The sequence below is a fragment of the Solibacillus daqui genome (assembly GCF_028747805.1).
In the GTDB taxonomy this organism is placed as follows: domain Bacteria; phylum Bacillota; class Bacilli; order Bacillales_A; family Planococcaceae; genus Solibacillus; species Solibacillus daqui.
Map to the genome: position 1 here is coordinate 3,974,952 of NZ_CP114887.1, position 57,671 is coordinate 4,032,622.

Below are 57,671 nucleotides of genomic sequence, written 5' to 3' on the forward strand. Positions count from 1 at the left end.
TAATACAAGCTTGTTACCTTGTAATTGTGCACGGTAACCTACACCGATAAGTTCTAGAGTACGAGAGAAACCTTCAGAAACACCAGTTACCATGTTAGCTAATAACGCACGAGTTGTACCGTGGTTAGTACGGTGTTCTTTCGATTCAGAAGGGCGAACAACTGTAAGGATGTTGCCTTCTTGCTCGATTTTCATATCTTGATGGAATTGACGAGTTAATTCGCCTTTTGGACCTTTAACAGTAACAGTGTTTTCAGCTTTCACTTCAACTGTTACGCCAGCAGGAACCTCGATAATCTTTTTACCTACGCGAGACATTTATGTTGCACCTCCGTTCTTTTCTTACTAATTACCAAATGTATGCTAAGATTTCTCCGCCAACTTGTTTAGCGCGAGCTTCTTTGTCAGTTAATAAACCAGTTGAAGTTGATACTAAAGCGATACCAAGACCGTTTAATACTTTAGGTACTTCGTTAGTTTTAGCATATACACGTAATCCTGGTTTAGAAATACGTTTTAAGCCAGTGATAACACGCTCGTTATCTTTACCGTATTTTAAGAAGATACGGATGATACCTTGCTTGTTGTCTTCTACGTACTCAACGTCACGTACGAAACCTTCACGCTTTAAGATTTCAGCGATCTCTTTCTTTAAGTTAGAAGCAGGAACCTCTAACTTCTCGTGACGTACCATGTTTGCATTACGAATGCGTGTAAGCATATCTGCAATCGGATCTGTCATTGTCATGAAATTTACCTCCTTCCCAAATTAGGGGATTACCAGCTGGCTTTCTTAACGCCAGGAATTTGTCCCTTATATGCAAGTTCACGGAAACAAATACGGCAAAGTTTAAATTTGCGGTATACAGAGTGTGGACGGCCACAGCGTTCACAACGTGTATATTCTTGTACTTTGAACTTTTGCGTGCGTTGTTGTTTAACAACCATTGATTTTTTAGCCACGTTTTCGCCCTCCTTATTTATATTACTTTTGGAACGGCATACCGAACTGTGTTAATAACTCGCGAGCTTCTTCGTCAGAATTCGCAGTAGTTACGATAACGATGTCCATACCGCGTACCTTTGAAACTTTATCGTAATCGATTTCTGGGAAAATTAATTGCTCTTTAACACCTAATGTGTAGTTACCACGACCGTCGAATGCTTTTTTAGAAACACCGCGGAAGTCACGTACACGTGGTAAAGAGATTGAAATTAATCTGTCCAGGAATTCATACATACGCTCACCGCGTAATGTAACTTTAGCACCGATCGCTTGACCTTCACGTAAACGGAAACCTGCGATAGATTTTTTCGCTTTAGTTACAACTGGTTTTTGACCAGCGATAGTTGTTAATTCTTCCACAGCTACATCTAGAGCTTTAGAGTTTTGAACAGCGTCACCAACACCCATGTTGATTACGATTTTCTCTACTTTTGGAATTTGCATAACTGATTTATATTCAAACTTGCTCATAAGAGCAGGTGATACTTCATTTAAATATTTGTCTTTTAGGCGGCTCATGTTTGTACCTCCCTTCTTATTTTTACTATTAGTCGATTACTACACCTGATTTTTTTGCAACACGAACTTTTTTGCCATCCTTGATCTCAAAACCTACACGAGTCGGCTCGCCAGATTTTGGATCGATAAGCATTACGTTCGAAACGTGGATTGCAGCTTCTTGAGATACAATACCACCTTGTGGGTTAAGTTGGTTAGGTTTAACGTGTTTCTTAACAATGTTTACACCTTCAACAAGAACGCGGTCTTGTTTTGGGAAAGCAGCTAAGATAACGCCTTCTTTACCTTTATCTTTACCAGTAATTACCTTTACTTTATCGCCCTTTTTAACATGCATAATGTGTCGCACCTCCTTGATTGGTACTGTCATGAAATTAAAGAACTTCTGGAGCTAGAGAAACGATTTTCATGAAGTTGCCATCACGTAATTCACGTGCGACTGGTCCGAAAATACGAGTTCCGCGTGGTGATTTATCGTCTTTGATGATTACGCAAGCGTTCTCGTCAAATTTGATGTAAGTACCGTCTTTACGACGAGCACCTGATTTAGTGCGAACGATAACAGCCTTAACAACGTCACCTTTCTTGACAACGCCACCTGGTGTTGCTTTCTTAACTGTACAAACGACGATATCGCCGATGTTAGCAGTTTTACGTCCAGAACCACCAAGTACTTTAATAGTTAAAACTTCACGTGCACCTGAGTTGTCAGCAACTTTCATACGACTTTCTTGTTGGATCACTTAGGTTACCTCCCTTCGGAAATATATTTTATTCCGAAATGTGTTATTAAATAATAACCGCTTTTTCTACAACTTCAACTAAACGGAAGCGCTTAGTAGCTGATAGCGGGCGAGTTTCCATGATACGTACGATATCACCGATTTTCGCAGTGTTTTGCTCGTCATGAGCTTTATACTTTTTAGAGTATTTTACACGCTTGCCGTAAAGCTTATGCTTTTTGTGAGTTTCAACTAAAACAGTGATAGTTTTATCCATTTTGTCTGAAACAACACGGCCTGTGTAAACTTTGCGTTGATTACGCTCAGTCATACTTAAAACCCTCCTTTATCAGTTATTTGCACTGATTTCTCTTTCACGAATCACAGTTTTCATACGTGCGATCGCTTTGCGAACTTCACGAATGCGAGCTGTGTTTTCTAATTGACCAGTCGCCAATTGGAAGCGAAGGTTGAAAAGCTCTTCTTTCAGTGATTTCACTTTTAACTCAATTTCAGAAGTGGCAAGGTCACGGATTTCATTAGCTTTCATTAGATTCACCACCAGTTTCTTGACGTTTTACAATTTTACATTTAACAGGAAGTTTGTGTGATGCTAAACGAAGTGCTTCACGTGCGATCTCTTCAGATACACCAGCAATTTCGAACATTACTTTTCCTGGTTTTACTACTGCTACCCAACCTTCAGGAGAACCTTTACCAGAACCCATGCGGACTTCTAGAGGCTTTTTAGTGTAAGGTTTATGTGGGAAGATTTTAATCCAAACTTTACCGCCACGTTTCATGTAACGAGTCATTGCGATACGAGCAGATTCGATTTGACGGTTTGTAATCCAAGATGCAGTTGTAGCTTGTAGGCCCCACTCACCGAAAGATACTTCTTTACCGCCTTTCGCTTCTCCACGCATGTTACCACGGTGTTCACGACGATATTTTACGCGTTTAGGTAATAACATAATTATTTGCCTCCTTCCACAGAGTTCTTTTTAGTAGGAAGGACTTCACCACGGTAGATCCAAACTTTAACGCCTAGTTTACCGTAAGTTGTATCAGCTTCAGCATGTGCATAATCGATGTCAGCACGTAATGTATGAAGAGGTACAGTTCCTTCGCTATAGTGTTCAGCACGCGCGATGTCAGCGCCACCTAAACGACCAGATACTTGTGTTTTAATACCTTTTGCTCCAGCGCGCATTGTGCGTTGGATTGATTGTTTTTGAGCACGACGGAATGATACGCGGTTCTCAAGTTGACGAGCGATGTTTTCAGCTACTAATTTAGCGTCAAGATCAGCACGTTTGATTTCAATGATATTGATGTGAACACGTTTACCAGTTACATCAGATAAGTATTTACGTAAGTTTTCTACTTCCGTACCACCTTTACCGATTACCATACCTGGTTTCGCAGTGTGAATTGTAATGTTCACGCGGCTTGCAGCGCGTTCGATTTCTACTTTAGATACAGATGCATCTTTAAGTTGAGTTTCGATATATTTACGAACTTTGATGTCTTCGTGTAAAAGATTAGCATAGTCTTTCTCAGCGAACCACTTTGATTCCCAGTCACGAATAACACCAACACGTAGTCCTATTGGATGTACTTTTTGACCCACGGATTAAACCTCCTTCTTCTCTGATACCACAATAGTAATGTGGCTTGTACGTTTATTGATTGCCGATGCACGACCTTGTGCACGTGGACGGAAACGTTTTAATGTTGGACCTTCATCAACAAAGATTTCAGATACAACTAAGTTATTAATATCTAACTCATAGTTGTGTTCAGCGTTAGCAACTGCAGATTTTAATACTTTCTCAACGACTGGAGACGCCGCTTTTGGAGTATGACGTAAAATTGCAACTGCTTCACCAACCTGCTTGCCTCGAATTAAGTCTACTACTAGACGTACTTTACGAGGAGCGATACGAACTGTACGAGCGATAGCTTTAGCTTGTGTCATTAGGATTTACCTCCTCTCAAAATTAGCGTCGTGTTTTCTTGTCGTCTGCACCGTGGCCTTTGTAAGTACGAGTTGGTGCGAATTCACCAAGCTTGTGACCTACCATATCTTCTGTCACGTATACAGGAACGTGTTTACGTCCATCATATACAGCGATTGTTAAACCGATGAAGTTCGGGAAAATAGTAGAACGGCGAGACCAAGTTTTGATAACTTGTTTTTTCTCAGAAGCCTCTTGCGCTTCCACTTTTTTCATTAAGTGGTCATCGACAAAAGGTCCTTTCTTTAAGCTGCGACCCATTTTGGAACCTCCCTCCGTGATACGACCACGGCTCTCGAAACGAACCGTAGTTTTACCACATTATTTTTTACGTCCGCGAATAATAAATTTAGATGATTTATTTTTCTTGTTACGAGTTTTGTAACCAAGAGCTGGTTTGCCCCATGGTGTCATTGGAGATTTACGTCCGATTGGAGAACGTCCTTCACCACCACCGTGTGGGTGATCGTTAGGGTTCATTACAGAACCACGTACAGTTGGGCGTTTACCTAACCAACGAGAACGACCTGCTTTACCGATGTTGATAAGTTCGTGTTGTTCGTTACCAACTTGACCGATTGTTGCACGGCAAGTAGCTAAGATTAAACGTACTTCACCAGATTGTAAGCGAACGATTACATATTTACCTTCACGACCTAATACTTGCGCAGAAGTACCAGCAGAACGTACTAATTGTCCACCTTTACCAGGTTTCATTTCGATGTTGTGGATAGTTGTACCCATTGGAATGTTTGCTAATGGTAATGCGTTACCTACTTTGATATCCGCTTCTGGACCAGATACGATAGTTTGACCTACTTCTAATCCTTTTGGAGCTAAGATGTAACGTTTTTCACCGTCAGCATAGTTAATTAAAGCGATATTCGCAGAACGGTTTGGATCGTACTCGATTGTAGCAACTCGTCCTGGAATGCCGTCTTTAAGACGTTTAAAATCGATAACACGGTATTGTTTCTTGTGACCGCCACCGTGATGACGAACAGTAATTTTACCTTGGTTGTTACGACCAGCTTTGCGTTTAGTCGGTTCTAATAAAGACTTTTCAGGTTTATTAGTTGTGATTTCAGCAAAGTCAGATGATGTCATGTTACGACGACCATTTGAGGTTGGCTTATACTTTTTAATCGCCATTTGTTTTCCCTCCTTCTTAAAGGTTACTATATATTAAAGATTAGATTTCGAATAATTCGATTTCTTTTGAATCAGCAGTTAATTTAACAATTGCTTTACGGCGTTTGTTAGTGTAACCACCGAATTTACCAACGCGTTTGAACTTACCTTTGTAGTTCATTACGTTTACTTTCTCAACTTTAACACCGAAGATTTCTTCAACAGCGTCTTTAACTTGAGTTTTGTTAGCGCGAGTGTCTACTTCAAAAGTATACTTTTTCTCTGCCATAATTTCTGAAGAACGCTCAGTAATGACTGGACGTTTTAAAATATCACGTGCTTCCATTATCCAAGCACCTCCTCAACTTTTTTCACAGCGTCTTGTGTGAATACAACTTTATCGTGACCTAAAAGATCAAGAACGTTGATTCCAGAAGCTGTTAACACTGTAACACCAGGGATGTTACGAGCAGATAAAATAGCGTTTTCGTTAACTTCAGCAGTTACGAATAATGCTTTTTTGTTGATTTCTAATGCAGTTAATACTGCTTTGAAATCTTTAGTTTTTGGTGCATCGAAAGTTAATGCATCTAAAACTACAAAGTTTTGTTCTAACACTTTAGCTGATAAAGCTGATTTAAGAGCTAAGCGACGAACTTTCTTTGGTAACTTGTAAGCGTAGCTACGTGGAGTAGGACCGAATACAGTACCACCACCACGCCATTGTGGAGAGCGGATCGAACCTTGACGAGCACGACCAGTTCCTTTTTGACGCCATGGTTTACGACCACCACCAGCAACCTCAGAACGTGTTTTAACTTTGTGATTACCTTGACGTAGAGAAGCACGTTGAGCAACTACTGCGTCGAATAATACTGCTTCATTTGGCTCGATTCCGAAGATCGCATCGTTTAACTCGATTTCGCCTACTGAAGCACCTGTTTGACTAAGTACAGATACTTTTGTCATTCCTGTTTCCTCCTTTCTTCAGAGAATTATTTAGATTTAATAGCAGTTTTAACTGTTACTAATGCTTTTTTAGAACCAGGAACATTACCTTTAACTAATAATAGGTTACGCTCAACATCAACCTTAACGATTTCAAGGTTTTGGATTGTTACAACGTTCCCACCCATTTGACCAGGTAATTTCTTTTGTTTGAATACGCGGTTCGGAGCAACTGGACCCATTGAACCAGGACGACGGTGGTAACGAGAACCGTGGGCCATAGGACCACGAGATTGACCATGGCGTTTAATTACACCTTGGAAACCTTTACCTTTAGTAACACCAGTTACATCAATTACATCGCCTTCTGCGAAAATTTCTACCTTGACTTCTTGACCAACTTCGTAAGTTGCAGCGTCTAAGTTGCGGAACTCACGGATGAAGCGCTTAGGAGCAGTGTTTGCTTTTGCTACGTGACCTTGTTCTGGTTTGTTAGAAAGCTTAACGCGCTTGTCTTCAAAACCAACTTGGATCGCTTCGTAACCATCAGTTTCAACAGTTTTCTTTTGTAAAACTACGTTTGGAGTAGCTTCAATTACTGTTACTGGGATAAGATCTCCGTTTTCAGCGAAAACTTGAGTCATACCAATTTTTCTACCTAAGATTCCTTTAGTCATTTGTCACACCTCCTGTTAATTTTGAAAAATGTTTTATATTTGTTTTTACCATTAAAGTTTGATTTCGATATCAACGCCAGATGGTAAATCAAGCTTCATTAACGCGTCAACAGTTTGTGGTGTTGGGTTAACGATGTCGATAAGACGTTTATGTGTGCGCATTTCAAATTGCTCACGAGAATCTTTGTACTTATGAACCGCACGTAAGATCGTGTATACAGATCTTTCAGTTGGTAGTGGAATCGGACCTGATACCCCAGCACCTGAACGTTTCGCAGTTTCAACGATTTTCTCAGCAGATTGATCAAGGATACGGTGATCATACGCTTTTAAACGAATACGAATTTTTTGTTTTGCCATTACTTTCCCTCCTTCTCGCCTATTTTCTAGACATTCTCCACGAAAATTTCTCCTACACACCGCCATGGCAAAGCGGCCGGGTGTGTCGGCAACCTCTCGCTTCATCGCAGTCAAAGACCAACATTCAACATTATATACAATAAAAAAGAAGTTCGCAAGTGTTTTAGCAAAATTCTTTTTAAATAATGTTGTATTCTTTATTTTATACTCATTCGCTCTTTTTGAGCCGTTACCTAGTATATAAGAGTATTCGATTGAAAGCAACCAAAAAGGTGTCGAAGCTCTTAAAATAAAATATTCTGAAAACATTTTTATCTTTAGTTTTCAATACACCAAAAAATCGTCACTTTCTTTTTCTAGAAAGTGACGACATTATTATAGGAAGAAAACCACTGCTATCCAACCGAAAATGATTTGTGGAATGTTATAGAAAATAAAAGTTGGTACACATGTATCCCAAATATGATTATGCTGTCCATCAACATTTAATCCAGCTGTTGGACCAAGTGTAGAATCAGATGCTGGTGAACCTGCATCACCAAGTACACCCGCTGTACCAATTAGACAAATGATTGCTAATTCGCTTAAACCAAGCTCAATTGCAATTGGAACAAAGATTGCTGCGATAATGGGTATCGTTGCAAATGAAGAACCAATTCCCATTGTTACGATTAACCCAACGATTAACATTACGAGTACTGCAATGCTAACGCTCCCACCAAATAAATCCATCGCTCCAGCAACTAATGGTTCTACGTCTCCTGTCGCGTTAATAACCGACGAAAACCCATTTGCTGAAATCATAACAAATCCAACAAACGCCATCATACGCATTCCATCAGAAAGCACTTCATCGGCTTCCTTCATTTTTAAAGCACCCGTTACATATAAAATAATAATCCCAACTAGCGAACCGATAATCATTGAATCTGTTGGAATTTGAACGGCTAACGACGCCACTAGCGCAAAAGCTGCAAATACTAAATCTCGTGTTTTTACTTCTTTATTTAAGTCATTTGATGTTTTTAATTCTACATTTTTATATTGGCGTGGTTTACGATATGCAATAAAGGCTCCTATAAGCCCTACAGCCATTCCTAACGCAACGATTGCCATTGCCTTTGGAACATCCTCCATTGTTACATCAAGCCCTGCTAGGCCCATTTGTGTCACAATAATGTCTTGATAAATTAAACCAAAGCCTGCTGGGATAAACATATACGGCATAACTAAACCAAATGTTAAAATAGATGCGATTAAGCGACGATCAATTTGTAGCATATTCATTAATTTAATCATTGGCGGTACGATTAATGGAATAAACGCAATATGCACTGGAATTAAGTTCTGTGACATAATTGCCAGTGCTAACAACACAACGAAAATTAATCCCTTTGCAGCGCCTTTCTTTTGTGAGTCGCCGTCTTTTTGCACTAATTTTAAAATAGCCTTTACCAATACTTCTGGTACACCTGTCCGTGAAATTGCTAATGCAAATCCACCAAGTAGTGCATAGCTAAGTGCAATCGTTGCACCGCCACCAAGTCCGTCAACAAAGGAATCAATTGTCTCCATAATATTTAAACCACCAGCAAGACCACCAACAATGGCCCCAACTGTTAAGGATAAAACGACATTAATACGCAGTAAGCTCAAAATAAGCATGACTCCTACCGCTACTAAAACAGCATTCATGTTATACACTTCACTTTCGTATGCTAAATTACTAATGTGTTAAAGTTACAAGAAAAATGCACGCCCGTCAATGTATTCACAACAATAAAAACCGTCAATCGAGGAAAAATTGACGGTTTCAAAGGTTTACAAAGCTTGTTTAATAATTTTTTTGTAATAATTGATCGTAAGTGCTGCAAATACGATATACATACTAATATATAGCGCCATTGTAATTAGAACCGGTGTTGTCATTTCTGTACCGAATAAGAACCAGCCTGACTTAACTGCAAAATAGCTATGCAATAAACCAATTAATAACGGTACACCAAAGTTAAATACTTGCTTCATAATAATGCCTCTCAATAATTCTTCCTGTGTAAAGCCAATTTTACGTAAGATTTTATAAGATTCTGCCTCTTCATCTGCTTCAGACATTTGTTTAAAGTATAAAATGCTGCCGGTCGCTAGTAAGAATGCTAAACCTAAAAAGGCTGTTGTGAAAATCGTTGTACCAAACGTATTTAAATTTTCTTTAACCTCCGTTTGTTGCGAGCTTAATTTCCTGACTTGACCATCTTCTTGTAATTCCATGAAAATATTAGCGCCTGTTGTTTTATACAACTTTTCTACTTGCTCATATGTTTCCTTGTTTGCATCAACTAAATCTACCGTTGTTTGCGATTTTGTTACATAGCCAAAAGATTCGCCTTCATTTAATTGTTGAAGTTCTTTAAATACCGCATCCTCTGCTACAATAACAAAGCCACCAGATGTAATACGCCACGCTAAAATCGATTCTTCTTCTATTCGTTTAATATGAATAGGGAATTGATGTTCCCCGTGTAGCAATGTTAGCTCTAACGGCGCAACAATCGGAATTAAATTAGACATAAAGCCGTTGTACGATGTTAAAATAGCCTCTCCTGCTGCTAATTGAAGTGTTGGATCGATTTGCTGATAATCCGATAATGAAATAACAAGTGTGTTACCAAGCGTATTATCCCCAAACAGTTCTATTGACTTTTTATCAAATATTTCAGCCAAATCCACTTGAGCACTTGTTAAATTCATCGTTTTACTTGTATAAGCAATCCCCTGCCCATCTAACGCTGTTAAAAATGCAGTTTCACGCCCATCTACTGTTACATAATCAGCTGGCACTCGCTCTTCAGCTGTTGAGGTTGCTGAATAATAGCTAATATAAGACAGTGTAGTAATCGCTAAAGACACCGCCGTTAACACTGTAATAAGCGTCAGTGATTTTGCATTACTTTTCATGCGATGCATAATCGGTGTCAACGCGAGCACGTCTGATAACTTCAAATGTCCTTTTTTACTTAAACGGAATAAATTTAATACAAATGCTACCGAATAACGGAACACAAAATACGTTCCCCCAATAGTAGTTGCTAAAATAATGATCATACTAACAATTAAGTTCTTTGTTTCTGCTGAAAATAACACCGTACTTTCGTAATAACCATACACAATTAACCCTAAACCAATTGCACCCATAAGCATTGGAAATACACTAAAACGCTTTACACGCTCATCTGCTTGCTTTGAAGCATTAAATAGTGATAACAATGTTGTTTTACGTACCATAAATGCCATTTGTAATAAAATGATTACAAGTAAAATACCAAATACCATGAGCGTATTGACAACTGCTACTTTACTAAAGGACATTGTTACTACTGCGTCAAATTGTAAAAGCTTCAATAAAATCATCGCAAATAAACGCGAGCTAAGTAAACCTAGCACCATACCAATACTAACTGCCCCTGCAAATAATAAGATATTTTCAAAGGCAATTAAGCGCGTCACTAGTCCCTTTGTCATTCCAATTAATTGATAAAGCCCAATTTCCTTACTGCGACGTTTAATAAATAAATGATTCGCATACAAAACAAAAAATAACACAATGAAATACAGCATATACGAAGCCGCTTCAAAGCCGGCCGTTGCTGTTCCACTGGCCTTTGTTGCTTCAATAATTGATTCATTGTACTGCAATGTGACAAACGAGAAAAACAGCGTCACACTAAAAATTAGTGCGAAAAAATATAAATAATAGTGACGCATGTTTTTTTGCATGCTTTTTAACACAAGCTGACTAAGCTTCATCTTGCTCACCGCCTAGAACACTTTGCGTACTTAAAATTTGTTGGAAAAACTCTGTGCGAGATTTGTCACCTTTGTACAATTCCGTATAAATATGACCGTCCTTTAAAAATAGCACACGTGAACAAAAGCTTGCTGCCACTGCATCATGCGTTACCATCATAATCGTTGCCTGCTTTGTCTCATTAATTTTCGAAAGATTACCTAACAGTGCAGTAGCCGACTTTGAATCAAGCGCTCCTGTTGGCTCATCTGCAAAAACAAGCGATGGATTCGAAATTAATGCACGTGCCGCAGACGTACGTTGCTTTTGTCCTCCTGAAATTTCATTTGGATATTTCGCTAAAATTTCCTCAATCCCTAAAATTTTCACCAGCTCCAGTAAGCGATGCTCCGCTGCTGCCTTTGGGATCGAGCTTAATGATAATGGTAATAGAATATTTTCCTTCACTGTTAATGTATCTAATAAATTATAATCCTGAAAAATAAAGCCTAGTTCATCACGACGGAATTTCGCTAGCTCACGTTCCTTCATTCCCTGCAGCTTTTGGCCGTTAATTTCAACAAGTCCATCTGTCACCTGGTCAATCGAGCATAAAACGTTAAGCAATGTCGTTTTCCCCGAACCAGAAGGCCCCATAATGCCAACAAATTCACCTTTTTCTACTTCTAAATCAATGCCCTTTAACACCTCTTGTGCTAAAGTTCGTTTTCCATATGTTTTTCGAACTTTACGTGCGATTAAAATACTCATTTTTCATCAGCCTCTTTTCTTATTTTCTATTTTACCCGCATCTCATCATGAAATCGTTTGATTTACATGACAAAAAAGCCTCCTAAGTGACGAAGTTGTCACGTAAGAAGCGTTTCGTTATACATATTGTCTTTTGGAAATAGAATTTTCACTGTTGTTCCGATAGATTCAGTAGATTCAATGACTATCTTAAGCCGAAGCGAATCGGCTGCCTGTTTAGCTAAATACAAGCCCATGCCTGTTGCTGCACTTGTTTCACGACCAATTGTTCCTGTATACGATTTACGAAACACACGTGGCAAATCTTCTTGCTTAATACCTACACCGTTATCTTGAATCAATAAAGCAAGCTGTCCATTATTAGAAACGGTTGATAATTGAACTTCACCGCCTATATGACTATACTTCACAGCATTCGATAAAATTTGGCGTACAATAAAGGCGAGCCATTTACGGTCTGTTAGCACCTCAAGTTCCACATCCTCTAACTCAATCGCAATTCGCTTCTCAAAGCACCAGCTACGGAGCTCCTTTATTTCCTGCACAAGTACATCTTTTAATGCCACTCGTTCAATTCGATTATCCTGCTCAATCGTTAACAGACGTGTTGCATGGAGCTGCTGATCTAATAATAAATAGAGTCGTAGCCACTCTGTTTCAAAGCGCTCCTTTACCTCCAAATCCTCCATGCGTTCAACAAGTAACTGTATTGCAGTCATTGGTGATTTCATTTCATGTACCCATGCCAATAGCTCATCCTGACGCTCTAATAGCAGCAGTCTTTGCTCCTGCAGCTCTACCTTATTACGTGTAAGCCGTTCCTCATAATCTAGCTTAACTGCTTCAGCATAGCTTTTCCCTTCTGCTGTATAGCCTCTCATCATTCGCACCTCTATTAAATAACGCCACAATAAAAACATTGCTATTAGCACCAGCCAAACAAGGTTTATGTAAAAAAAGGATATCCCTTGAAAGCCCTTATCTACAAATAAAATTAAATTTGTCACAGCTTGTAGCATTACTAAAAATACAAGCCACAAAAGGTGCTGCTTAAAAAATAAGCGAATCATTCACTCACCGCCATATAACCAAGCCCCTTTTTTGTAACAATTACATCGAGTAAGCCAATTTCCTCTAAGCGTTGGCGTAAGCGATTAACATTGACGGTTAGTGTATTGTCATTTACAAAACGCTCATCGTCCCATAGCTTACGCATTAAGTCATCCCGCGAGACAATTTGCCCTTTTGCCTTCACTAAAACCTTTAAAATAAACAGCTCATTTTTCGTTAGCTCGACCTGCCTATTTTGAAATTGGACAAGTGCTCGTTCATAATTAATTTCTGTCCCGCACCAATGCTCACTATCACTTTGCGATGTCTCTTGATAATCGTATGTACGACGCAATAATGCCTGTACCTTTGCAATCAGCACCTCCATATGAAATGGCTTTTGCACAAAATCATCGGCCCCCATTTGCATTGCCATCACCATGTCCATCGGGTGATCACGTGACGATAAAAACAAAATAGGTACATTCGAGATTGTTCGAATTTCTCGACACCAATGAAATCCGTCAAATGCTGGTAATTGAATATCAATTAACACTAGCTGTGGTTTATCTTTCACAAACGTTGCCATCACTTGATGAAAATCATCCGGTCTGACAACATCAATATTCCATTGACGAAAGCGCTCGGCAATTAGTGAAAAAATCGAATCATCATCTTCTATTAACAATACTTTCATTTACGATCACACTCCTTACTTCCTATTATACAAAATACACTATATTCCAAGCTGTATAAATTTTGCTATAATCGAGTCAATTACTGCAACCCGAGGTGAAAAAAATGGATATTCGCCAAATTGAATATTTTGTAGAAGTCGCAAAGCAGCTAAGCTTCACTAAGGCAGCTGCTACTCTGCATGTTTCGCAGCCATCTATCAGTAAAGCCATTCAAAATTTTGAAGCTGAGCTTGGTGTACCATTGTTTTATCGCTCATCGAGGCAGCTCGAGCTGACTGACGCCGGGCAAGCTGTACTCATCAACTCGATGCAGGTGCTCGAATCATTTCAAAATCTGCGTTCTGAATTAACCGATCTCATGCAACTAAAAAAGGGTCAAATTCGTATTGGTATACCGCCGATTGTTGGAGCAGAATTTTTCTCACGCCTTATTAGTGTTTATAAAGAGCAAAATCCATATATCGAAATATTATTGACCGAAGTTGGTACAAAGCGTATTCGTGAAGAAATCGAAACAGGAGAACTTGATATCGGTCTCGTATGCAGTGTCACATCGACAAACGAAAACTTAGAAACGATTCGCTTTTTAAAAGATCCATTGCAGCTTATCGTTCATGAAAATCACCCTCTCGCACAACAGCAAGCAGTTACAATGAGCGATTTAATAAACGAAGCATTTATTATTTATCGCAAAGATTTTATTCTATTTGATCGTATTATTGAAGAATGTTCAAAATACGGATTTTACCCGAACATAGCCTGTGAAACAACGCAAAAGGATTTATTCATTGAAATGGTTCAAGCACGTCTCGGCATTGCGCTCTTACCACAAAAAATTGCTGAAAAGATTCCATATAAATCGATTAAGCGCATTCCATTTCAAGAAGATGCCATTTACTTAGAACTGGGTATTACGTGGAAGAAAAATAAATATTTACCTTACTCGGTGCGCGAATTCATTCAGCTTGCTCATGAGTTTGTTTTACAATAGAAAAACGCCTAGTCCACTTTCACAATGACTAGGCGTATATTTTAAGCGTTTACTTTTTGTTTTGCTTTTGCTTCAATACGTTTTTGGTGTAAAATCGGCTCTGTATAGCCACTTGGCTGATCATATCCTTTAAACACTAAATCGCTCGCAGCTTGGAACGCTACTGAATCCTCGTAGTTAGCCGACATTGGTGAATATGCCGCATCATCTGCATTTTGTTCATCTACTACTTTTGCCATACGCTTTAGCGTTTCTTCCACTTGCGCTGTTGTGCAAATACCGTGATGTAGCCAGTTCGCCACATGCTGACTAGAAATACGCAGTGTTGCACGGTCTTCCATTAAGCCGATATTATTAATATCTGGTACTTTCGAACAACCAACCCCATGCTCAACCCAGCGCACTACATAACCTAAAATTCCTTGTGCGTTGTTATCCAACTCTTGTTGAATTTCCCCTGGCGACCAATCTGTAGATGGCGCAACTGGAATTTGTAAAATAGCATCCTGTAAATCTTCAGACGTTGCAATCCCCTTTTGCACATCTTTTACATTTACTTCATGGTAATGCGTTGCGTGTAAAGTCGCTGCCGTTGGTGATGGAACCCATGCTGTATTCGCACCTGCTTGCGGATGACCAATCTTTTGCTTAATCATTTCAGCCATTAAATCCGGCATTGCCCACATTCCTTTACCTATTTGCGCGCGACCTTGTAATCCTGCATTTAGGCCAACAATTACATTTGATTTTTCATATGAAGTTAACCAAGTCGATACTTTCATTTCCCCTTTACGAATCATTGCGCCAGCTTCCATTGATGTATGAATTTCGTCACCCGTACGATCTAAGAAGCCTGTGTTAATGAAAACAACACGATTTTTCACTTCTTTAATACATGCTTTCAAGTTTAATGATGTACGACGTTCTTCATCCATAACCCCAATTTTTAATGTATAGCGCTCTAAGCCAATTAAATCTTCCACTTTTGCAAATAACTTATTGGCAAATGCTACTTCTGCTGGACCATGCATTTTTGGTTTTACAATGTACACTGAACCTTTTTGCGAATTTTTGTGCTGACCACTACCTAACACTTCATGCTTCGCAATTAAACTCGTAATAACCCCGTCCATAATGCCTTCAGGAACTTCATTACCGTCGTTATCTAAAATAGCTGGGTTTGTCATTAAATGCCCCACATTACGAACAAACATTAACGAACGACCATTTAATGTTACAGCCTCTCCATTAACCCCTGTGTATGCACGGTTTGGATTTAATGTACGTGTCATTGTTTTCGAACCTTTTTCAAATGTTGCTGAAAGGTCGCCCTTCATTAGACCTAACCAATTTGAATACACCTCAACCTTGTCTTCTGCATCTACTGCCGCCACAGAATCCTCGCAGTCCATAATTGTCGTCACTGCTGATTCTAAATAAACATCCTTCACGCCTGCCATATCATCTTTACCAATTGGATGCGCACGATCGATTTGGATTTCAATGTGTAGATCATTATTTACTAGTAAAACGGCTGTTGGTGTACTAGCATTCCCTTGATAACCAACTAACTTTTCACCTTGAGCTAAAGTTGTTTTTGTTCCATCTACTAATGTCACTTCAAGGGCACCATCGACAATTACGTAGCTTGTTACATCTGCATGCGAACCTTGCTGTAACGCAGCCGCCTTATTTAAAAAATCCTTTGCATAGGCAATTACTTTATTTCCACGCGTCGGATTGTAGCCTTTACCTGCTGCAGCTCCATCTTCGTCACTAATAACATCCGTGCCATAAAGCGCATCATACAAACTACCCCAGCGTGCATTTGCTGCATTAATTGCATAGCGTGCATTATTTACAGGTACTACTAGCTGAGGGCCTGCTTGTATCGTAATCTCATCATCTACATTTTCTGTTTCAACTTTATAATCCTCTACTTTTGGTCCTAAGTAGCCGATTTCTTGTAAAAAAGCTTTATACTGATCAAAGTTTAAGTTTTCTTTATTTTCTTTATGCCACTCATTAATTTGCGTTTGTAACTCCTCACGACGAGCTAATAGCGCTTTATTTTCTAGTGCTAACTCATGAATTAATTGGTCAAAGCCTGCCCAAAAGCTATCCTGTTCTACACCGCTTTCAGGTAATACACGATTATTAATAAAATTTGCTAATTGCTCAGCAACTTGTAAATTTCCTACCTGTACATAATTCGTCATAAAAAAATCCCCCTTTAAGTAATTGTATCCCCTGTTCTTAAGGAAAATTATACTTGAAGGAGGTACTATAAATAAAATACATATTTTGAATAAACATTATGCACTTTAACTATATTGTATACAAAAAAACACCTCGCAAGCGTCCCTACGAGGTGTTTTAGAAAATTAGCTATAAGCTAAAATTATTTTTGGATAGAAGCAACTACGCCAGCGCCTACAGTACGGCCACCCTCACGGATAGAGAACTTAGTACCTTCTTCAAGAGCGATTGGAGCGATTAATTCTACAGTCATTTCGATGTTATCGCCAGGCATAACCATTTCTACGCCTTCTGGTAACATACAAATACCAGTTACGTCAGTTGTACGGAAGTAGAACTGAGGACGGTAGTTAGAGAAGAATGGAGTGTGACGTCCACCCTCTTCTTTTGATAATACATAAACTTCAGCTTTGAAGTTTGTGTGTGGAGTGATTGAACCTGGTTTAGCTAATACTTGACCACGTTGGATATCTTCACGAGCGATACCACGTAATAAAGCACCGATGTTGTCACCAGCTTCAGCGTAATCTAATAATTTACGGAACATTTCTACACCAGTTACAGTTGTAGTTTTAGCTTCTTCTTCGATACCGATAACTTCTACAACGTCACCAACTTTAACTTGACCACGTTCAACACGGCCAGTTGCTACTGTACCACGACCAGTGATAGAGAATACGTCCTCTACTGGCATCATGAATGGTTTGTCAGTTTGACGTTCTGGAGTTGGGATGTAAGAATCAACAGCGTCCATTAATTCGATAATTTTAGCTTCCCATTCTGGTTCGCCTTCTAATGCTTTAAGAGCTGAACCTTTGATTACTGGTAGGTCGTCGCCTGGGAAGTCATATTCAGATAGTAAGTCACGGATTTCCATTTCTACTAATTCTAATAATTCTTCGTCATCAACCATATCACATTTGTTCATGAATACTACTAAGTAAGGAACACCTACTTGTTTAGAAAGTAAGATGTGCTCACGAGTTTGTGGCATTGGGCCGTCAGCAGCAGATACTACTAAGATACCGCCGTCCATTTGTGCAGCACCAGTGATCATGTTTTTAACATAGTCAGCGTGTCCTGGGCAGTCTACGTGTGCGTAGTGACGAGTTGCAGTTTCATATTCAACGTGAGAAGTGTTGATTGTGATACCACGCTCTTTTTCTTCTGGTGCGTTGTCGATGTCAGCGTAAGATTTAGCTTCTCCACCCATTGCTTTTGATAATACTGTTGCGATAGCAGCAGTTAAAGTAGTTTTACCATGGTCAACGTGTCCGATAGTACCAACGTTAGCATGTGTTTTTGAACGGTCAAATTTTTCTTTAGCCATTTGAAATTGCCTCCTCAGAGATATGTTTTATTTTTTAAATTTATTCTAAGATTGCTGATTATAAATGGGCCCATCTATAATCAGTCAATCATAGTTTACAAATTAGTTATACTTTAAACAAGATGAAATTTCAATTATTCACCTTTATTTTTTTTGATGATGTCTTCTGCAATTGATTTTGGTACTTCTTCATAATGATCGAATGTCATTGAGAATACACCGCGACCTTGAGTTGCAGAACGTAAAGTTGTAGCATATCCGAACATTTCAGATAGTGGAACCATAGAACGTACTACTTGAGAGTTACCGCGAGCTTCCATACCCTCAACGCGTCCGCGACGAGCAGTAATGTTACCCATGATATCACCAAGGTACTCTTCTGGAATTACAACTTCTACTTTCATCATTGGCTCTAAAATTACTGCGTCACAACGCTTCGCAGCTTCTTTTAATGCCATAGATGCAGCAATTTTGAACGCCATCTCATTCGAGTCAACGTCATGGTAAGAACCGAATACTAATTTCGCTTTAATGTCGATTAGTGGGTAACCAGCTACTACACCGCGGTCAAGAGAGTCACGAAGACCCGCTTCTACTGCAGGAATGTATTCACGAGGTACTACACCACCAACGATAGCGTTTTCGAATTCAAAGCCTTTACCCTCTTCGTTTGGAGAGAACTCGATCGTTACGTCACCGTATTGACCGCGACCACCAGATTGACGAGTGAATTTACCTTGAACTTTTGCAGAGCCACGGAATGTCTCACGGTAAGATACCATTGGAGCACCTACGTTAGCTTCTACTTTAAATTCACGTTTCATACGGTCAACTAGGATGTCTAAGTGTAACTCACCCATACCAGAGATGATTGTTTGTCCAGTTTCTGTGTCAGTGTGAGCACGGAAAGTTGGATCTTCTTCTTGTAGTTTAGCTAATGCTTGACCCATTTTATCTTGGTCAGCTTTAGATTTTGGTTCTACAGAAAGAGAAATTACTGGCTCAGGGAATTCCATTGACTCTAAGATAACAAGGTTTTTCTCGTCACATAAAGTGTCACCAGTAGTAGTATCTTTAAGACCTACTGCTGCTGCGATATCCCCAGCGAATACTTTAGAAATCTCTTCACGAGAGTTAGCGTGCATTTGTAGGATACGACCTACGCGCTCACGTTTACCTTTAGAAGAGTTTTGTACGTATGAACCAGATTCTAATGTACCTGAATACACACGGAAGAATGTTAATTTACCTACGAATGGGTCAGTCATTACTTTGAATGCAAGAGCTGAGAATGGCTCTTCATCAGAAGAGTGACGGATGATTTCTTCTTCGCCATCAACGTCTGTACCTTTAATGTCAGGAACATCAGTTGGAGCTGGTAAGTAATCAACAGCTGCGTCTAGCATTTTACGAACACCTTTGTGTTTGAATGCTGTACCACAAAGTACTGGGTAGAATTCTACCGCAATAGTAGCTTTACGGATAGCCGCTTTTAATTCTTCTTTAGTAATTTCTTCGCCTTCTAAGTATTTCTCCATAAGATCTTCATCAACACTTGCAACAGCGTCGATTAATTTCTCACGGTACTCTTCAGCTTGTGCTTTATGAGATTCTGGAATCTCACCAACAGTTACTGCAGTACCATCTTCGTTACCGTAGAACGTAGCGTTCATTTCGATTAAGTCGATGATAGCTGAGAACTCGTCTTCAGCACCGATTGGTAATTGGATTGGGTGAGCGTTCGCTTGTAAACGATCGTGTAAAGTTCCTACAGAATATAAGAAGTCTGCACCCATTTTGTCCATTTTGTTGATGAATACGATACGAGGAACCCCGTATGTAGTAGCTTGACGCCATACTGTTTCAGTTTGAGGCTCAACACCTGATTGAGCATCTAATACTGTTACAGCACCATCAAGAACACGTAAAGAACGTTCTACTTCTACAGTGAAGTCTACGTGTCCAGGAGTATCGATGATGTTGATACGGTGACCGTTCCATTGAGCTGTTGTTGCAGCAGAAGTGATCGTGATACCACGCTCTTGTTCTTGCTCCATCCAGTCCATTTGAGAACCGCCATCATGAGTTTCACCGATTTTATGAATCTTACCAGTGTAATAAAGGATACGCTCAGTTGTTGTTGTTTTACCAGCATCAATGTGAGCCATGATCCCAATATTACGTGTATTCTCTAGAGAGAATTCGCGTTTCATAGGAAATTTCTCCTTCCATATTGGGGTAGCTATATAAGTAAGTAAAAAACCTAAGCCCTAGCAAGCTAGAGCATAGATTAAATTACCAACGGTAGTGAGCGAATGCTTTGTTCGCTTCTGCCATTTTGTGCATATCTTCACGTTTCTTAACTGAAGCACCAGTGTTGTTTGATGCATCTAAGATTTCGTTAGCTAAACGCTCTTCCATAGTTTTTTCACCACGAAGACGAGAGTAGTTAACTAGGTAACGTAAACCTAAAGTTGTACGACGTTCTGGACGAACTTCAACTGGTACTTGGTAGTTAGAACCACCAACACGGCGAGCGCGTACTTCTAATACTGGCATTACGTTGTTTAATGCAGCTTCAAATACTTCTAAAGCATTTTGACCCGAACGCTCTTGAACTAATTCGAAAGCTCCGTATAAAATCTTTTGAGAAGTACCTCTTTTACCATCAATCATCATTTTGTTGATTAAACGAGTTACTAGTTTTGAATTATAAATTGGATCTGGTAACACGTCACGTTTGGAAACAGGACCTTTACGAGGCATGTGTTTTCCTCCTTTCAAATAGTGGTTTATTTAAATTTAAATTATTTTTTTTCTTTAGGGCGTTTTGTTCCGTATTTAGAACGTGATTGTAAACGACCGTTTACACCAGCTGTATCAAGAGCACCACGTACGATATGGTAACGAACACCCGCTAAGTCTTTTACGCGTCCGCCACGAATAAGAACTACACTGTGTTCTTGTAAGTTATGGCCTTCACCTGGGATATACGCAGTAACCTCAAGTTGGTTAGTTAAGCGTACACGAGCGTATTTACGTAAAGCTGAGTTTGGTTTACGTGGTGTCATTGTACCTACACGAGTACAAACTCCGCGTTTTTGTGGAGATTTAACATCAGTTAAAGATTTTTTAAATGAGTTATATCCTTTGTTTAATGCTGGAGATTTTGATTTCGTGCTTTTAGATTGACGAGGCTTACGTAATAATTGGTTAATTGTAGGCATCGATTTGTCCTCCCTTCATTTTTCCTTGTTTTAATACCACACATCCAGGTGGTTCATTTTTTGGGCAAAAACAAAGTCTTTGTGTATTTTTACACAAAAACTACATCGCAGTAATCGCAACAACCGCAGCTCCAACATGAATGCCGCAAGCTTTTCCAAGTTCTTTCTTTGAATCGACGTGGTAAAATGGTACACCGATTTCTTTCGCGAGAAGAATGGCCGGATCGGTTACCCAATTGTCTGCATCAATTGCGACGAAAAGAGCTGTTACTTGTCCAGCACGCATTGCTTTCACTGCTTGCTTTATACCTATGATTGTTTCACTGGCGTGTTTTACTTAATCATAAGATATTTTCATATCCTCCCAAGTAAGTACAGACAGTTAACTATCAACCTTCAATATATTATCATTCCAAACTTACACTGTCAACTAATATCTTATGAAAAGATTTCTGATTCATTTTAACTCAATAAATTTTATTAGAAAAACTCCGGTAGGGATTGACCCCTACCGGAATTGTATTCATTGAAAGACTTATTCAGCTGTAGTTACTTCTTTCTCATCTTGCTCCATACGGATTTGACGGTAACGTTGCATACCTGTACCAGCCGGAACTAGTTTACCGATAATTACGTTTTCCTTCAGACCTAGAAGCTCATCACGTTTACCTTTAATTGCAGCATCCGTTAACACTCGAGTTGTTTCTTGGAATGATGCAGCAGATAAGAATGATTCTGTTTCAAGAGAAGCTTTTGTAATACCTAAGATAACAGGACGACAAGTTGCTGGTGTTTTACCGTTTAATACAACATCAACATTTGCCTCAGAGAATTGGTGAATGTCAAGTAATGAACCTGGTAATAAATCCGTGTCACCAGCTTCGATTACACGCACTTTACGAAGCATTTGGCGGACCATTACCTCGATGTGTTTGTCACCGATTTCTACCCCTTGCATACGGTATACTTTTTGTACTTCTTTTAGTAAATATTCTTGAACTGTTGATACGTCTTTTACTTTTAATAATTGTTTTGGATCGATCGAACCTTCAGATAAAGTTTGACCTGCAACAATCATGTCACCTTCAACTACTTTTAAACGAGCATTGTAAGGTGCTTGGTACTTACGTGTTTCAACGTCACCTTGAATTGTTACTTCTTTTAGACCTTCACGGATTTCATCGATTTCGATTACTTTACCAGTGATTTCAGAGATAACCGCTTGCCCTTTTGGATTACGCGCCTCAAAGATTTCTTGGATACGTGGAAGACCTTGTGTGATATCGTTACCGGCTACCCCACCTGTATGGAATGTACGCATTGTTAACTGCGTACCTGGCTCACCGATAGATTGTGCTGCGATAATACCTACCGCTTCACCAACTTCTACCTCTTCACCAGTAGCTAAGTTCATGCCGTAACATTTTTTACATACGCCATGTTTTGTATTACATGTGAATGCAGAACGAATTGTAATTTCTTCGATACCCGCTTCTTCAATTGCACGAGCAACATCTTGTGTAATTAAGCCATCACGCTCTACGATAACCGCTCCAGTTTCTGGGTGGCGAACTGTTTTCTTCACATAACGACCGACAATACGCTCATCTAATGCTTCGATAAGTTCATTGCCTTCCATTAACGAACCGATTAATAAACCGCGATCAGTACCACAGTCGTCTTCACGAACGATAACATCTTGTGCAACGTCTACTAAACGACGAGTTAAGTAACCTGAATCGGCAGTTTTAAGTGCTGTATCGGCTAGACCTTTACGCGCACCGTGTGTTGAGATGAAGTACTCTAATACTGTTAAACCTTCACGGAATGAAGACTTGATTGGTAACTCGATGATTCGACCAGCCGGGTTGGCCATCAGACCACGCATACCTGCTAACTGAGTAAAGTTCGATGCGTTACCACGGGCACCAGAGTCAGACATCATGAAGATTGGGTTTGTTTTTTGTAATGATTTCATCAGCTTGCCTTGGATTTCGTCCTTCGCAGCTGTCCATACGTTAATTACACGGTTATAACGTTCTTCTTCCGTAATTAAACCACGACGGAATTGAACCATTACTTTATCTACTTTACCTTGTGCTTCTTCAAGGATTACACCTTTGTCTGGTAATACGACGATGTCAGATACACCTACAGTAATACCTGCACGAGTAGAGTATTTGAAACCTAAGTTTTTCATGCGGTCAAGCATTTTAGAAGTTTCCGTAATATGGAACTCTTTAAATACTTCAGCGATGACATTTCCTAAGAATTTTTTACGGAAAGGATCTACTACAGGTATGTTTGTGAAGTGTTTCGCTAACACAGCACGACGTTGCGCTTCGATTTTTTCTGTTTCAGATAAATCTGCATAGCCTTCTGTAGCTTCGATTTCTTTTTGTAATTCTTCGTCAATTGTCAAGTTAACGAAGTATTTCTCAGGTGTTTTTTGTTCTAAGTTTGTAGCAGTAGGCTCGTTAACATAAGGGAATGACTTCGGTAAAATTTCGTTGAAGATTACCTTACCAACCGTAGTTAATAAGAACATTTTATTTTGTTCTTCTGTAAACGTTGGGTTGTTTAATGAGCTTGCTTTAATCGCAATACGAGAGTGTAAATGTACATGACCATTTTGGTATGCAATTAGCACTTCATTTGAGTTGTTAAAGATTGCACCTTCACCACGAGCATTTTCACGCTCAAGCGTTAAGTAATAGTTACCTAATACCATATCTTGAGATGGTGTTACTACTGGTTTACCATCTTTCGGGTTAAGGATGTTTTGTGCTGCTAACATTAATAAACGAGCTTCTGCTTGCGCTTCTGCTGATAATGGAACGTGAACCGCCATTTGGTCACCATCGAAGTCAGCGTTGTAAGCTGTACATACTAACGGGTGAAGACGAATCGCACGGCCTTCTACTAATGTAGGCTCGAATGCTTGAATACCAAGGCGGTGAAGCGTCGGTGCACGGTTAAGTAATACCGGATGCTCACGAATTACGTCTTCTAAAACGTCCCATACTTCATTGTGCAAGCGCTCAATTTTACGCTTTGCACTCTTAATGTTATGAGCAAGGCCACGTTCCACTAATTCTTTCATTACGAAAGGCTTGAATAGTTCGATTGCCATTTCTTTAGGAAGACCACATTGGTACATTTTTAAGTTTGGACCTACTACGATAACCGAACGACCAGAATAGTCTACACGTTTACCAAGTAAGTTTTGACGGAAACGACCTTGTTTCCCTTTCAACATATGTGAAAGTGATTTTAAAGGACGGTTACCAGGACCTGTTACAGGGCGACCACGACGACCGTTATCGATTAATGCATCAACCGCTTCTTGTAACATACGTTTTTCGTTTTGTACGATGATGCTTGGTGCACCAAGATCCAGTAAACGTTTTAAACGGTTGTTACGGTTGATTACACGACGGTAAAGGTCATTTAAGTCAGAAGTTGCAAAACGGCCACCATCTAATTGCACCATTGGACGAAGCTCTGGTGGAATTACTGGTAGTACGTCTAAAATCATCCACTCTGGTTTGTTACCTGAGTTACGGAATGCTTCTACTACTTCTAAACGTTTAATTGCACGTGTACGGCGTTGGCCTTGTGCAGATTTTAATTCTTCTTTTAATACAGCTGTTTCATCTTCTAAATCGATTTTTTCTAAAAGGCGTTTGATTGCTTCAGCACCCATTGCCGCTTCGAATTCGTTACCGTATTTTTCACGGTATGCACGATATTCTTTTTCAGAAAGTAAATCTTTAAAGCCTAAAGCTGTTTGACCTGGCTCGATTACAACATAAGAAGCAAAGTAAATTACTTCTTCTAATGCACGTGGAGACATGTCTAAAATAAGACCCATACGACTTGGAATACCTTTGAAGTACCAAATGTGCGATACAGGTGCTGCAAGTTCGATGTGCCCTTGACGTTCACGACGAACTTTTGCACGTGTTACTTCTACGCCACAACGGTCACAAACGACACCTTTATAACGTACACGCTTATATTTACCACAGTGGCATTCCCAGTCTTTCGTTGGTCCGAAAATACGTTCACAGAATAGACCATCTTTTTCTGGTTTTAATGTACGGTAGTTGATTGTTTCTGGTTTTTTAACTTCACCATATGACCAAGAACGAATCTTGTCCGGAGAAGCTAAACCAATTTTCATATATTCAAATTCATTAACATCGATCAAGGAGCCTACCTCCCTTTAGTTATAAGTCTTAAATGACTTTTCATTGTAGCTCTGCAATTGCAAAAATTTCATTCTAGGCCATTATGAAATTTGCTTTTTTTAATCGTTATACAAGAAAAATCGGGCAGGGCATATACCTGCCCGATTCAATTTGAAATTATTCAAATGACTCTACTGGGTCTTCTTTATCACCATTAGCTTTGTGTTCCATTTCTGGAGCTGGTGCAACAGCTACTTCATCTTCATCGTCAAGGTCGCGTAATTCTACTTCCTCGTCGTTGATTGTAAGCATCTTCACATCCATACCTAATGATTGAAGTTCTTTAATTAATACTTTAAATGATTCTGGTACACCTGGTTCTGGAACGCTTTCACCTTTAACGATTGCTTCGTATGTTTTCACACGACCTACAACGTCATCTGATTTTACAGTTAAAATCTCTTGTAACGTGTAAGCAGCACCGTATGCTTCAAGTGCCCATACCTCCATCTCACCGAAACGTTGACCACCGAATTGTGCTTTACCACCAAGCGGTTGTTGCGTTACTAACGAGTAAGGACCAGTTGAACGTGCGTGAAGTTTATCATCAACCATGTGCGCTAACTTGATCATGTACATGATCCCAACAGAAACGCGGCTGTCGAATGGTTCACCTGAACGTCCATCATAAAGAATTGTTTTACCGTCACGATTCATACCAGCTTCTTCCATCGTTTCCCAAACATCTTCTTCGTTAGCGCCGTCAAATACTGGTGTAGCCATGTGTACGCCTAAGTAGCGTGCAGCCATACCTAAGTGAAGCTCTAATACTTGTCCGATGTTCATACGAGAAGGAACCCCAAGTGGGTTAAGCATGATATCCACTGGTGTGCCGTCTGGCATGAATGGCATATCTTCTTCTGGTAAGATTCGTGAGATTACCCCTTTGTTACCGTGACGTCCGGCCATTTTGTCTCCAACGCGGATTTTACGTTTTTGAACAATATAAGCACGAACTAATTGGTTAACACCTGGTGGTAATTCGTCTCCATCTTCACGGTTGAAGACTTTAACATCTAGGATGATACCGCCAGCGCCGTGTGGTACACGTAGTGACGTGTCACGTACTTCACGTGCTTTTTCACCGAAGATAGCATGTAATAAACGTTCTTCAGCAGTTAACTCTGTAACCCCTTTAGGCGTAACTTTACCTACTAAAATGTCACCGTCACGTACTTCCGCACCGATACGGATAATTCCGCGGTCATCTAGGTTACGAAGTGCATCTTCACCTACGTTTGGAATGTCACGTGTGATTTCTTCAGGTCCAAGCTTCGTATCACGTGATTCTGATTCATATTCTTCAATATGAACAGAAGTATATACATCATCTTTTACAAGGCGCTCACTCATAATAACAGCATCCTCGTAGTTGAAGCCGTCCCATGTCATGAACGCAACAAGTACGTTTTGACCAAGTGCTAATTCGCCACGTTCCATTGAAGGACCATCAGCTAAAATATCACGAGGTTTTACACGGTCGCCAACTTTTACGATTGGACGTTGGTTATATGAAGTACCTTGGTTTGAACGGATGAATTTTTGTAATTTGTACTTAATTAAGTCGCCTTTCACTTCTTTGCCGTCAACCTCTTCGATTGTACGAACGTGGATAGAGCGAGCTTCTACGTGCTCAACAATCCCGTGTTTTTTAGCAACTACAGCAGCACCAGAGTCACGAGCGTCAACGTGCTCCATACCAGTACCAACGAACGGAGCGTTTGGATATAGTAAAGGAACAGCTTGACGTTGCATGTTCGCACCCATTAACGCACGGTTTGAGTCGTCGTTTTCTAAGAACGGAATACATGCAGTGGCAGCAGATACTACTTGTTTTGGAGATACATCCATGTAGTCGATGCGATCGCGGTTGAATACTGTGTTATCCCCACGGAAACGACCTACCACTTCTTCTTTTGCAAAAGTACGCTCTGCAGTTAATTCAGAGTTTGCTTGTGCTACTACATAGTTATCTTCTTCGTCAGCGGTTAAGTAATGGATTGCTTCCGTTACAGCACCTGTTTCCGGATTAACTCGGCGATAAGGTGTTTCGATAAAGCCAAACTTGTTAACTTTTGCGAATGAAGATAAAGAGTTGATAAGACCGATGTTTGGTCCCTCAGGTGTCTCGATTGGACACATACGACCATAGTGAGAGTAGTGAACGTCACGTACTTCCATACCTGCGCGCTCACGTGTTAAACCACCTGGCCCTAATGCAGATAAACGACGTTTGTGCGTTAACTCTGCTAATGGGTTTGTTTGGTCCATGAATTGAGATAACTGAGAAGATCCGAAGAACTCTTTAATCGATGCGATAACTGGACGGATATTGATTAATTGTTGTGGTACGATAGCTGCTGTGTCATTGATAGACATACGCTCACGTACTACACGTTCCATACGAGATAAACCGATACGGAATTGGTTTTGTAATAATTCACCAACTGAACGTAAACGACGGTTACCTAAATGGTCGATATCGTCTGTGTTACCTACGGCATATAATAAGTTGAAGAAGTACGATACAGAAGCAAGGATATCTGCTGGAGTAAGGTTTTTCACTTCTTCCTCAATATAAGCGTTTGAAATAACATTGATTTCTTTTTGCGCTTCATCGTTTGGTGCAAAAATTTTAATTGATTGGATTGTTACAGCGTCTTCTAACACGCCACCGTTTTGGTTTAGTGTTTTGAAGCCAGCGCCGTCTTCTAAAGCTGGAATTAGCTTATCTAACGTACGGCGATCTAATAACGTACCTGCTTCTACTAGAATTTCACCAGTTTCTGGATTCACAATTGTTTCAGCTACCGTTTGGTTGAATAAACGGTTTTTGATGTGAAGCTTTTTGTTCATTTTGTAACGACCAACATTCGCTAAATCATAACGTTTAGCATCGAAGAAACGAGAATATAATAAATTCTTCGCTGATTCAACTGTTGGTGGTTCACCTGGACGTAAACGCTCATAGATTTCAAGAAGAGCCTTTTCAGTACCTTCTGTATTATCTTTTTCTAACGTATTACGTAAATATTCATTGTCGCCAATGATATCAATAATTTCTTGGTCAGTGCCAAAACCTAACGCACGTAAAAGTACTGTTACTGGTAATTTACGTGTGCGGTCGATACGAACGTAAACGACATCTTTTGCATCAGTTTCGTATTCTAGCCATGCACCACGGTTTGGAATAACTGTTGCGCCGAAGCCTTTTTTACCGTTCTTATCTGTTTTTTCGTTGAAGTATACACTTGGAGAACGAACTAACTGAGATACGATAACACGTTCAGCACCGTTAATGATAAACGTTCCTGTTTCTGTCATTAATGGGAAGTCACCCATGAAGACATCTTGCTCTTTTACTTCGTTTGTTTCTTTGTTGTGTAAACGAACTTTCACACGTAATGGTGCAGCGTAAGTTACGTCACGTTCTTTACACTCATCAACATCATACTTAGGGTCTCCTAATGTATAGTCGACGAATTCTAATGAAAGATTTCCTGTAAAATCTTCGATTGGAGAAATGTCGTGGAACATCTCACGCAATCCTTCTTCAAGGAACCACTCATAAGATGCTGTTTGGATCTCGATTAAATTCGGAAGTTCCAGCACCTCACTAATACGCGCAAAGCTTCTACGCTGGCGGTGTTGTCCGTACTGAACTAGTTGACCTGTCAACTCATTCACCCCTCAATAAAGCGATAATAGGTCTTTGCAAAACCATACAAATAGTGTATGATTTCGAAAGACAAAAAGAAAACGAGACTTTTAATAAAACCTCATTTTCGGTTAAACTTAACTTATTCTTAGTAAGTATACCCGTAATAATGTTTAAGTTATGCAAAAGGGCATACTACCTCAAAATAATAATTTTGCATTGTATCATGTTATCATAGTCGATTTGTCAAGTCAATATTTGAAACGAATCTTACTTATTTTTTTGCACGTACGATCCAATATCCTTTTTTCTTCTCAACAACATCTACTTCCGTAAATAGCTCTTCTAAATGACTTACCGTCGATGGCGCACCTTGTTTCTTCTGAATCACTACCCACAGCTCACCATTCGTCACTAACAATTCATAGGCTTGATCATAAAATCTAAAAATTGTTTCTTTCCCTGCACGAATCGGGGGATTTGTTAAAATGGCAGCAGCTTGTGTCCCAGCTTCCACAGCACTTAGGCCATCACTTTCAAAAATACGCACATTTTGAATCCCGTTTAGCTCGGCGTTTTTTCGCGATAAACCAATAGCACGTGTATTAATATCCATCATTAACACTTCACGCTCCGGATGATCCTTTGCGATTGATAAACCAATCGGTCCATAGCCACAACCAACATCAAGCACAACACCTTCTACTTCGGGCATTTCAAAGGCATCAATTAACACACGGGAACCAAAATCTACTTCGCTTTTACTAAATACACCGGCATCTGTTTCAAATGTAAATGTATATCCTAATAAAGTAAACTTCCATTGGCGTGGTTTACTTTCCGTTTGAGGTTTATTTGAATAATAATGTTCAGACATGTGTAACACGCCTCCTAGATAGATGTAAATAAAGAAAAGCTCGCCGCAAAATTGTGACGAGCTTCCCTTATACAACTAAGCACATGACTTAGTAAAGTAAGTTAAACTAAAATTATTTAACTTCTACAGAAGCGCCAACTTCTTCAAGTTTAGACTTGATTCCTTCAGCTTCTTCTTTAGAGATACCTTCTTTAAGAGCTTTAGGAGCGTTGTCAACAACCTCTTTAGCTTCTTTTAAACCTAAACCAGTGATTTCACGAACCACTTTGATTACTTTGATTTTTTCAGCACCAGCAGAAGCTAATACTACATCAAATTCTGTTTTTTCTTCAGCAGCGCCAGCAGCACCACCAGCAACTACAGCTACAGGAGCTGCTGCTGTTACACCGAATTCTTCTTCGATTGCTTTTACTAAATCGTTTAATTCTAGAACTGTCATAGCTTTGATAGCTTCTAAGATTTGCTCTTTGTTCATTTTAATTTCCTCCTATTGGATGTTTATTGTTTTTAGGCCGTTAAGCCGAGATTGAAAGCTAAGATGCAATTAAGCGCCTTGCTCTTCTTTTTGTTCTGCAACAGCTTTTGTTGCAAGTGCGAAGTTGCGCACTGGAGCTTGAAGTACAGATAAAAGCATTGATAATAGACCTTCGCGAGATGGAAGTTCTGCAAGAGCTTTAACGTCTTCAACAGATGCGACAGTACCTTCGATAATACCAGCTTTAATTTCTAACGCTTCGTTTTTCTTAGCGAACTCGTTGATGATTTTAGCTGGAGCTACTACGTCCTCGTTAGAGAATGCGATAGCGTTTGGACCAGTTAAGAATTCATTGATTCCTTCTAAACCAGCGGCTTCAGTAGCACGACGAGTTAAAGTGTTTTTGTAAACTTTAAACTCAACACCAGCTTCACGTAATTGCTTACGTAATTCTGTTACTTGTCCTACAGTTAAACCACGGTAGTCAACTACTACTACAGATGCAGCAGCTTTGAATTTATCAGCGATTTCTCCAACTTGAACTTTTTTAGTTTCGATTGCTTTGCTCATGATGACACCTCCTATTAGAATGAGTCATTTATACCGACAAAGAAAAGCCTCTATATCATAATAGACACAGAGGCTGAAAGTACATCATCTTAAAAAGAATCCGAACTCCGATGTCCTCGGTAGGATCATTAAGTGACAAGTCACTCCTACTGTCTACGGTACAAATGGATGATTCACAACAGCATCCATCTTACCAAGTAAGCGGGCCGTTGTCAAGTAATTTAATCAAAACAATTACTAGAATTGTTTTGATTATTTAACTGTTACGTTAGCAGCATCAACTTTTACAGCAGGACCCATTGTAGTTGTAACGTTTACAGACTTCATGTAAGTACCTTTCGCTGCAGCTGGCTTAGCTTTTTGAACTACTTCAAATACAGCTAAGAAGTTTTCTACTAATTTTTGAGTATCGAAAGAAACTTTACCGATAGGAGCGTGGATGATACCAGCTTTTTCAGCGCGGTATTCTACTTTACCAGCTTTAATTTCTTCGATAGCTTTAGTTACGTCAAAAGTAACTGTACCAGTTTTAGGGTTTGGCATTAAACCTTTTGGTCCTAATACACGACCTAATTTACCAACTTCACCCATCATATCAGGTGTTGCTACGATTACATCGAAATCGAACCAACCTTGTTGGATTTTGTTAACCATATCTGAATCGCCTACGTAGTCAGCACCAGCAGCTTCTGCTTCTTTAGCTTTCTCACCTTTAGCGAATACTAATACTTTTTGAGTTTTACCAGTACCGTGTGGTAATACTACCGCACCACGGATTTGTTGGTCATTCTTACGAGTGTCGATACCTAATTTGAATGCTACTTCTACAGTTGCATCGAAGTTAACTGTAGATGTTTTTTGCGCTAATGCTACTGCTTCTTCTACAGAGTATAAAGTAGCGCGATCGATTAATTTAACTGCGTCTTGCAGTTTTTTACCTTTTTTAGCCATTATAAATTTCCTCCTTGATTGTGGTTGTAACGGATTTGACCTCCCACGAATAAAGGTTGCGCACTCTTCTAAATGAATATCCGAGCGCAGCAACCTTCCAAAAACAAAAACATCATCAAGTGTGAAGATGGGATTAGTCTTCGATAACGATACCCATGCTTCGTGCAGTACCTTCAACCATTAACATTGCAGCTTCAACTGAAGCAGCGTTAAGGTCTGGCATTTTTTGTTCAGCGATTTCGCGAACTTTATCACGTTTAACCGTTGCAACTTTCTTACGGTTTGGTTCACCAGATCCAGATTGGATACCAGCTGCTACTTTAAGTAATACTGCTGCAGGTGGAGTTTTAGTAATGAAAGTGAATGAACGGTCTTCGAATACTGAAATTTCAACTGGAATGATTAAACCAGCTTGATCAGCAGTACGAGCGTTAAATTCTTTACAGAATCCCATGATGTTAACACCCGCTTGACCTAATGCAGGACCAACCGGTGGTGCTGGGTTTGCTTTACCAGCAGGGATTTGAAGTTTTACAACTTTAATAACTTTTTTAGCCACGAGACACACCTCCTTAAGTCCGTGATGTGGTAATTGGGTTGCCCCTCCCACTCAAATATCTGTTCGTCAGCTAACTTGCCGATAACATTAAAACTAAATTTATATCACACGTCATTTTATGACAGTCTGACCTTTGAAATGATAACACTTTTAAAATGCTTAATCAAGTATAAATAAATCTATATTTTTTGAATTTGGTTAAAGTCAAGCTCCATCACTGTTTCGCGACCGAACATATCAACTAAAACTTTTAATTTAGCTTTTTCGATATCTACTTCTTCTACGCGACCTTGGAAGTGTGCGAATGGCCCTTCAAGAACTTCTACAACTTCCCCTACAGTAATTTCAACTTCACCTAATCGTTGTTCGTTCATGCCCATTTGAGCAAGTAAGCGTTCAGCTTCTTCCGGTAAAAGTGGAGTTGGTTTTACGCCACCACCTGAAGACCCGATGAACCCCGTTACACCTGGCGTGTTACGTACTACATACCATGCATCATCAGTCATGATTAGTTCTACCAATACATAACCAGGGAAGATTTTACGCATTACTGCTTTTTTCTTACCATCTTCTTTTACGTCGATTTCTTCGTGTTCTGCTACGATGACACGGAAAATTTTATCTTGCATTCCCATCGTTTCTACACGTTTTTCAAGATTCGCTTTTACTCGGTTTTCATAACCAGAATAAGTATGCACTACATACCAATTTTTTTCCATATTAGGTAGGACTAAATCGTCCGTCCCTCCTTTATATTAAAAGTGTTAAGGCCTGTTTCCCTATTTACATTCAATTACACCGAGGCGTAATTGCGTCCAGATTTTTTCGAGTTCACTCGAAAAAATCCTCTAAAAAATCTATTTCTTCAAACAAAACGTATTTGTTTTAAAACAAATGAAAAAACCCGTTACTTGAAATGGACGGGCTCTTTCGCAATATTAACATGACCTAGCTTATAGAGACAAGAACCAACGGAATAATTCTGAGACTCCTAGATCTACAACTGTAAAGAATAACGCCATTACGATTACTGTTGAAACTACAACAACCGTGTATTTCGTTAACTCTTTGCTTTTTGGCCAGCTTGTTTTACGCATTTCAGAGCCGACTTCTTGTAAAAAGTTCGATACCTTACTCATTTTCGCCTACCCCCGAACAACAAATTAATCTATATTTCGTTTATAACGTTTGTTTATGCATTGTATGTTCATTGCAATGCGAGCAAAACTTTTTAAGCTCTAAACGCTCAGTAGTTCCTTCTCTTTTCGGAATACTATAGTTTCGAGACCCGCATTTTTCACAACTTAAAACGACTTTTTTTGCCATAATTTATCACCTTTTCGGCATTTTGTCCTTTAAAGACTAACACCTAATTTTGTCACTGTCAACAAAGGCTCATTTGCTTTAGGTCATTTCTTTTAGCTCTAAATGACGCTCTAATTTCCGCTTAACGCGCTGCAAAGCATTATCGATAGATTTGACGTGGCGATTTAATTCTTCGGATATTTCATTATAGGATTGCCCCTCTAAATAGCGAGTTAATACTTGTTGTTCTAGCTCGCTCAGTACTTCTCCCATCTTTTGTTCTAAATAATGATAATCCTCACGATTAATCATCAAATACTCCGGATCATCTGAAATCGGACTTGTAATAATGTCCATTAATGTACGCTCCGATTCCTCATCATAAATCGGCTTATCGAGCGATACATAGGAATTCAGCGGAATATGCTTTTGACGTGTAGCTGTTTTGATTGCTGTAATGATTTGTCTTGTAATGCACAGTTCAGCAAATGCGCGAAACGATGCAAGCTTATCCTCTTTAAAATCACGAATTGCCTTGTATAAACCAATCATGCCTTCTTGAATAATATCTTCTCGGTCCGCTCCTACTAAAAAATAAGACCGCGCTTTCGATTTCACAAATAATCGATACTTTGAGATCAAAAACTCTAACGCTTCTGTATTGCCTAGATGCACTTGCTCTACAAGTTGTTCATCTGATAAATGTCCAAATTGCCGTACGATTTGTAACTTCTCACTTTTAAGCAATGAAAATCACCTCGAGCTACGTCAGAATAAATTAGGAACAGTATAACTTAATTGGAAAAATCGAGCAAACTATTATTTAAGCCCTCTTCTCCACTTTTCAAATTGCAACTCTACTTCCTTTGATAATTTAATGCGTGAAGCAGGTTTTTCATCGCGCGCTTCTTTTACTTTCGATGAAATTTTCGATTGAATAATTTGCATTTCAATTTCAAGCTCACGTGCTGATTTTCGCAACGCACCATGACCAAAGACAACATTTTGTTCAGTCATGTCAGATGTGGCTACGTGAATTTGAACTTTGCGGCCTTTTAACTCATTAGATAATTTTTCAATACGCTCATCCGCTGTTTCATTTTTGCGGGTATAAATCACTTCAACAGCGTGCTGAATATAAAGCTGCTCCGTACCAGGAACAAGATGCGCATCAAAGACAACTATGACGCGCCAACCTGTATGTGCTTTATATTCCGCCATTCGCTCAATTAAGCGATCGCGGGCATCTTCAAAGTGTGGCTCACGCAGAGGACGAAGCTCACGCCAAGCGCCAATCATGTTATAGCCGTCTACTAGCAAAATATTTTGCATATTAGCCGTTTACTTCTTGGCGTTTACGGTACACTTCGTACATTAGTAGCGCTGCCGCAACCGAAGCGTTTAACGATGTTACATGACCGATCATTGGTAAATGGTATAAGAAATCACATTTATCATTTAATAGACGGCTCATTCCTTTACCCTCACTACCAATAATTAAAGCTAGCGGCAATGTTGCATCCATTTTGCGATAATCTTGAGAACCTTTCGCGTCTGTACCAGCAATCCATACACCGCGATCTTTTAGCTCATCCACCGTTTGTGCTAAATTTGTCACACGAACAACAGGAACATGTTCAATTGCGCCTGTTGAAGCTTTGGCTACAACAGCGGTTAAACCTACCGCGCGACGTTTCGGGATAATAATTCCATGTACACCAATTGCATCTGCTGTACGCATAATGGACCCTAAATTATGCGGGTCTTCCAACTCATCTAAAATGATGAAAAATGGGTCTTCATTTTTTGCTTTGGCGGCAGCAAATAAATCATCTAGCTCTGCATAATCATACGCCGCGACAGAAGCGACAATTCCTTGGTGATTATCTGCTAATTTATCAATCTTTTGCTTTGGAACGAATTGCACTAATACACCTTGTTCTTTTGCTAAATCGATTAATTCTTGAATCCCTGTTTTCTTTACACCTTCAGCAATCCATACTTTGTTAATTTCACGCCCAGAACGTAATGCCTCAAGTACTGGATTTTTACCTGCAATCATTTCTCCATTTACTACTTCGGGAGCATTTTGCGGCTTGTCCGGCTGTTTTTTCTCTTGTGTTTTAAAGGCCGGCTTTTTGTCACGGCCTTTAAAATCACGTGGCGCTTTATGATTTCGATCTCGTTGTCTTCTTTCCGCCATAATTACACTCCTTTTGACTGCTCTACAATAACAATTGCATAGTCGATAATTTCATTTGCCCTCGCTAGCTCTTCACATAAAAATAGATAGCCTAATACTGCCTCAAAGCCCGAGCTGTTACGATATGTGCGTACGTCTGTATTTTTAGGAACAGAGCCGGATTTCGCATTGCGTCCTCTGCGAAATACCGCCTGTTCCTCTTCTGTTAAAAAATTTTCGTCAATCATACGATGTACAATATTTGCTTGCGCTTTTGCTGATACATACTTTGTGGCTTCTTTGTGCAATGTATGTGGCTTTGCACGACCTAATAAAATTAAATGCTTGCGAATGCGTTGTTCTAGCACGGCATCGCCCATATAGGCAAGTGCCAATGCATTTAATTGCTTTATTTCATGTGATGATTGCATTATTGGCCTCGTTTCCAGCGCGTCCCTTGACGAGTATCTTCCAATACGATATCCATGCTAAGTAATTGGTCACGAATTTCGTCTGAACGTGCAAAATCACGATTTTTACGCGCTGCATTACGTTCCTCGATTAACGCTTCAATTTCTTCGTCAAGTAAGCCAGCCTCTACTTTTACTTGAACCCCTAATACATCACCAATTGTATCGAACATCGTCAAGATAGCTTGTAGCACAGCTTTATCCGTATTTGCTTCGTTTAAGTAGACGTTAGCAATACGAGATAGTTCGAATAATACTGAAATCGCATTTGCTGTGTTGAAGTCATCGTTCATCGCTAGCTCGAAATCAACTTTTGCTTGGCTTACCTTTGCAATCCACTCTTCGCTATTATCTCCCAAACTTGCAGATGAAGCTAATCGGTGCTCTACGTTCGCATAAGATGTACGGATACGATCTAAACCATTTTTCGCGGCTTCCACTAAATCTTGCGCAAAGTTGATTGGATGACGGTAATGTACAGATAGCATGAAGAAACGGAGTACTTGTGGGTCGATTTGTTGGCGAATGTCATGAACTAAAATAAAGTTACCTAAAGACTTCGACATTTTTTCGTTATCGATATTAATATACCCATTATGCATCCAGTAACGCGCAAATGTTTTGTCATTATGTGCTTCTGATTGTGCGATTTCGTTTTCATGATGTGGGAATGTTAAATCTTGCCCACCAGCGTGAATATCGATTGTATCACCTAAGTGCTCACGTGCCATTACTGAACATTCAATATGCCAACCTGGACGCCCAGCTCCCCATGGTGAATCCCATTTCACTTCTCCTGGCTTTGCCGCTTTCCATAGTGCGAAATCTAATGGGTCTTCTTTTTTCTCGCCCGCCTCAATACGTGCCCCGACCTTTAAATCATCAATTGATTGTTGGCTTAATTTTCCGTAGCCATTAAACTTACGTGTGCGGTAGTAAACATCACCTTGAGATTCATATGCATAGCCCTTGTCAATTAGCACTCGAATAAACTCGATAATATCGTCCATATGCTCAGTTACACGTGGATGTGCATCTGCTTTTTCGCAGCCTAATGCTGTAATATCTTCAAAATACGCCGCGATAAAGCGCTCTGTTAATGCTGATGTTTCTTCACCTAACTCATTTGCCGCTTTAATAATTTTGTCATCAACGTCTGTAAAATTTGATACGAATTTTACATCATAACCTGCGTATTGCAAATAGCGTCGCACTGTATCATAGACGATAACGGGACGTGAATTCCCAATATGGATGTAGTTGTATACGGTCGGTCCGCATACATACATGCTTACTTTGCCTTCTTCTAACGGCACGAATTCCTCTTTTTGTCGTGTTAATGTATTAAAAATTTGAATGCTCATAATCATCGCTCCTTTTTTAAGTTTGCAATCTGTTGCTGTAATTGTTCAAGTGTTTTTTCTAATGAATCACAGCGATCGCCGACTGGGTCGGGAATGTTTTGGTGATCGAACTTTTTTGCTTCTGTACGAACGCCGTCAATCATAACGACCTTACCCGGAATCCCAACAACAGTTGCATTTGGCGGCACTTCTTTTAAGACAACTGAGCCCGCGCCAATTTTACTGTTTACACCAATAGTAATCGAGCCAAGTACTTTCGCTCCCGTCGCAACTAATACCCCGTCTTCTAACGTTGGGTGACGTTTCCCCTTTTCCTTACCCGTACCACCAAGTGTCACTCCTTGATAGAGCGTAACATCATTGCCGATTTCACATGTTTCACCAATCACGACTCCCATACCGTGGTCAATGAAAAATCGGCGCCCAATTTTTGCACCTGGGTGAATTTCGATACCGGTAAAGAATCGACTAATTTGAGAAATGGCACGTGCAACAAAGAAAAATTTACGTTTGAAAAAACAATGCGCAATGCGATGTGACCAAATAGCATGTAAGCCCGAATACGTAAATACAACTTCAAATACGCTACGTGCTGCCGGGTCATTTTCAAAAATATTTTCGATATCTTCCTTTATTCGTTTAAACATGCTCTTGCCCTCTCTCCTCTCTCTTTTTTCTTTTTAGAAAAAAAAAAAAAAAAAAAACGCCCCTGCCACCTAAATAGGATGACAGAGACGCAGAATACGCGCGGTTCCACTCTGGTTGAAGAAAGCTACATATTTCTTCCACTTGAAAGTCCGGTAACGAGGACAAGGCGATTTAACCTACTATTAGTTCAATTAAATACTCGAAGGTGCAATTCAGCTTTGCCTTGACCTAGATCACTTTCAGCCGGTGATGATCTTCTCTAAAAGGTTTGCTCTGCGTACTTCTCCTTCTCGACGCGTTAACGTTATAATAAATTGTACATTTATTGTACATTTATTTTTTAAAAAATCAATCACTTTGTTTATTCAAAAAAACGATTAATTAGAAAATTTCTCTACACGTACAATCGCTTTTTCCTTACCAATTAAGGCAATGGCATCTGGTAATTCCGGACCATGTGTTTGACCTGTAGTCACAACACGGATCGGCATGAATAAGTTTTTACCTTTTACGCCCGTTTCTTTTTGCACAGCTTTAATTGCAGCTTTAATTGAACCTGCGTCAAATAATTCAAGAGATTCTAATTGCGTTTTAAATGCAGCCATTACTGTTGGTACTGTTTCACCAGCTAAAACTTCTTTTGCTTCTTCATCATATGAAATTTCTTCTGTGAAGAATAGGCTCGTTAACTCAACGATTTCTGCACCGAAGCTCATTTGCTCATGGTAAAGACCGATTAAGTCAGACGCCCAAGCTTGTTGTTCTGTAGATAATTCTTCCGGTAAAAGTCCAGCTTTTTGTAAGTGTGGTAACGCTAACGCCACTACCTCTTCACGTGATAACTTTTTGATGTATTGGTTATTCATCCAAGTAAGCTTTGTTTTATCAAACATTGATGGTGATTTTGATAAACGTTTTTCATCGAATAATTTGACAAACTCATCATGTGAGAAGATTTCTTCTTCACCTTCTGGAGACCAACCAAGTAACCCGAAGAAGTTAAACATTGCTTCTGGTAAGTAACCAAGGTCTTTGTATTGCGTAACGAATTGGATAATCGACTCATCACGTTTTGATAATTTTTTGCGGTCTTCATTAACGATTAATGTCATATGACCGAAGCGTGGATACTCCCAGCCAAAAGCATCAAAAATCATCATTTGTTTTGGCGTGTTTGATAAATGCTCTTCCCCACGGAATACATGTGAAATTTCCATGAAGTGATCGTCTAATACCACAGCATAGTTGTAAGTTGGAATACCGTTAGCTTTTACTAATACCCAATCTCCAATATCTTTCGATTCGAATGATACATCCCCACGAACTAAGTCAGTGAAATTATACGTAACGCCTTCTGGAACACGCATACGAATTGTATGAGCATTACCAGCAGCCTCTTTTTGGGCTACTTCTTCTGCAGTTAAGTGACGACATTTACCATCATAAGTTGGTGCAGCTACGCCCTGTGCTTTTTGCGCTTCACGAGATGCTTCTAATTCTTCAGAAGAACAGAAACATTTGTATGCTTTGCCTTCTGCTAATAATTTGTCAGCGTGTTCTTTATAAATATCTAAACGCTCCATTTGTCGGTATGGCGCGTATGGACCACCGATATCAATAGACTCATCTGGTGTAATACCTAGCCAACGCAAGTTATCTAACTGAGAAGCTTCGCCGCCCTCTACGTTACGTTCGATATCTGTATCTTCAATACGTACTACGAAAGTACCACCATGATGTTTTGCATATAAATAGTTGAATAAAGCTGTACGTGCGCCACCGATGTGTAAAAATCCTGTTGGCGATGGTGCATAACGAACGCGAACTGGTTTCGTCATAAAATTGCCTCCTAAATTTAAGTGTCAACATTTTGTTCGACCCTTTTTAACTCCGTTCATTTTACCACTTGCGGTACGTAAATAAAAGTGGTGTACGTCGAAATATAACGTACACCATACGGATTATGCTTTTACTAATAAAATTGTTGCCATCGCTGAGATACCTTCTTCGCGACCAACGAAGCCTAGCTTTTCTGTCGTTGTTGCCTTCACATTTACTTGTGATGGCTCGGCGTTTAATAGCTCGGCAATTCGATTTTGCATTAGCGAAATATACGGTGCCATTTTCGGGCGTTGCGCCATAATTGTGCAGTCTACATTACCTAATTTATAGCCGCGCTCTTCGACCATTTTCCAAATATACGATAGTAATTTCGCTGAATCTGCATCTTTCCATTCTGGATCTGTATCTGGGAAATGACGTCCGATATCACCTTCACCGATTGCGCCTAGTGCTGCGTCTGTTACTGTGTGTAGTAATACATCTGCATCTGAATGCCCTAATAATCCACGCTCATGTGGAATGGTAATACCGCCTAAAATTAATGGACGTCCTTCTGCAAATTCGTGAACGTCAAAACCTTGCCCAATTCGAAACATATATCCGCTAGCTTAAACTAATAAAGCTAGCCTTCACCTTCTTTCTCGTAATCTCATTAGTTCTAGTATAATCAACTTCTTGTGAAAAAGCACATTTCGTAACAAATTGACAAACAATTACGCTGAGGCGTAATTGCGAACAGGTTTTTTCCCACTGAGTGAGGGACATACTTGGCATTCATCCCCCACTTTTAGAAGTGGGGGATGAATGTACCTGTCGCTTTGCGCATGGTACAAAAAGAATTTGCTGAAGCAAACTAAAATACCTTGAAAAAACATTCGCATTTTTCAAGGTATTTTTATTAAATGATTTGCTCTCGACGATTTAAAATAGCCTCACCGAAAATTAAATCTTCCTGCGTGGTCATTTTGACGTTCTCGTAGCTGCTTTCAACAATATGAATATCATGCCCTAATCGTTCCACAAGCATCGCCTCATCCGTTCCTAAAAAGCCAACCTTCTCAGCAACATCTTCTGCTTGGGCTAACAAATCAAATCGGAATGCTTGTGGTGTTTGAATCATCCAAAGCGATTCACGATCTACCGTTTCTTTAATCAAACCATGTTCAACGACTTTCATCGTATCTTTAGCACGTACACCGGCAATAGCCGCACCTTTACGATAGGCGACATTTGTCAGTTCCGTAATCGTTGATAATGTAATAAACGGACGTGCAGCATCATGGACAAGCACCACTTCAACTGCTTGCATTTCCTTGATACACGAATGTACCGAATGCTGACGTTCTGCTCCACCAGTAGGTAAGCCTTTTACTTTTGTAATATTATAATTTGCTAACAATGACTGAACAAACGCTCGCTCTTCATCTTTTACCGCAAGCCAAATACCTGTGCAGTTTTCATCACCTTCAAAGACAAGTAATGTGTGCACTAAAATGGGCTTGTCGACTAATGTTAAAAATAATTTATTTTGCCCGGCACCCATACGCTTTCCGCTTCCTGCTGCTGGCAAAACGACTTCATAACGCAAAATGCTTCACTTCCTAATCCTCTTTTGGCTTGGCGAAAATCATACGGCCCGCTGACGTTTGCAGTACACTCGTTACCGATACTGTAATTACCTGACCAATATAACTTCGACCACCCTCAACAACAATCATTGTACCATCATCTAAATAAGCAACACCTTGGTTATGCTCCTTACCTTCTTTAATGACGACAACTTGCATATCCTCACCCGGAATAACGACCGGCTTCACCGCATTAGCTAAATCATTAATGTTTAACACTTCTACACGATGCAAATCACATACTTTGTTTAAATTGAAATCATTCGTTAAAATTTTGGCATCCATCTTTTTCGCTAAACGCACTAATTTTAAATCTACCTCTGATACATCTTCAAAGTCGATTTCTGTAATTAATACAGTAGATGCACGCTCATCTTGTAGACGTTTTAAAATATCTAACCCCCGTCGACCACGCGTACGTTTTAACGTATCGGACGAATCAGCAATATGCTGTAACTCCGTTAATACGAATTGCGGTACGACTAAAACCCCCTCAACAAAGCCTGTTGCCGAAATGTCTGCAATACGGCCATCAATAATGACACTTGTATCCAATAATTTATATTGCTCTTGGATCTCTGCATCCTTCCCAGGCGCATCTCCAATTCGTTTCTTAGAAGATTTACCAGAAAACATCTGTAATAGCTCTTCACGCTTTGTAAAACCTAAACGGAATCCTAAATAACCAAGGATAATCGATAATATCGCTGGGACTACCGCAGTAATGACTGGAATGTTCATTTGATTAATCGCTACACCGGCTAATGTCGCCACACTTAAACCGACGATTAAACCAAGCGTACCGAACAATAAATCTGAAGCGGGCAATTTAAATAGCTTTTCTTCTGACCACGTAATCAGCTTTACAAAATAATCCGATAACGCAAACGATAATACGAATAATAAAGCAGCACCGATCGCAACACTAAAATATGGATTATTAAGCCATGGATGGGATGATAAATTCATAAATTCGTATAATGGCGGTAAGAAAATCAGGCCTAATGCTCCACCGATAAACAAGAATGCTACTTGAATTACTTTCTTCAACATACAATTCACCTCCGTATAATAATTATACATACAACCTTTGTTTATGGCGAAAACTAGCACTCATCGTGTACTACAACAGGAAACAACATTTTTATCTACCTTATAACAAAATAAGCTATTTCATTGAACTTTTTTCTAAATTCGAGCGCTTTTTTCGAATAAAACTTTTGTTAAATTTGCATTATATCTTTTTGATAATGACTAACTTCCTTCAAAATTATACCAACCTCTAGTTTATATTGTTATATTAGTATATTATTCACATATAACAGGAAAAAAACACCATGAGATAGGAGGATACGTTTTGAATTCAACAAAAGAAATAAAAATTTCTACCGCTGATCCATCGGCTATTGGTTTATTCGGTTTAGCCATTGTAACATTCGTTGCTTCAACTCAAAAACTAGGTTGGACAGAAGGTTTAAGTTTAGTTATTCCTTGGGCGATTTTCTTAGGTGGTATCGCACAATTTTACGCATCGGTTTTAGACTCGAAGCATAATAATACATTTGGTACAACTGCATTTGGCGCGTACGGTTTATTCTGGATGGGCGTTGGGATGACTTGGTTCATCCAAGCAGGTGTTTTCGGTGAAGAATTACAAGCTTCAATAGATACACATCAGCTTGGGGTTGTGTATTTAGGTTACTTAATCTTTACCCTATTTATGACGATTGGTGCAGCAGAAACAAACAAAGTTTTATTTGCAATCTTCGTTATGATTGATTTCCTATTTGTCGGTTTAGCATTAAGCTCATTTGGTATTATGGAGCACGGTATGCACTTATTAGCTGCCTACTCTGAATTTATCATTGCCCTATTATCATTCTATGGTGCTGGCGCAAACGTATTAAACAAACACTTCGGTTTCAACTTCTTACCACTTGGTCGTCCATTCGGTATTTTCAAGAAGGAAGCATTCGAGAAAAAATCTAACGACGTAAAAGCTCATTAAGACCGACTTATCATTTGTTCAGGTATATATCGAAAGGAAGTTCGCTCAAAAAGTGAACTTCCTTTTTTATTAGAACGTTATAGATCCCTAAAAGATGCACGTAATGCGTCACTAATTGTTTCGACACCTACTACTTGAATACCTTCCGGAAAGTCCCATCCGCCAATATTTGATGCTGGAATGACCGCACGACGGAATCCTAATTTCGTTGCTTCTTGCACACGCTGTTCAATACGAGAGACTCGGCGTACCTCACCCGTTAAACCAACCTCACCAATAAAGCAGTCAGTTGGATTTACTGCTTGATCTTTGAAGCTTGAAACAATGCTCGTTAAAACAGCTAAATCAATTGCTGGTTCGTCTAACTTTACACCGCCTGCTACTTTAATATACGCATCTTGTGCCTGAAGCATCATGCCCATGCGTTTTTCAAGAACGGCCATCAGTAACTGCACACGGTTTTGATCGACACCTGTCGCCATGCGCTTTGGATAATTAAAGCTCGTTGGCGTAACGAGCGACTGAATTTCAACTAAAATTGGGCGCGTACCTTCCATTGAGGCTACTATCGTCGAGCCTGGAGCACCTTGTGAACGCTCTTGTAAAAACAACTCGGACGGATTTAATACTTCCTTCAATCCACCTTGTAGCATTTCAAAAATCGCAATTTCATTTGTCGAACCAAATCGGTTTTTTTGACTGCGTAAAATACGATGATTATGATGACGTTCACCTTCAAAGTAAAGCACTGTATCTACCATATGCTCTAAAATACGTGGACCCGCAATTTGTCCTTCTTTCGTTACGTGACCAACTAAGAAAATCGCAATATTTTTCGTTTTCGCGATTCGCATTAGCTCTGCCGTACATTCTCGTACTTGCGAAACACTCCCTGGTGCACTTGTAACTTCTGGATGATGCACTGTTTGAATCGAATCGACAATCACAAATTTCGGCTGAACTTCTTCAATTGTTTGATTTAAAAATTCTAAGTTCGTTTCTGAATAAATAAAGAGCTCCGCGGATTTGACACCTAAACGTTCTGCTCGTAGCTTCGTTTGACGTACCGATTCCTCACCTGAAATATATAATACGCGCATGCCTTGGTTTGATAATAATGCCGATACTTGAAGGAGTAACGTTGACTTACCGATACCCGGATCACCACCGATTAATACGAGTGAACCAGGCACAATTCCGCCACCAAGAACACGGTTAAATTCATTCATTTGTGTAACGATGCGTGTTTCTTCCTGTGCTTCAACTTGAATTATTGGCGTCGCCTTTGTTGTAGTCGATGAATGTTGAAATGCTCCACGGGGTCCTTTGGAAATGACTTCGACTTCTTCATTCATCGTGTTCCACTCACCACATCCCGGACAACGCCCCATCCATTTTGCTGCCTCATAGCCACAGCTACTGCACATAAATTTCGATTTCTTTTTTGCCATATATCTATAAACCCCTTCGAATGTTTGTTCTTATTTTATATTGTACACGATTACATGGCCGTTCACCTAGCTAATCGTTGAAACTGTCTTTTTAACTTGCTTCAGCAAATTATTTTTGTACCATAAGCAAAGCGACAGATACAGAAGTCCTCCATTTCTATAAGTGGGGAATGAATACCAAGAATGTTCATTATGCTGCGGCGTTTCAAATCCAGGCTGAATAGATGAACTTAGGCTAAGAGCGCCGCGTCGTGCGGCAAATTCTAAGTGACCAACATCGTGTTGGCCCAATGCCCTTGGCGGACGTCACAGATTTTTTTCGAGTTTGAGCAAACTCGAAAAAAATCCGGACACAATTACGCCGAGGCGTAATTGATCAAAAAAAACGAGGTGAGCTCGTTACTCACCTCGCTTGAATTAGTTTGCTACCTTTACTGCCGTTGTTACGACAAACTCATCATTTGTGTAATCTAATACGACTGTTTGCGATTTGTCTAACGTGCCCTTTAACAGCTCTTCAGATAGACGATCTTCCACATTTTTTTGTAATGCACGACGTAATGGACGCGCACCATATTGTGGATCATAGCCTTCCTCTGCAATTTTTTCTAACGCTGAATCTGTAAACTTTAATTGGATATCTTGCTCTTTTAAGCGTTTCGTCAATGAATTTGCCATTAATGAGACGATTTCTTTTAAGTGCTCTTTTTCTAATGAGTGGAACACAATCATTTCATCAATACGGTTTAAGAACTCTGGACGGAATGCTTTTTTCAATTCTTCTAGCATTGTTCCTTTCGCATTTTTGTTTTTCGAAGCAATATCTTCTGCCCCAAAACCTACATGCTTACGGAATTTCAACGCCTCTGCACCGACGTTTGATGTCATAATCACTACCGTATTACGGAAATCGACAACGCGCCCTTTTGAGTCTGTTAAGCGACCATCTTCTAACACTTGTAATAAAATGTTGAACACATCTGGATGCGCTTTTTCGATTTCATCTAATAACACAACTGAATATGGCTTACGGCGAACCTTTTCTGTTAACTGACCACCATCATCGAAACCTACATAGCCTGGAGGTGAACCAACTAAACGAGAAGTAGAATGTTTCTCCATGTATTCAGACATATCAACACGAATCATTGCATCCTCATCGCCAAACATTACTTCAGCTAATGCACGTGCAAGCTCTGTTTTCCCTACACCTGTTGGACCTAAGAAGATGAATGAGCCGATTGGACGTTTTGGATCTTTTAGTCCAGCACGCGCACGACGAATCGCACGAGAAATCGCTTCTACCGCTTCACTTTGACCAACTACACGTTTGTGTAATTCTTCTTCAAGATTTAATAGTTTTGCAGATTCTTCTTGTGCAATTTTTGAAACTGGAATTCCTGTCCACATTGCAACAACTTGTGCAATATCATCCACGCAAACAGTTGATTCTTCTTTGCCTTGTTTTTCTTTCCATTCTTTTTTCAGCTGTTCTAATTCTTGTTTTGCTTTTTGCTCCGAATCGCGGAGCGCCGCTGCTTTTTCAAACTCTTGACTTGATACAGCTGCATTCTTTTCAGATTTAATACCTTCTAATTTATTTTCAAGTTCTTTTAAATTTGGTGGCACTGTATACGAACGTAAACGTACTTTAGAGCCGGCCTCATCGATTAAATCGATTGCTTTATCAGGTAAGAAACGGTCTGAAATGTAACGGTCTGATAATTTTGCCGCTGCTTCTACTGCTTCATCTGATATTTTCACACGGTGATGTGCTTCATAACGATCACGTAAACCTTTAATAATTAGAATGGTTTCTTCGACAGACGGCTCATCTACTTGAATCGGTTGGAAACGGCGCTCTAATGCAGCATCTTTTTCGATGTATTTACGGTATTCATCTAACGTTGTCGCACCGATACATTGTAATTCACCGCGCGCTAGTGACGGTTTTAAAATATTTGATGCATCAATTGCACCTTCTGCACCACCAGCACCGATTAATGTGTGAAGCTCGTCGATGAATAAAATGATATTGCCTGCTTGGCGAATTTCATCCATCACTTTTTTCAGACGATCTTCAAATTCACCACGATATTTCGTACCCGCAACAACTGTCCCCATATCTAATGTCATTACGCGTTTATCACGTAAAATTTCTGGTACTTCATTGTTGATGATTTGTTGTGCTAAACCTTCTGCGATTGCTGTTTTACCAACACCTGGTTCCCCGATTAATACTGGATTGTTTTTTGTGCGTCGTGATAATACTTCCACAACACGTGTAATTTCTTTTGAACGGCCGATAACTGGATCAAGTGAACCTTCACGTGCTACTGCCGTTAAGTCGCGCGCTAAGCTATCTAATGTTGGTGTATTCACTGCTTGTGTTGACACTGAACCACCGTTACTATTCGTGTCGTTATTACCGAGTAATAACAACACTTGTTGACGCGCTTTATTAATACTTACACCTGTATTAGCTAATACACGTGCTGCTACCCCTTCACCTTCTCGAATTAATGCCAGTAAAATATGTTCTGTTCCAACATAAGCATGACCTAGTTTGCGTGATTCATCTAATGATAATTCGATTACTTTTTTCGCACGCGGTGTATAGTGTACAATCGGCCCTACTTCTTCTGTACCTTTACCCACAAGCTCTTCAATACCTGATTCGATCATTTGCGGACTAATATTAATCGCTTCTAACGCCTTAGCTGCTATGCCGCCACCTTCTCGAATTAATCCAAGTAAAATATGCTCTGTTCCAATTTCTTTATGCTTTAAGCGGATGGCCTCTTCTTGTGCAAGTTGTAACACTTTTTGAGCACGCTGTGTGAATCGATTAAACATCATATGAATCCTCTCCTTTTTCCCCATTATTTCTTGTTTGTTCATTCAATTTTTCTTGTAACAGCTTCGCGCGGTACATATCACGTTCAGTTGACTGAAGTGTCGCTCCGGCATATTGCTGAATAAGCCCTGGTTGCATAATTAACATACATTCATTTAACTTGCGCTGTGAGATTGGTTCAAGTAATCCTAAACTTACGCCAAGACGCACATTCGATAAACAACTTGCCGCTTCCTCGCTCGTTAAAATTTTGGCATATTTTAGCGTACCTAGCGAACGACTTAAACGGTCTTCTAAAACAGCAGGTGCACGCAACAGTAAATTTTTGCGGGCTAGTTGCTCTTTTTGAATAATTTGCTCGACAACTTTTTCAAGTTCCTGCAAAATAACTTCTTCGGATTTCCCTAAAGTGATTTGGTTAGATATTTGGTAAACGTTACCCAAATTATCACTACCTTCCCCATATATACCCCTTACGACCATTCCTAATCTTGTCATCATTTGAATTAATGCATTCATCTGTTTGGTCATTGTTAACACAGGTAAATGGAGCATTACCGAAGCACGTAAACCGGTTCCAACATTCGTAGGACAGCTTGTTAAATAGCCATAACGATCTTCATAAGCGTAAGCAATAGACTTACTTAAGTAGCGGTCTACTTTTTTGGCTTCTCCATATGCTTGCTGCAAATTCATCCCCTGTGCCAAACTTTGAATACGAATATGGTCTTCTTCATTTACTAATATGCTAATCGACTCGTCTTCTGTTAAAAAAAACGCCCCAATTTTTTGACGACGCGCTAAATTCGGGCTGATTAAATGCTTTTCCACTAATATTTGGCGTTGTAACTGCGGCATATCTTTCACTTTAAAATACGAAAATCGGTTTGGATTCTCACGATTTATCGCTAATAATGCATTCATTAACTGGTGTTCTATTTGTTCGGCATCTTGTTCTGTAAAGCTAATTGGAAATCGAACGTTCGCAATATTTCGAGCTAGACGAATGCGCGTACTAATGACGATATCTGAATCGCTTTCGTATTGCATCCAACTTGGATTGGCATTCGTTAAAAAATGCTCAATGTTCATGCATGTTCCTCTCCTTGCTCGACTTTACTTTCGAGTGCTCGAATGTCATCACGTAATTTGGCAGCATCTTCAAAACGTTCATCTGTAATTGCTTGCTGTTGCAATGTGCGAAGTTCACTTATTTGCTGGTTGATTTTTTCTTTTAAGTGCTTTTCTTCAACATAGCCTACATGCTTCGTACCTGCTTGGATTTTTTCTAGTAATTGCGGCAGCTGTTCACTGAATGTTTTGTAACAATCACCACAACCGAATTTTACTTGCTTTAAAAACTGACGATACGTATTGCCACACGTTGGGCACGCTTTTGTTTTTGCCGTGCTCCCCGCTACATTTTCTTTTTTTAAGATTGGCACAAAATTAAACCAATTCGTCATGAGCTGCTGTAATGATGCGGGCTCTTCTTTCATTTCAAATTGAAACGGATGATACTGTGCAGCACACACGTCGCAATAATGTCGCTCCATCTGTTGACCGTTTTGTATTTGTGTCACCGTTACATTGGCATGGCGTTGTTTGCAATGTTCACATATCATGATAAAACACCTCTATTTTTCAAAAGAAATCGTTTGTAGCATCGCATGTAATAAGCGGGCTCGCACTTCATCACGGATTGGTAAACCTAGTCGCAATGTTGTACGATCCAGTGCAGCTCTCATAATACTTGCCTCTCGTTCACTTACAATATCTTCGTCTAATAAACGATAAAGTATGCGTTCCGCGTTTGCTTGTGCAATCGTTTCACCAATTTGTTCTTCCATTTCGTCTAATAAGTTTTTCTTTGAGTGGATCGTTACACGCAAAATCCGAATATAGCCACCACCACCACGCTTACTTTCTACAAAATAACCGTGCTCTGTTGTAAAACGTGTATTAATGACGTAATTGATTTGTGAAGGTGCACAAGCAAACTGCTTCGCTAATTCATTACGCTTTATTTCAATATGTCCCTTTCCATCTAATTCAATAACTTCCTTCAAATACCCTTCAATTATGTCAGATATATTCCTCATGCTGTCCTCACCTCTCAACAACTGACTTTGACTATCTTTGACTTAAATATACAATAGCTGTTTTTTGAATTCAAATAATCACTCTCAAAATACTTTTCCCTAATCACTTCAAATAAATCCCCAAAAATGTAAAAAAGCTGCGGGGAACTTTTTCCCCACAGCCTTTTAATCCATTACCCCGCTGAATCAAATTAAATCCAGCGCCCTACAATTGGATAATTCCAATTTTTATCTGATAAAGCTTTGACAATGCCAATGATTGGAGCAATCCAAAAGATTGCTATAAATATTAATAAGAATGGTAATCCGATTAACACGAACGATAACACGCCCGCAATGGCAATCAAAACACCAAATACTACTTGGAATAATAACGCCTGCATTGCTATACGTTTTACTTCATCTTCAGAACTTATTAGGAAAAATAGAATCGGCACTATAAACGGCGCAAAAAACGCACTCGCATGGATAATAACCTTTGACCATTTAGATTCCATTTACAATCAACCTCACTTTGTTTTGTTATCTTATTTACGCTTGACCGTTGTAAAAGTTTCACAAACTAAAAAAAATCTTAGGTTGCCTATACCTAAGATTATCAAAAACTATGTACGTGTTAATATGGCCCTCGATCATTTGGATTATCGCCCTCTTGCGGGAATAAAAAATACGAAATAACCGCTGTTAAAATTGTTGCACCAATAACGATGAATATCCGATCACGACTTGCTACTTCTTGAAATTTATTAGCTAACATAATGTAAGAAGCAAGAGCAACCCCTAAAGAAATCGGTAACACAAACTTCAAACGCCCTTTTTGAAACTTCATTTTTACAACGTCCTTTTCTAGTAATTTTACTTGCTTCAACAAAAGCCCGTACTTCTATATGATTGGGAGAGAAATGTAAAGTATTTCCTTCTATTCAGTGATAGATTAATTCTCGACTGAATCAAATTATTCCCCCATGGATGTCACAGATTTTTAAAGGGATTATTAGAGCAAACCCGAAGAAATCTGGACACAATTACACCGAGACGTAATTGATAGCAACTTTATCTATCATTTATAATACAACGTACAAAATTGAAATACAAATTTCGTAAAAAATAGAATTTATACTAAAATATTACTGATAACTCATTCAAAAAATAGTAAAATATGAATATGTAAAAAATACGAAATGAGGAATACTATGGTAAGTTGGTTTTCGAAATCATCGAAAGTTTCAAATCAGTCTTTTTTTGATGGCGCGAAATATTCTCATGAAATACATTTAGACGTTTCAAATTATCCTGACTTAAATAAGCAACTACAATTATTGAATTTAACAACCGAAGATTTAGCTATTATTAAACAGCTAGAGCCTTATGCACCAGAGATTATTCCAGTTATGGTAGAACAATTTTATGCAGCTGTAACAATCAGTCCAGAATTAGTGAATATTATTAAGCATACAACACAAATTGAGCGTCTAAAAATTACGCTCCACAGACATTTAGAAGGTATTTTTAAATGTAAAATTGATTCAAATTACATAATGGAACGCCAAACTATCGCCCAAGTCCATGTACGTATTGGCTTGAAGTCAAAATGGTATATTGCTTCATTCCAATCATTGATGAGTACGTTTATTTTATTTATCGAAAAAATTGAGATGTCCTCTCATGATATGGCAAAAGCAGTAAATGCCTTTTCTAAAATGATTAACTTTGAGCAACAGCTCGTAATCGAAGCATATGAAAATGAAGAACAGCGCATTCGTACAGAGACAGAAAATATTAAAATGCGTTTAATCGACCGTATTCAAACAACTGCTCAGGAACTCAATCATATTAGTGATGAAACAAACAGCTCGCTACAGGAAATCGTCAATCAATCTGAGGAAATTGCGACGAATACAAAAGAAGGACTCGACTTAGTTGCCGAAACGGAAGAAAAATCAATGACAGGCACAACGTATTTAGTCAATCAAACGGCCATTATGACAACCATTTTAGACCGCGTTGATACACTCGAAACGTCGATGCATATGCTTCGTCAGTCTTCTCAGAAAATTGCTGATATTGTTGGACTCGTAACAGGCATTGCCGACCAAACCAACTTATTAGCGTTAAATGCCTCGATTGAAGCTGCGCGTGCCGGCGAACACGGTAAAGGCTTTGCTGTCGTAGCCGATGAAGTTCGAAAACTAGCAGAAGAAACGAAAAATGCCGTACAAAACGTGTCGCATTTAATTAAAGAAACGGAAGTCAATATTTCACAAATGTCCGATTCTGTTTCAAGCGTAGACGAGCAAGTAAAAATGAGCGTTGATACACAAAAAAGTTTGGCCGATTCGTTCACATCGATTACAGAGGCTGTATCAGGTATTAAAACACAATACGAAAATACAAACGAAGACATTCACTCCATTACATCCGTTATTACAGGTCTTACGCATACGACAAACCTAGTTTCAACATCGTCCGATTCGCTGTTACGCATCGTACATGAATTACATGACTAATCCCAAAAGGCTAACGCATATCCATTTCTGCGTTAGCCTTTCATTTTATCCGCGACGTTTTTTTGATAACGCTCGTTTTTGCTTACGATGCTCTTGGCGAATTGGCCCTGTCTCAAATAAATGACGCTCAAAATCATTTTCCGGTTCAACACCTGGCACTTCTTTTGGAGATCCCTCTTCATCAATTGCGACCATCGTTACGAATGATTCAGTTGTTAGCTTTTTCGCCCCCGTTTTAACGTTACGCGATACTACACGGACATACACTTCCATCGATGTACGCCCTGTACCTGTTACCATTGCTTCAAGTTCAATCACATCACCAGCATAAGCAGATGAGACAAAATCTACAGAGTCAAAAGAAGCTGTTACTACTTCCCCCTGTGAATGTTTCATCGCTGCGATAGCGGCTACTTCATCGATATATGCTAAAACCCTACCACCGAAAATCGAATGATGGTGGTTCGTATCAGGAGGTAAAACTAATCGCGTTTGATTTGCCTTAGAATAACTCATTGGATAGGTCTTTTTCATAATGCTCCACCTTTCTTGTCTACTCTCCATGTTACTATTTTTAGTCAATGAAGTACTAGTACGAAGATTAAATATTTCGCTTCATAGCAATCAATTTTAAGTCAGTCATTTCTTCCACTGCATATTTAATACCTTCTTTACCATAACCACTCATTTTCACACCGCCATACGGCATATTATCTGTTCGGAATGTTGGAATATCATTAATAATAACCGCGCCTGCTTGCAGTTCATCTGCTGCTTTTAATGCATCCATTAAATTATTTGTATAAATTCCCGCATTTAGTGCGAGTTCGGTATCATTCACAAATGCAATTGCTTCATCGAGTGTGTCGTAAGGAACAATGGATACAACCGGTGCAAATGTTTCCTCACAAACAATTTTCATAGTTGGCTTTACGTTCACCATGACAGTCGGCGTACATGTGCGCTCTGTAAATTCAGCACCTGTTGCGACTTGTGCCCCTTGTATCTTTGCTTCTTCAATCCAGTTTTTTATACGTGCTACCTCATTTGGATGAATCATCGCACTAATATCGATGTTTGCGTCAAACGGGTCACCAACAACTAATTTCTCCGTTTCTTCTACAAACTTTTTTATAAACTCTTCATAGATTGCACTGTGTACATAAATGCGTTGAAGAGAGATACATACTTGTCCTGCAAAGCCAAATGCTCCTCCAACGCAACGTTTCATCATTTTATCGAGTTCTGTTGACGGCTCGACAATGACGCCCGCATTCGAACCGAGCTCTAATGTGATTTTACGTAACCCTACTTTTTCTTTTATTTTTAACCCTACCGCACCACTACCTGTAAAGGTCACTTTTTTAACAAGAGGGTGCGTTACTAATGTATCGCTTAACTCAGCCCCACTGCCTGTAACAATTTGTAGTACACCATCAGGTAAGCCGGCTTCTTTAAAAATTTCCGCCATAACAAGCGCGCTCAGTGGTGTTTGTGATGCTGGTTTTAATACTACCGTATTGCCGACCGCAAATGCCGGGCCTAATTTATGCGCAACTAAATTAAATGGAAAGTTAAACGGCGTAATTGCTGAAACAACGCCTAATGGTACACGCTTTGTATAACCAATATAATCTGCCGCGCCTGGTGCTGCATCCATCGGCACTGTTTCACCCGTTAGATTTTTCGCTGCCTCTGCAGCAAATTGATACGTGGCAATAGTACGATCTAGTTCACCCAACCCTGCTGATAATGGTTTTGCCGCTTCATTTGCTAAAATTTGTGCCAGCTCTTGTTTTCGCTCACGCATAATAGCTACTACTTTATATAAAATTTCTGCACGCTCATATGCCGGTGTTTTTTGAAACATTTGAAAGGCTTTATGTGCTCCTTCAATCGCACGTTCTATATCTGAAATTGTTGCTTTTGCTACCTGTGCAATAACCTCTCCTGTGTAAGGTGCCGTAAGTTCCGTCGTTTCCGCTGTTTGTTCCCACACACCATTAATCCATAGTTTCGTTTGTTGCATCGTGTTCACTCCTTTTAAATGAATAAATCAAAAATATCAAATGCTAACGTAAAGCCTGCATCATGTAAAAAATTACTCATATTTAATGCCTGTAAAAATAATAAGCTGTCATTGAATTGTTGAAGCTGATCATTTTCAATCAAGTGCTGTAGCACAAATTGTGTTGCCGTCATCAAAGCAAGCGAGGGCTCTAACGCAAACAGGCTCAGCTGCTTCAGTTCATTATGCAACATCATAACATCACTAAGCACATCCTCATTCGCGCGTGTCAGTGCAAGCATCGCAATAAATGGATAAAAATTACGTCGCACCTTTACGTTTTCCCTTTTTAAATGTGCTCGAATCGCAACAACATAGTCTATTAACAATGGCTCAAACTGTACATCATACATCGTTAATAGCTGTGACATCGCTTGTAGTGCATCACCGCGCTTAAAATCTTGTTGTATAAGCGCATCATAATAACGACGCATCGTCTGACCTTGTAACTTAGCGTCTGCTTGCTCTCTCGTTAATAAAACTGCATACGGAATATCATCTTTACCAGTCAAAAATTGATGTTTCTTTTTCATCTCACTATGTAACTGCTTGGCACGCTTAGCATGTGCTTCATCGATTAAAAATAGCGCGGCAATGGATTGATAGGTGCTGCTTGCAAAACCCGCTGCTTCAAGATAACGCTCATTTTGCGCTATACGCTGGATTTCTTGTTCGGTTTGATCATGTAAAATCAGATGCGCCGCTACTTTATAGCTTAGAACCGATTTAGTCGATACAGTAGAAAAGAATTCGATTAGCGATTGTTTTACAGCTTTTCGTTGCAAGTTTTTCATTTGTGCTTCAAATTGTATACCATGAAACGTTTCACGTGAAAATGTATATTGCACGGCTAGCGGCACTTTTATGGCAGGTGTTATGTCTGCACTAAAAAATAGTGACATTCTTTCATAGTTTTGCTGAAGGCTTGTTATAAAATGATTCTTGTCCATAGCTTCACACTCCTACGATTCATTATACGCCTAATTTTTTATCATGAAAAAAGACTATGCAAAATCGCATAGCCTTTTCGTAATTTACGATGAAAGTTGCTCTAGCTCTTCTTTAGAAAATGCCCGAGATCTAGATAAAAAACGCTTCCCTTCCACACCTTCAAGTGAAAACATCCCGCCTCTTCCATCCACAACATCAATAATAATTTGTGTATGTTTCCAATAATCATATTGATTTTTGTGCATATAAAATGGGCTTCCACCAAGATGGCCTAACAAAATATCTTGTTTTCCAACAATTAAATCCCCATCAGGATAACACATCGGTGACGATCCATCACAACAGCCACCTGATTGATGAAACATAATGGGACCATGACGAACTTTTAACTTGTCGATTAGCTGCAATGCTTCTTCGGTTGCGATAACACGTTCAACCAAATTTCCGCACCTCCTCTTTCTTAGAAGAAGCCTAAGCGGTTTTCATCATAGCTTACTAATAAGTTTTTCGTTTGTTGGTAATGACTAAGCATCATCTTATGATTCTCACGTCCAACACCAGACATTTTGTAGCCACCAAACGCTGCGTGTGCTGGGTAGGCATGGTAGCAGTTTGTCCAAACACGACCCGCTTCAATACCACGTCCGAAGCGATACGCTGTATTCATATCGCGCGTCCAAACACCAGCGCCTAAGCCGTATAATGTATCGTTCGCAATTTCAAGCGCTTCTTCTTTTGTTTTAAATGTTGTAACAGCTACTACTGGACCAAAAATTTCTTCTTGGAAAATACGCATTTTGTTATGTCCTTTGAATACTGTTGGCTTAATGTAATAACCTTCTGCGAACTCGCCGCCAAGATCATTTTTCTCACCACCACTTAAGCATTCTGCGCCTTCTTCTTTCCCAATTTGTAAATAAGATTGGATTTTTTCCATTTGCTCAGACGAAGCTTGTGCACCCATCATTGTATTTGGATCAAGTGGGTTTCCTACTTGAATCGCTTCTACACGCTTTAATACTCGTTCCATAAATTTATCATAAATTGATTCTTGAATAAGCGCTCGAGATGGACATGTACATACTTCCCCCTGATTAAGGGCAAATAATACAAAGCCTTCTACTGCCTTATCTAAAAATGCATCATCTGCATCCATTATATCTTCAAAGAATATATTAGGTGATTTCCCACCAAGCTCTAATGTTACAGGAATTAAATTTTGTGATGCGTATTGCATAATTAAGCGACCTGTTGTCGTTTCACCAGTAAAGGCAATTTTACCGATACGTGGGCTCGATGCTAACGGCTTTCCTGCTTCTAAGCCAAAACCATTTACAATATTTAATACTCCAGGAGGTAATAAATCTCCAATTAACTCAGCTAGTACTAAAATTGATGCTGGTGTTTGCTCAGCCGGTTTAAGAACAACACAGTTTCCAGCAGCAAGTGCA

General features: G+C 39.5%; 63 protein-coding genes and 2 other annotated features (2 of these 65 cut by a window edge). Of the genes, 3 read left to right on the forward strand and 60 right to left on the reverse strand.

Translation table 11 applies throughout. From position 1 onward, the window contains the following. From rplF to O7776_RS19745, 22 genes are all read right to left on the reverse strand, one after another. On the reverse strand, positions 1-318 hold the 5' portion of the coding sequence (gene rplF, locus O7776_RS19640) for a 50S ribosomal protein L6 (protein ID WP_241370754.1). Its footprint begins 222 nt before the window's first position; 318 of the gene's 540 nt are visible here — the first part of the coding sequence; it begins with the start codon at positions 316-318; its stop codon lies beyond the left edge, outside the window. A gap of 31 nt (positions 319-349) precedes the next feature. Continuing rightward, a complete protein-coding gene (gene rpsH, locus O7776_RS19645) occupies positions 350-748 on the reverse strand; it encodes a 30S ribosomal protein S8 (protein ID WP_241370753.1) in 399 nt (132 codons plus the stop codon). A 29-nt stretch (positions 749-777) separates the two neighbouring features. Then, positions 778-963 (reverse strand): type Z 30S ribosomal protein S14, encoded by a 186-nt coding sequence (locus tag O7776_RS19650; RefSeq protein ID WP_108714275.1) that lies wholly within the window; start codon positions 961-963, stop codon positions 778-780. Between the two features lie 22 nt (positions 964-985). After that, complete coding sequence (gene rplE / locus O7776_RS19655; protein ID WP_274308568.1) at positions 986-1,525, reverse strand: 50S ribosomal protein L5; 540 nt, start codon at positions 1,523-1,525, stop codon at positions 986-988. Between the two features lie 28 nt (positions 1,526-1,553). After that, positions 1,554-1,862 (reverse strand): 50S ribosomal protein L24, encoded by a 309-nt coding sequence (gene rplX / locus O7776_RS19660; RefSeq protein ID WP_241370751.1) that lies wholly within the window; start codon positions 1,860-1,862, stop codon positions 1,554-1,556. 37 nt (positions 1,863-1,899) lie between these two features. Beyond that, the gene (gene rplN / locus O7776_RS19665) at positions 1,900-2,268 is read right to left on the reverse strand and encodes a 50S ribosomal protein L14 (RefSeq protein WP_008406955.1); all 369 of its coding nucleotides are present in this window, start codon (positions 2,266-2,268) and stop codon (positions 1,900-1,902) included. A 46-nt stretch (positions 2,269-2,314) separates the two neighbouring features. Beyond that, on the reverse strand, positions 2,315-2,578 hold the full coding sequence (rpsQ, locus tag O7776_RS19670; RefSeq protein ID WP_241370750.1) for a 30S ribosomal protein S17: 264 nt from the start codon (positions 2,576-2,578) through the stop codon (positions 2,315-2,317). 18 nt (positions 2,579-2,596) lie between these two features. Next, on the reverse strand, positions 2,597-2,797 hold the full coding sequence (rpmC, locus tag O7776_RS19675) for a 50S ribosomal protein L29 (RefSeq protein ID WP_004233646.1): 201 nt from the start codon (positions 2,795-2,797) through the stop codon (positions 2,597-2,599). After that, a complete protein-coding gene (gene rplP, locus O7776_RS19680; RefSeq protein ID WP_274308569.1) occupies positions 2,787-3,221 on the reverse strand; it encodes a 50S ribosomal protein L16 in 435 nt (144 codons plus the stop codon). Before rplP ends, rpmC begins: the two co-directional genes overlap by 11 nt. 2 nt (positions 3,222-3,223) lie before the next feature. Then, positions 3,224-3,880 (reverse strand): 30S ribosomal protein S3, encoded by a 657-nt coding sequence (gene rpsC, locus O7776_RS19685; RefSeq protein WP_274308570.1) that lies wholly within the window; start codon positions 3,878-3,880, stop codon positions 3,224-3,226. 3 nt (positions 3,881-3,883) lie between these two features. Further along, positions 3,884-4,228, reverse strand: coding sequence for a 50S ribosomal protein L22 (gene rplV, locus O7776_RS19690; protein WP_274308571.1), 345 nt, complete (start codon positions 4,226-4,228; stop codon positions 3,884-3,886). Between the two features lie 22 nt (positions 4,229-4,250). Then, a complete protein-coding gene (gene rpsS, locus O7776_RS19695; RefSeq protein ID WP_004233637.1) occupies positions 4,251-4,529 on the reverse strand; it encodes a 30S ribosomal protein S19 in 279 nt (92 codons plus the stop codon). Positions 4,530-4,589: 60 nt separating this feature from the next. Continuing rightward, the gene (gene rplB, locus O7776_RS19700; protein WP_274308572.1) at positions 4,590-5,420 is read right to left on the reverse strand and encodes a 50S ribosomal protein L2; all 831 of its coding nucleotides are present in this window, start codon (positions 5,418-5,420) and stop codon (positions 4,590-4,592) included. A 40-nt stretch (positions 5,421-5,460) separates the two neighbouring features. Beyond that, positions 5,461-5,745 (reverse strand): 50S ribosomal protein L23, encoded by a 285-nt coding sequence (gene rplW, locus O7776_RS19705; protein WP_008406966.1) that lies wholly within the window; start codon positions 5,743-5,745, stop codon positions 5,461-5,463. Further along, on the reverse strand, positions 5,745-6,368 hold the full coding sequence (gene rplD / locus O7776_RS19710) for a 50S ribosomal protein L4 (protein ID WP_274308573.1): 624 nt from the start codon (positions 6,366-6,368) through the stop codon (positions 5,745-5,747). Before rplD ends, rplW begins: the two co-directional genes overlap by 1 nt. Positions 6,369-6,394: 26 nt before the next feature. After that, positions 6,395-7,024: a 50S ribosomal protein L3 gene (gene rplC, locus O7776_RS19715; protein ID WP_274308574.1), complete on the reverse strand. Its 630-nt coding sequence runs from the start codon at positions 7,022-7,024 to the stop codon at positions 6,395-6,397. 51 nt (positions 7,025-7,075) lie between these two features. Continuing rightward, positions 7,076-7,384, reverse strand: coding sequence for a 30S ribosomal protein S10 (gene rpsJ, locus O7776_RS19720; RefSeq protein WP_008406970.1), 309 nt, complete (start codon positions 7,382-7,384; stop codon positions 7,076-7,078). A gap of 375 nt (positions 7,385-7,759) precedes the next feature. Beyond that, positions 7,760-9,079 carry a Na+/H+ antiporter family protein gene (locus O7776_RS19725; protein ID WP_274308575.1) on the reverse strand — a complete coding sequence of 440 codons (1,320 nt, stop codon included), beginning with the start codon at positions 9,077-9,079 and terminating at the stop codon, positions 7,760-7,762. A gap of 126 nt (positions 9,080-9,205) precedes the next feature. After that, a complete protein-coding gene (locus O7776_RS19730; protein WP_274308576.1) occupies positions 9,206-11,188 on the reverse strand; it encodes an FtsX-like permease family protein in 1,983 nt (660 codons plus the stop codon). Continuing rightward, complete coding sequence (locus O7776_RS19735; protein ID WP_274308577.1) at positions 11,178-11,939, reverse strand: ABC transporter ATP-binding protein; 762 nt, start codon at positions 11,937-11,939, stop codon at positions 11,178-11,180. Before O7776_RS19735 ends, O7776_RS19730 begins: the two co-directional genes overlap by 11 nt. 98 nt (positions 11,940-12,037) lie before the next feature. Further along, positions 12,038-13,009 (reverse strand): sensor histidine kinase, encoded by a 972-nt coding sequence (locus O7776_RS19740; protein WP_274308578.1) that lies wholly within the window; start codon positions 13,007-13,009, stop codon positions 12,038-12,040. Then, positions 13,006-13,686 (reverse strand): response regulator transcription factor, encoded by a 681-nt coding sequence (locus O7776_RS19745; RefSeq protein ID WP_274308579.1) that lies wholly within the window; start codon positions 13,684-13,686, stop codon positions 13,006-13,008. The genes O7776_RS19740 and O7776_RS19745 overlap by 4 nt, the downstream gene beginning before the upstream one ends. Positions 13,687-13,790: 104 nt before the next feature. On the opposite strand from O7776_RS19745, the gene O7776_RS19750 reads away from it, so the two are divergent. Next, positions 13,791-14,678 (forward strand): LysR family transcriptional regulator, encoded by an 888-nt coding sequence (locus tag O7776_RS19750; protein WP_274308580.1) that lies wholly within the window; start codon positions 13,791-13,793, stop codon positions 14,676-14,678. A 41-nt stretch (positions 14,679-14,719) separates the two neighbouring features. Here the strand turns inward: O7776_RS19750 and O7776_RS19755 are convergent, their stop codons facing one another. The 26 genes from O7776_RS19755 to O7776_RS19880 form a co-directional block, all read right to left on the reverse strand. Further along, entirely contained in the window at positions 14,720-16,897 is a 2,178-nt protein-coding gene (locus O7776_RS19755; protein ID WP_274308581.1) for a malate synthase G, read from the reverse strand. A gap of 182 nt (positions 16,898-17,079) precedes the next feature. Then, the gene (gene tuf, locus O7776_RS19760; RefSeq protein WP_241370734.1) at positions 17,080-18,267 is read right to left on the reverse strand and encodes an elongation factor Tu; all 1,188 of its coding nucleotides are present in this window, start codon (positions 18,265-18,267) and stop codon (positions 17,080-17,082) included. 134 nt (positions 18,268-18,401) lie between these two features. Next, the gene (gene fusA / locus O7776_RS19765) at positions 18,402-20,480 is read right to left on the reverse strand and encodes an elongation factor G (protein ID WP_274308582.1); all 2,079 of its coding nucleotides are present in this window, start codon (positions 20,478-20,480) and stop codon (positions 18,402-18,404) included. Positions 20,481-20,562: 82 nt separating this feature from the next. Further along, positions 20,563-21,033 (reverse strand): 30S ribosomal protein S7, encoded by a 471-nt coding sequence (rpsG, locus tag O7776_RS19770; RefSeq protein WP_241370732.1) that lies wholly within the window; start codon positions 21,031-21,033, stop codon positions 20,563-20,565. 41 nt (positions 21,034-21,074) lie between these two features. Then, positions 21,075-21,494 carry a 30S ribosomal protein S12 gene (rpsL, locus tag O7776_RS19775; RefSeq protein WP_241370731.1) on the reverse strand — a complete coding sequence of 140 codons (420 nt, stop codon included), beginning with the start codon at positions 21,492-21,494 and terminating at the stop codon, positions 21,075-21,077. A 100-nt stretch (positions 21,495-21,594) separates the two neighbouring features. Next, positions 21,595-21,810 (reverse strand): ribosomal L7Ae/L30e/S12e/Gadd45 family protein, encoded by a 216-nt coding sequence (locus O7776_RS19780; protein ID WP_274310552.1) that lies wholly within the window; start codon positions 21,808-21,810, stop codon positions 21,595-21,597. Between the two features lie 219 nt (positions 21,811-22,029). Further along, positions 22,030-25,707 carry a DNA-directed RNA polymerase subunit beta' gene (rpoC, locus tag O7776_RS19785; RefSeq protein WP_274308583.1) on the reverse strand — a complete coding sequence of 1,226 codons (3,678 nt, stop codon included), beginning with the start codon at positions 25,705-25,707 and terminating at the stop codon, positions 22,030-22,032. 157 nt (positions 25,708-25,864) lie between these two features. After that, complete coding sequence (gene rpoB / locus O7776_RS19790) at positions 25,865-29,425, reverse strand: DNA-directed RNA polymerase subunit beta (protein ID WP_274308584.1); 3,561 nt, start codon at positions 29,423-29,425, stop codon at positions 25,865-25,867. 254 nt (positions 29,426-29,679) lie between these two features. Beyond that, on the reverse strand, positions 29,680-30,282 hold the full coding sequence (locus O7776_RS19795; RefSeq protein ID WP_274308585.1) for a class I SAM-dependent methyltransferase: 603 nt from the start codon (positions 30,280-30,282) through the stop codon (positions 29,680-29,682). 112 nt (positions 30,283-30,394) lie between these two features. Continuing rightward, positions 30,395-30,757, reverse strand: a complete 363-nt coding sequence (gene rplL, locus O7776_RS19800) for a 50S ribosomal protein L7/L12 (protein ID WP_274308586.1) — start codon at positions 30,755-30,757, stop codon at positions 30,395-30,397. Positions 30,758-30,826: 69 nt separating this feature from the next. Beyond that, on the reverse strand, positions 30,827-31,327 hold the full coding sequence (rplJ, locus tag O7776_RS19805; protein ID WP_274308587.1) for a 50S ribosomal protein L10: 501 nt from the start codon (positions 31,325-31,327) through the stop codon (positions 30,827-30,829). A 32-nt stretch (positions 31,328-31,359) separates the two neighbouring features. After that, positions 31,360-31,504: a sequence feature (ribosomal protein L10 leader region), on the reverse strand. Between the two features lie 75 nt (positions 31,505-31,579). Continuing rightward, positions 31,580-32,278, reverse strand: a complete 699-nt coding sequence (rplA, locus tag O7776_RS19810) for a 50S ribosomal protein L1 (protein ID WP_274308588.1) — start codon at positions 32,276-32,278, stop codon at positions 31,580-31,582. Between the two features lie 133 nt (positions 32,279-32,411). Continuing rightward, on the reverse strand, positions 32,412-32,837 hold the full coding sequence (gene rplK, locus O7776_RS19815) for a 50S ribosomal protein L11 (protein WP_042478596.1): 426 nt from the start codon (positions 32,835-32,837) through the stop codon (positions 32,412-32,414). Positions 32,838-33,016: 179 nt separating this feature from the next. Further along, entirely contained in the window at positions 33,017-33,556 is a 540-nt protein-coding gene (gene nusG / locus O7776_RS19820) for a transcription termination/antitermination protein NusG (protein WP_241370725.1), read from the reverse strand. Between the two features lie 234 nt (positions 33,557-33,790). Next, complete coding sequence (gene secE, locus O7776_RS19825; RefSeq protein ID WP_274308590.1) at positions 33,791-33,976, reverse strand: preprotein translocase subunit SecE; 186 nt, start codon at positions 33,974-33,976, stop codon at positions 33,791-33,793. 40 nt (positions 33,977-34,016) lie between these two features. Further along, positions 34,017-34,163, reverse strand: coding sequence for a 50S ribosomal protein L33 (gene rpmG, locus O7776_RS19830; RefSeq protein ID WP_274308591.1), 147 nt, complete (start codon positions 34,161-34,163; stop codon positions 34,017-34,019). A 78-nt stretch (positions 34,164-34,241) separates the two neighbouring features. Next, entirely contained in the window at positions 34,242-34,889 is a 648-nt protein-coding gene (sigH, locus tag O7776_RS19835; protein ID WP_274308592.1) for an RNA polymerase sporulation sigma factor SigH, read from the reverse strand. 72 nt (positions 34,890-34,961) lie between these two features. Next, positions 34,962-35,474 carry an NYN domain-containing protein gene (locus O7776_RS19840; RefSeq protein WP_241370721.1) on the reverse strand — a complete coding sequence of 171 codons (513 nt, stop codon included), beginning with the start codon at positions 35,472-35,474 and terminating at the stop codon, positions 34,962-34,964. Between the two features lies 1 nt (position 35,475). Beyond that, positions 35,476-36,345: a 23S rRNA (guanosine(2251)-2'-O)-methyltransferase RlmB gene (gene rlmB, locus O7776_RS19845; protein ID WP_420802134.1), complete on the reverse strand. Its 870-nt coding sequence runs from the start codon at positions 36,343-36,345 to the stop codon at positions 35,476-35,478. A 2-nt stretch (positions 36,346-36,347) separates the two neighbouring features. Continuing rightward, positions 36,348-36,755: a Mini-ribonuclease 3 gene (locus tag O7776_RS19850; RefSeq protein WP_241370720.1), complete on the reverse strand. Its 408-nt coding sequence runs from the start codon at positions 36,753-36,755 to the stop codon at positions 36,348-36,350. Continuing rightward, positions 36,755-38,158 (reverse strand): cysteine--tRNA ligase, encoded by a 1,404-nt coding sequence (cysS, locus tag O7776_RS19855; protein WP_274308593.1) that lies wholly within the window; start codon positions 38,156-38,158, stop codon positions 36,755-36,757. The genes O7776_RS19850 and cysS overlap by 1 nt, the downstream gene beginning before the upstream one ends. Positions 38,159-38,160: 2 nt before the next feature. Further along, positions 38,161-38,805 carry a serine O-acetyltransferase EpsC gene (epsC, locus tag O7776_RS19860; protein WP_274308594.1) on the reverse strand — a complete coding sequence of 215 codons (645 nt, stop codon included), beginning with the start codon at positions 38,803-38,805 and terminating at the stop codon, positions 38,161-38,163. A gap of 80 nt (positions 38,806-38,885) precedes the next feature. Then, positions 38,886-39,109: a binding site (T-box leader), on the reverse strand. A gap of 74 nt (positions 39,110-39,183) precedes the next feature. After that, a complete protein-coding gene (gene gltX, locus O7776_RS19865; protein ID WP_274308595.1) occupies positions 39,184-40,644 on the reverse strand; it encodes a glutamate--tRNA ligase in 1,461 nt (486 codons plus the stop codon). A gap of 123 nt (positions 40,645-40,767) precedes the next feature. Continuing rightward, on the reverse strand, positions 40,768-41,244 hold the full coding sequence (ispF, locus tag O7776_RS19870; RefSeq protein WP_274308596.1) for a 2-C-methyl-D-erythritol 2,4-cyclodiphosphate synthase: 477 nt from the start codon (positions 41,242-41,244) through the stop codon (positions 40,768-40,770). 302 nt (positions 41,245-41,546) lie between these two features. Continuing rightward, positions 41,547-42,236: a 2-C-methyl-D-erythritol 4-phosphate cytidylyltransferase gene (gene ispD, locus O7776_RS19875; protein ID WP_274308597.1), complete on the reverse strand. Its 690-nt coding sequence runs from the start codon at positions 42,234-42,236 to the stop codon at positions 41,547-41,549. A gap of 13 nt (positions 42,237-42,249) precedes the next feature. Then, entirely contained in the window at positions 42,250-43,329 is a 1,080-nt protein-coding gene (locus O7776_RS19880; RefSeq protein WP_274308598.1) for a PIN/TRAM domain-containing protein, read from the reverse strand. 304 nt (positions 43,330-43,633) lie between these two features. Here O7776_RS19880 and O7776_RS19885 point away from each other — a divergent pair, with 304 nt between their 5' ends. Beyond that, positions 43,634-44,284, forward strand: a complete 651-nt coding sequence (locus tag O7776_RS19885) for an acetate uptake transporter (protein WP_274308599.1) — start codon at positions 43,634-43,636, stop codon at positions 44,282-44,284. Between the two features lie 77 nt (positions 44,285-44,361). On the opposite strand, the gene radA is transcribed toward O7776_RS19885, so the two are convergent. From radA to O7776_RS19920, 7 genes are all read right to left on the reverse strand, one after another. Continuing rightward, positions 44,362-45,735 carry a DNA repair protein RadA gene (radA, locus tag O7776_RS19890; protein WP_274308600.1) on the reverse strand — a complete coding sequence of 458 codons (1,374 nt, stop codon included), beginning with the start codon at positions 45,733-45,735 and terminating at the stop codon, positions 44,362-44,364. 417 nt (positions 45,736-46,152) lie between these two features. Continuing rightward, positions 46,153-48,594 carry an ATP-dependent Clp protease ATP-binding subunit gene (locus O7776_RS19895; RefSeq protein WP_274308601.1) on the reverse strand — a complete coding sequence of 814 codons (2,442 nt, stop codon included), beginning with the start codon at positions 48,592-48,594 and terminating at the stop codon, positions 46,153-46,155. Then, entirely contained in the window at positions 48,584-49,684 is a 1,101-nt protein-coding gene (locus O7776_RS19900) for a protein-arginine kinase McsB (RefSeq protein WP_274308602.1), read from the reverse strand. Before O7776_RS19900 ends, O7776_RS19895 begins: the two co-directional genes overlap by 11 nt. Then, positions 49,681-50,217 carry a UvrB/UvrC motif-containing protein gene (locus O7776_RS19905; protein ID WP_274308603.1) on the reverse strand — a complete coding sequence of 179 codons (537 nt, stop codon included), beginning with the start codon at positions 50,215-50,217 and terminating at the stop codon, positions 49,681-49,683. The genes O7776_RS19900 and O7776_RS19905 overlap by 4 nt, the downstream gene beginning before the upstream one ends. Positions 50,218-50,229: 12 nt before the next feature. Continuing rightward, positions 50,230-50,694: a CtsR family transcriptional regulator gene (locus O7776_RS19910; protein ID WP_241370708.1), complete on the reverse strand. Its 465-nt coding sequence runs from the start codon at positions 50,692-50,694 to the stop codon at positions 50,230-50,232. Positions 50,695-50,885: 191 nt separating this feature from the next. Beyond that, the gene (locus O7776_RS19915) at positions 50,886-51,191 is read right to left on the reverse strand and encodes a DUF4870 domain-containing protein (protein ID WP_274308604.1); all 306 of its coding nucleotides are present in this window, start codon (positions 51,189-51,191) and stop codon (positions 50,886-50,888) included. Between the two features lie 119 nt (positions 51,192-51,310). Further along, positions 51,311-51,565 carry an acyltransferase gene (locus O7776_RS19920; protein WP_274308605.1) on the reverse strand — a complete coding sequence of 85 codons (255 nt, stop codon included), beginning with the start codon at positions 51,563-51,565 and terminating at the stop codon, positions 51,311-51,313. Positions 51,566-51,887: 322 nt separating this feature from the next. Between O7776_RS19920 and O7776_RS19925 the strand changes: the two genes are divergently transcribed. Further along, positions 51,888-53,201: a globin-coupled sensor protein gene (locus tag O7776_RS19925; RefSeq protein ID WP_274308606.1), complete on the forward strand. Its 1,314-nt coding sequence runs from the start codon at positions 51,888-51,890 to the stop codon at positions 53,199-53,201. A gap of 45 nt (positions 53,202-53,246) precedes the next feature. On the opposite strand, the gene O7776_RS19930 is transcribed toward O7776_RS19925, so the two are convergent. The 5 genes from O7776_RS19930 to adh all read right to left on the reverse strand — a co-directional run. Then, a complete protein-coding gene (locus O7776_RS19930) occupies positions 53,247-53,735 on the reverse strand; it encodes an acyl-CoA thioesterase (protein ID WP_241370704.1) in 489 nt (162 codons plus the stop codon). A gap of 67 nt (positions 53,736-53,802) precedes the next feature. After that, positions 53,803-55,230: an aldehyde dehydrogenase family protein gene (locus O7776_RS19935; RefSeq protein WP_274308607.1), complete on the reverse strand. Its 1,428-nt coding sequence runs from the start codon at positions 55,228-55,230 to the stop codon at positions 53,803-53,805. A gap of 14 nt (positions 55,231-55,244) precedes the next feature. Further along, a complete protein-coding gene (locus tag O7776_RS19940; RefSeq protein ID WP_274308608.1) occupies positions 55,245-56,219 on the reverse strand; it encodes a DUF4003 family protein in 975 nt (324 codons plus the stop codon). Between the two features lie 84 nt (positions 56,220-56,303). Next, entirely contained in the window at positions 56,304-56,660 is a 357-nt protein-coding gene (locus O7776_RS19945; RefSeq protein ID WP_241370701.1) for a DUF779 domain-containing protein, read from the reverse strand. A gap of 20 nt (positions 56,661-56,680) precedes the next feature. Then, positions 56,681-57,671, reverse strand: partial view of an aldehyde dehydrogenase gene (gene adh / locus O7776_RS19950; protein WP_274310554.1) — the 3' portion only. 536 nt of this gene lie beyond the right edge of the window; the window shows 991 of its 1,527 coding nt (coding positions 537-1,527); the start codon falls outside the window, past its right edge — the gene reads right to left on this strand; the stop codon is at positions 56,681-56,683.

Coding starts and splice junctions, on each gene's coding strand:
- O7776_RS19880 (WP_274308598.1), bottom strand. CDS start 43,329: ATGTTGAAGAAAGTAATTCAAGTAGCATTCTTGTTTATCGGTGGAGCA.
- nusG (WP_241370725.1), bottom strand. CDS start 33,556: ATGGAAAAAAATTGGTATGTAGTGCATACTTATTCTGGTTATGAAAAC.
- rlmB (WP_420802134.1), bottom strand. CDS start 36,345: ATGGCGGAAAGAAGACAACGAGATCGAAATCATAAAGCGCCACGTGAT.
- O7776_RS19740 (WP_274308578.1), bottom strand. CDS start 13,009: ATGATTCGCTTATTTTTTAAGCAGCACCTTTTGTGGCTTGTATTTTTA.
- O7776_RS19930 (WP_241370704.1), bottom strand. CDS start 53,735: ATGAAAAAGACCTATCCAATGAGTTATTCTAAGGCAAATCAAACGCGA.
- rplJ (WP_274308587.1), bottom strand. CDS start 31,327: ATGAGCAAAGCAATCGAAACTAAAAAAGTTCAAGTTGGAGAAATCGCT.
- O7776_RS19840 (WP_241370721.1), bottom strand. CDS start 35,474: ATGCAAAATATTTTGCTAGTAGACGGCTATAACATGATTGGCGCTTGG.
- rpmC (WP_004233646.1), bottom strand. CDS start 2,797: ATGAAAGCTAATGAAATCCGTGACCTTGCCACTTCTGAAATTGAGTTA.
- rplE (WP_274308568.1), bottom strand. CDS start 1,525: ATGAGCCGCCTAAAAGACAAATATTTAAATGAAGTATCACCTGCTCTT.
- rpsG (WP_241370732.1), bottom strand. CDS start 21,033: ATGCCTCGTAAAGGTCCTGTTTCCAAACGTGACGTGTTACCAGATCCA.
- rplV (WP_274308571.1), bottom strand. CDS start 4,228: ATGACACAAGCTAAAGCTATCGCTCGTACAGTTCGTATCGCTCCTCGT.
- fusA (WP_274308582.1), bottom strand. CDS start 20,480: ATGAAACGCGAATTCTCTCTAGAGAATACACGTAATATTGGGATCATG.
- rplW (WP_008406966.1), bottom strand. CDS start 5,745: ATGGAAGCACGTGATATTTTAAAACGTCCAGTCATTACTGAGCGTTCT.
- gltX (WP_274308595.1), bottom strand. CDS start 40,644: ATGACGAAACCAGTTCGCGTTCGTTATGCACCATCGCCAACAGGATTT.
- O7776_RS19795 (WP_274308585.1), bottom strand. CDS start 30,282: ATGTCTGAACATTATTATTCAAATAAACCTCAAACGGAAAGTAAACCA.
- O7776_RS19900 (WP_274308602.1), bottom strand. CDS start 49,684: ATGAACATTGAGCATTTTTTAACGAATGCCAATCCAAGTTGGATGCAA.
- rpsH (WP_241370753.1), bottom strand. CDS start 748: ATGACAATGACAGATCCGATTGCAGATATGCTTACACGCATTCGTAAT.
- radA (WP_274308600.1), bottom strand. CDS start 45,735: ATGGCAAAAAAGAAATCGAAATTTATGTGCAGTAGCTGTGGCTATGAG.
- rpsJ (WP_008406970.1), bottom strand. CDS start 7,384: ATGGCAAAACAAAAAATTCGTATTCGTTTAAAAGCGTATGATCACCGT.
- O7776_RS19725 (WP_274308575.1), bottom strand. CDS start 9,079: ATGAATGCTGTTTTAGTAGCGGTAGGAGTCATGCTTATTTTGAGCTTA.
- secE (WP_274308590.1), bottom strand. CDS start 33,976: ATGAGTAAGGTATCGAACTTTTTACAAGAAGTCGGCTCTGAAATGCGT.
- O7776_RS19730 (WP_274308576.1), bottom strand. CDS start 11,188: ATGAAGCTTAGTCAGCTTGTGTTAAAAAGCATGCAAAAAAACATGCGT.
- rplA (WP_274308588.1), bottom strand. CDS start 32,278: ATGGCTAAAAAAGGTAAAAAACTGCAAGACGCAGTTAAATTAATCGAT.
- O7776_RS19850 (WP_241370720.1), bottom strand. CDS start 36,755: ATGCAATCATCACATGAAATAAAGCAATTAAATGCATTGGCACTTGCC.
- O7776_RS19925 (WP_274308606.1), top strand. CDS start 51,888: ATGGTAAGTTGGTTTTCGAAATCATCGAAAGTTTCAAATCAGTCTTTT.
- rpsL (WP_241370731.1), bottom strand. CDS start 21,494: ATGCCTACAATTAACCAATTATTACGTAAGCCTCGTCAATCTAAAAGC.
- rplX (WP_241370751.1), bottom strand. CDS start 1,862: ATGCATGTTAAAAAGGGCGATAAAGTAAAGGTAATTACTGGTAAAGAT.
- rpmG (WP_274308591.1), bottom strand. CDS start 34,163: ATGGCAAAAAAAGTCGTTTTAAGTTGTGAAAAATGCGGGTCTCGAAAC.
- rplB (WP_274308572.1), bottom strand. CDS start 5,420: ATGGCGATTAAAAAGTATAAGCCAACCTCAAATGGTCGTCGTAACATG.
- O7776_RS19905 (WP_274308603.1), bottom strand. CDS start 50,217: ATGATATGTGAACATTGCAAACAACGCCATGCCAATGTAACGGTGACA.
- O7776_RS19895 (WP_274308601.1), bottom strand. CDS start 48,594: ATGATGTTTAATCGATTCACACAGCGTGCTCAAAAAGTGTTACAACTT.
- O7776_RS19915 (WP_274308604.1), bottom strand. CDS start 51,191: ATGGAATCTAAATGGTCAAAGGTTATTATCCATGCGAGTGCGTTTTTT.
- O7776_RS19745 (WP_274308579.1), bottom strand. CDS start 13,686: ATGAAAGTATTGTTAATAGAAGATGATGATTCGATTTTTTCACTAATT.
- ispF (WP_274308596.1), bottom strand. CDS start 41,244: ATGTTTCGAATTGGGCAAGGTTTTGACGTTCACGAATTTGCAGAAGGA.
- O7776_RS19755 (WP_274308581.1), bottom strand. CDS start 16,897: ATGACGAATTATGTACAGGTAGGAAATTTACAAGTTGCTGAGCAATTA.
- rplD (WP_274308573.1), bottom strand. CDS start 6,368: ATGACAAAAGTATCTGTACTTAGTCAAACAGGTGCTTCAGTAGGCGAA.
- rplP (WP_274308569.1), bottom strand. CDS start 3,221: ATGTTATTACCTAAACGCGTAAAATATCGTCGTGAACACCGTGGTAAC.
- rplL (WP_274308586.1), bottom strand. CDS start 30,757: ATGAACAAAGAGCAAATCTTAGAAGCTATCAAAGCTATGACAGTTCTA.
- O7776_RS19910 (WP_241370708.1), bottom strand. CDS start 50,694: ATGAGGAATATATCTGACATAATTGAAGGGTATTTGAAGGAAGTTATT.
- epsC (WP_274308594.1), bottom strand. CDS start 38,805: ATGTTTAAACGAATAAAGGAAGATATCGAAAATATTTTTGAAAATGAC.
- O7776_RS19940 (WP_274308608.1), bottom strand. CDS start 56,219: ATGGACAAGAATCATTTTATAACAAGCCTTCAGCAAAACTATGAAAGA.
- rpsS (WP_004233637.1), bottom strand. CDS start 4,529: ATGGGTCGCAGCTTAAAGAAAGGACCTTTTGTCGATGACCACTTAATG.
- cysS (WP_274308593.1), bottom strand. CDS start 38,158: ATGAGCATTCAAATTTTTAATACATTAACACGACAAAAAGAGGAATTC.
- rplC (WP_274308574.1), bottom strand. CDS start 7,024: ATGACTAAAGGAATCTTAGGTAGAAAAATTGGTATGACTCAAGTTTTC.
- O7776_RS19935 (WP_274308607.1), bottom strand. CDS start 55,230: ATGCAACAAACGAAACTATGGATTAATGGTGTGTGGGAACAAACAGCG.
- O7776_RS19750 (WP_274308580.1), top strand. CDS start 13,791: ATGGATATTCGCCAAATTGAATATTTTGTAGAAGTCGCAAAGCAGCTA.
- tuf (WP_241370734.1), bottom strand. CDS start 18,267: ATGGCTAAAGAAAAATTTGACCGTTCAAAAACACATGCTAACGTTGGT.
- rpsQ (WP_241370750.1), bottom strand. CDS start 2,578: ATGACTGAGCGTAATCAACGCAAAGTTTACACAGGCCGTGTTGTTTCA.
- O7776_RS19735 (WP_274308577.1), bottom strand. CDS start 11,939: ATGAGTATTTTAATCGCACGTAAAGTTCGAAAAACATATGGAAAACGA.